Genomic DNA, 57671 nt, shown 5'->3' with positions numbered 1-57671 from the left:
AATTACGAAAACCTGGCCAAAGCCGGACGTATCCCTAAGGCAGCCGGCGTCATTGCCAACAAGCTCAATATTCGCATTTTGGGCACGGCGAGTGAAGCCGGTAAAATCGAACTCGTCGGACACACGCGTGGCGAAAAGAAGATGCTCAACAAGATTATCGACACCATGGAAGCCGAAGGTTTTACGGGCGGCGAGGTCGTTATCGACCATGTCGAGAATAAGGCAGGCGCCCAAGCACTTGCCAGCCGAATTGTGGAGCGCTGGCCAGGCTCCAAGACTATCATCATGCCCTGTAACGGGCTAGATTCATACTATGCCGAAATGCATGGGCTCATTATCGGCTACGGCATGGGCGTGGCTTCGGGCCAATAACGTCCAACCAAGCAAAAATACGGGCGGGACAAAGTGACAGATGACCCTTTGCTCCGCCCGTTTTATACGTCGGCTAGCTATTAAACCCATTAAACTTTAGATAGCTCATCAGGTACGCCTTCGAAACGAAGGATGAAACCGCACTGCGCACAAGCAGCGACTCACGCGTTACCTGATGCGCCGTATCGGGAACCGGCGTCTGCTCGACGGAAAACGCCGAACGAATCGATGCCTCGAGCTGATCGACCACATAATCGAAGGCCGTCGGGGCATCGTAGCTCAAACGCTGAATGTTAAAGAGTGCCTGCACCGCAGCAATAGGTAACACCTGCTTAAAGAGGCAGATAGCGATCAGGCGGGCAATCTGCTCGCGGCCATATTGCTTTTTGACCGGAGCAGGCACCAGGCCGACCTTCACGTAGTTATTGATCATCGATGGCGTAATGACAGGGTGCTCAACGCAAATGGACAGCGGCTCCATCCACAGCGCAACATACTCAATGACCTGGTCGCGGTAGAGCGTCACATTGGGCAACTGGTTATAGCGCGGCAGACTCAACGTATTGAGTTTACGCACGATATCGGACTGAATGAATGCATCGGGTAGCACCGTGGGCTGAATATCCTCGGGCTTAATGCTGACCGACGAATCGGACATCGGAATAACGTATTTAGCGTGGTTCATAAGAGGCCTCCGTTCGTTTTCTATATTGTATTCTAGGTTATCTAGTTTTGCATACCACATAGCCGCCAAGAAAATTGGCGGGACAGTGCACTGATGCTTCGTCCCGCCATTTAGTAAATTGATAACAACCTTACATAAGATATATTATCGTACTTATCCACGGAGAAACGCGTATGCGCTCGTTGCCGCTATGGCTCCATCAGAAACGGCGGTCACAACCTGGCGTAAGCGCTTGGAACGGATGTCGCCAGCGGCAAATAGACCAGGTGTACGGGTGGCCATCGAATCGTCGGTGACAATGCCGTCGTCGGGAGCCAGGTCGACTAGATGCTCAACAAGCTCGGTATGTGGCTGCGTCCCCGTAAAGACAAAGATGCCAAACGAGCCGGGCTCAAATGACTCGGCATGAGTTTCCCCAGATGCATTGTCCTTAAAGGTAATCGTCGTTGGCATGGCTTCGCCCGATAGCTCCACAATACTAGTTTGGTACCTAACTGTAATATTGTCCTTTGCGAGTACTTTCTGAACAACACCATCGGGCGCACGGAACTGGTCGCGGCGCAGCACGATGGTCACACTGCTGGCAATGTCGGACAGGAACAGCGCCTCTTCGCATGCCGAATTGCCACCACCGATTACAAAAACCTGCTTGCCGCGGAAAAACATGCCGTCACATGTTGCGCAATATGAAACGCCACGACCGCGATACGTATCCTCGCCTGCGAAACCTGCCGGACGCGGCGTGGCACCCATGCAAGCGATAACGCTCGAGGCCAGCGTATCGCCCATATCGTGATGCACCGTAAACAACGCTGCATCGGCATCGTAATCGATACCCGTAACCATGCTCCATGTAACCTGTGCTCCCAGGCCCTCTGCATGCTGCTGAAAACGCTCGCCGAGTTCGGCGCCACTCAGGAGCGGGAAACCCGGATAGTTCTCGACCTCATTGGTTGTGGCGATCTGCCCTCCCGACATGCCCTGCTCAATCACGGTCGTCGTCAGGTTGGCACGCGCAGCATAAATGGCGGCAGCATAGCCCGCGGGGCCGCCACCGAGAATCGCAACATCGATCGGCTTATCGGTAGTCATGAAGCGTCCTTTCGTCGAAACGTTGTCGTTCTTTGCGCTCGTACCCAAATTTACGTGAACGTGACACTCATGCACTACAATGATAAATCCGTATTACAAAGCTGAAGGGGAGTTATCGATGGACCAGGCGCAGACGAGTGACGACGCTCCCCTGCTCACGCACAGCACTCCCCAATCGGAGCAAACCACGCTCCTGGCTCAGCAAAAACCTCTCGTGACCATCGTGCACGCCTCCGTTGGCTCGGGCCACAAGGCCGCCGCAAATGCGATAGCGCAGGCATTCGACCTCATCCGCGGCACCAATGGCATCCCCGAGGATATTGAGATTGAAGTGCTCGATATCCTTGATTTTGGACGTATTAAATTCGACGGCAATAAGACCGCGGCTTCTTTTACGGGAGCCACGCGCCCCATTTACGACCTGACCTGGCGATATACGCTTACGGGACATCTTCTCTGGGGTGGCGGAACGGCATGGTCGCGAATTATGTTCCCCGCCTTCAACGAATATATTCGTAGCCGCAGGCCCATAGCCGTGGTTGCAACGCACATCACAGCAGCCAATGTTGCCGTGGGCGCCCGCGTAATTACGGGTATCGATTATCCGGTCATCTGCGTACCGACCGACTACGAAGTCGAGGGATGGTGGCCCCACAAGGACACCGATTTATTCTGTGTTGCCAACGAATTTATGGCCGAAACGCTGCGTCCGCGCAAGGTGCTCGAGACAAAGATTCGCATTACCGGCATTCCTATTCGCGCCGGATTCGACACGGATTACGATCGCGAGGAAGAGCTAGCTAAGTTCAATCTCCCCACCGAGAAGACCGTCGTGCTGGTAATGGCCGGTGCCAGCTTGCCTCAACCGTACGTTCGCTTTCGCGCGGAGATGGACCGCACCCTCCCCTTCCTACGCAGCTTCGAAGACATGCACTTTGTCTTTTTGCCGGGCAAAGACACCGAATATGCCACCCGCCTCAAAACGCTCTTCGACGCCATGAAGCTCGAAAACTTCACGGTTCTGGACTATGTCGATGATATGGCAGCGCTTATGCACGGCTGCGACCTGGCAATTCTCAAATCGGGCGGACTCACCGTCACCGAATGCCTGTGCGCACACCTGCCGATGATCCTGCTGGGCAAGTCCTATGGCCAGGAAAAGGCCAACACCACTATGCTCACCGGTATGGGCGCCAGCATGCACGTCACCACGGCACGAGAGCTCATCGTGACGTTGCGCCATCTCCACGATCATCCTGAGTCGCTCAAGGCACTGCTCATCAACGGCGAAGTACTACGCCGCCCCCACGCAGCCGAAGACATAGCCATCGCCGCCATGGAGCTCGTAGGCAAACCCCAAAAGCGCAAAAGAGCCTTCTGCCGCTTCTACTGGGGCGGAAAACCCGCGCATATCCGCTAGCGTCTTTATGTCCGCTTACCTGCGGGAGGCCCCTATATATCGTCCCGTGCTCAAACATTCTCGCGGGGCGCTCGCATCCCTCTCGCCCACCTCTCACACATATCATTCCATGCTCAAACATTCTCGCTTCGCTTCGCTCGCTGCGAAACTGCGCGTGGAACGATATGTGTGAGAGGTGGGCGGGCGGCTACTCGCTTGAAACAAAATTATCTTACTGGTTAGCCGGTGCGACAAAGGAACAATCGCTTTGTCGCACCGGCTAACTATTATTAGATATTTTGTTTCTACCTTCGCAGGCTCTAACTGGGGCGAACCCGGCGTAGCCGCTAGCAAGTAAACGTAGCTCACCTGTGGGAGAGCCCTATATATCGTCCCGCGCGCAGTTTCGCAGCAACGCGAGAATGTTTGAGCACGGGATGATATATAGGGCTCTCCCACAGGCGAGCGAACGTAAGAGGCTATGCGACTAAGCTACGCCGCTGGAGCCGAAGCCTCCGTTGCCTCGGTCGGTTTCGTCTAGTTCTTCTACTTCTATGAGATTGACCGTGGGGACTTCTTGGATGACGAGTTGGGCTATGCGGTCGCCTTTGTTGATTTGGATGTCGTTGGTGGGATCCAGGTTGATGAGGATAACCTTGAGTTCTCCTCGGTAGTGAGCGTCGATGAGGCCCGGCGTGTTGACTATAGACAAGCCCTGCTTGATGGCCAAGCCGCTGCGGGGCTGGACGAAGCCGGCGTAGCCATCGGGCAGGGCGATGGCCAGCCCCGTAGAGACCAGACGGCGTTCGAAGGGCTTCAGGACGCAGTCTTCGTTGGAGCGTAGATCCAAGCCGGCATCGGTGGGATGGGCGTATTTGGGAAGCTCGACGGTGGGGTCGAGACGCTTTATGTTGACGGTAATGTTGGACATGGAATCACCTTAGCTTGTCGAGCTCTTGCAGAAATTCATCGACGTCTTTGAAATCGCGGTAGACCGAGGCAAAACGGATGTACGCAACCTTGTCGATCTTGGCCAAGCGCTTGAGCACCATGTCACCCAACTCATGGGACGTGACGGCCGTCAGCGTGCGAGAGCGAAGCTCGACCTCGATGTCATCGATAATCTCATTGAGCTTCTTAGTGTCGATATCGCGCTTGATGGTGGCGCGCATCAAGCCGACAAGAAGCTTATTGCGATCGAACCGCTGCTTAGTTCCATCTGACTTAATGACCTCGATAGGGTCCTCGCATCGCTCAAACGTTGTAAAGCGGTAGTTACACGAGCAACATTCGCGACGGCGCTTAATGGTGTTATTTGACTCCTGCATACGGGAATCAACGACGCGGGTATGTGCCTTGCCGCATTTGGGACAGCGCATGGTACCTCCTCTTAAACGATAACAAGGGTACCATGCGCAGCGCGATAATGATTACGAACGAGCAGGAACCTTAAGATGCGCACCGGCGGCGAGCGAACCATGCTCCAGATGATTGACGCTACGGATCATGTCGGAAGTCTCTTGCGTGGAAAGGCCTTCGATTGGATATTCTTCGGCAAGCGACCAAAGAGAATCGCCAGGCTGAACGCGAATGGTCTCGTAGGTAATGTTGGAAACGGACTCGGCATACGCGGCGTGACGAGCGCTAAAGACCGACGTAGCGAGGACAAAGAAGAGCGTAAGCGCAACGGCGACGGCGACAATCGTCGGAACCTTCAGGGCAACGTGGGCCGGCGCGACTACAGCCTGCTGATTGCGAGCAGGCTTTACGGTCAAAGGCTGAAAGCCGGAGCGGCCACCCTGAACAACCGTAAAAGTGGGTTCTGCAGGCGTCTCAAGCTTAAGGGCGAGGTTTCCCTGGACCATATTCGTTGCGTTCATCATGTTCTCCTCTCGCGTGTTTTGCTGAGAACAGTTTTATCAAGCCGCGCGGACAAAAATGTCTAGCGCGAGAACGAATGTTCGGTTATTATTATCTTCGAACAGTTGTTCCTGTCAAGCATAATTCGAACATTTGTTTGACATGGGTAGAGAGGATGCCCTGATGGCTCGCAAAATTACCAAGCGTCAGCAGCAAATTTACGACTTCATCAAGGAATATCAGCAGGAGAAGGGTTATCCACCCAGCGTGCGCGAGATGGCTTCTGCCGTGGGTCTTTCCTCCCCCAGCACCGTGCACGCCCATCTCTCTGCCCTGGAGGCGCGCGGGCTACTCAAGCGCGATGCCACCAAACCGCGCGCCCTGGAACTCTTTAACGAGGACGGGTCCTCTGTCTCAATTTCTAAATCTGACGAGCCCACCGCACCTCGCGGAACGGTCTCGCTACCGCTCGTTGGTCGCGTTGCGGCTGGGATTCCCATTCTGGCTGAGCAGAATATCGAAGACACGTTTACTATCCCGACCGAAATCGCCACTGATCAGGGTTCCTTTATCCTTGAGGTGCATGGGAGCTCAATGATCAATGTCGGCATCTTCAATGGCGATTACATCATCGTCCGTGAACAAAAGAGTGCCATGAACGGCGAAATTGTCGTGGCCATGATTGATGGTTCGGCGACCGTCAAGACGTTCTACAAGGAGCAGGGGCGTGTGCGCTTGCAGCCCGAGAACGACACTATGGAGCCTATCTATGCAACGAATCCCGTTATCCTGGGCAAAGTCGTCGGCTTGATGCGCCGGTTCTCGTAATGCAAAAACGCATAACCATCTTTGATACCGTCCGCGGGTTTACGATGATTTCTATGGCAGGTTTTCACGCTTGCTATGATCTCGCCTACCTGTACGGCTGGGATATGCCTTGGTTTACCCAGACTGTCTTTCAAGACGTCTGGCGCGCCAGCATCAGCTGGGTATTTTTGTTTATCGCGGGTTGGATGTGCACTCTTTCGCGCAACAATATCAAACGTGCCGCCAAATACGCCTTAGCAGCACTCGTTGTCTGGTTGGCAACAACACTTGTCTCATTCGACGATTCGGTTAATTTTGGCATCATCTACTGCATGGCCGCATGCACCGGCATCGTGGCGTTGACCGATCCCGTCCTTAAGAAGATAACGGCGAGATGGGGCATGCCCCTATGCCTTGTGTTGTTCGCCCTCACCTGGAGCATCCCCAAAACGATCTACCCTGTCCCCTACCTGGCGTGGCTGGGATTTCCGAGCCCTGGGTTTGTCTCAGGTGATTACTACCCCATCATCCCGTTTATCTTTATGTATCTTGCAGGATACTTCGCCGCACGCATAGCGAAGAGTATCGATAAGACCGTCCCTAGCTGGGCCTACGCCAACCCCCTGCCGGCGCTCGCCAGCCTTGGACGTCACGCTCTCCCCTTTTATCTGCTGCATCAGCCCATCATTCTGGGCATTTTGGAGATCGTCTACTCGGTGCGATAACGCTCGAGCCGCGGTGCAATACGAGCCGGCAGTTTCGCCACAACGCGAACGCCGTCCTCGAGATATTCCTCATGCAGAAGGGTTCCCTGCTCATGCACCAGCGTGATGAGAGCGCCCTCACGATACGGGATATCAGCGGAGAGCAACACATCGGTGGCAGCTGCCTCGCGAGCAATCCGGTCGACGAGATCGTCGAGCCCCTCGCCCGTTTGGGCCGAGAACAGAACGGCCTCCGGATAGCGACCACGGAAACTCAATCGATCGACGCTATCGAGAAGATCGATTTTATTGAATACGGTAAGCGTTAAACGCTCTCCGGCGCCGATCTCATCAAGCACGCGGTCGACAGCCTCCAGCTGCCGCTCATAGTCCTCGTCAGACGCATCTACGACTTTGAGAATTAGATCGGCACCCAAAACCTCGGACAGCGTCGATTTAAAGGCATCGACCAGACCATGGGGCAGCTTTTGAATAAAGCCGACGGTATCGGTAATCGTCATGCCGCGACCGCCGGGCAGACGATACGAACGCGTCGTCGGGTCGAGCGTAGCAAACAGCTTGTCCTGCGAAAGTACCGTAGAGCCGGTCAGACGATTGAGTAACGTCGATTTACCGGCATTGGTATAACCGGCTAACGCGACGCGAAACGCCGGGGACTCAATGCGACTCTTGGATTGAACATCGCGACGCTGTTCAACCTGCTTGAGCTCACGACGAAGCGCAGCGATCTTATTACGAATGAGGCGACGGTCGACCTCGAGCTGACTTTCGCCCTGACCAAAACGTGAGCCGATGCCGCCGCGCGTCTGCTCCTTAGCGAGATGGCTCCACATGCCACGCAGGCGAGGCAACAAATATTGAAGCTGTGCCAGCTGTACCTGCAGGCGTCCCTCACGCGTCTGAGCATGCAGGCCAAAGATATCCAGGATCAGTGCAGTACGATCGATAATCTTTACCGGCTCGCCCACGGCTTTCTCCAAATAGGATTGCTGCGAGGGGGTCAGGTCGTCGTCAAAAATAACGACATCGGCATCCATGCGATGCACCAGGCCGCACAGCTCCTCTACCTTACCGGAACCGATAAACGATTTAGGATACGGCTTTACCAAACGCTGCGACAAGCGTGCCACGCACTGGGCACCAGCTGTGTGGGCAAGACGCTCCAGCTCATCAAGCGAGCGATCGAGCGGCCATGCATTGTCGCGCCACTCAACACCAACTAAAATGGCACGCTCGGGCTCGGGTGCCGTGGGAACAAGGGGGAAACGGGCCATTAGGCAGCCTCAATACGATGCAGGATATCCTCAACGACCTCATCGATCGTACATTCATCCATATCAAACCACACGATACGGTCATCGCGCTTAAACCACGAAAGCTGACGCTTGGCATAACGACGCGAACGCATCTTAATGAGTTCGCGAGCCTCATCCATGCTCATCACGCCATTGAAAGCATCAATGATCTCTTTATAGCCAATTGCCTGCATCGACGTCAGGGCATCTCCCAGCCCCTGGCCCATAAGACCGCGGACCTCATCGACAAGACCCTGCTCAAACATCAGATCGACGCGCTGGTTAATGCGCTCGTAGAGCACCTCGCGATTACGCGTCAGACCAAACCATAGGGCATGATAATGCTCGTGCGGAACACTAAACTGCGACTTTTGCTGCGCATAGGAGACGCCATCATCATGCATCTCGAGTGCACGAATCACACGGCGCACGTTATGGGGATGAATAACAGCAGCCGATTCTGGATCGCGCTCGGCAAGCAAGGCATGCAGTTCTTCCTCGCCAATACGCTCGGCAAGCTCCTGATAGCCCGCACGACGATCGTCCTCAAGTTCACCCGAGGGAAAGTCCATCTCATCGAGGGCGGCCTTGAGATACAGCCCCGTACCTCCGCAAAAAACCGGCAGGCAACCCGAACCAAGGAGACGTTCAACATGCGCGCGAGCGTCGGCCTGATAAAGCGCAGCAGAATATGCCACACCCGGCTCTACAATGTCGACGAGACGCAGCGGCGCCGTGCACTCATCGGGCGCCATCTTTGCGGTACCGATGTCCATGCCGCGATAGATTTGCATCGCATCGCACGACAGCACTTCGGACGAAAGACGAGCTGCCAAACGGTCGGCAACATCACTCTTACCAACCGCCGTCGGACCGACGATCGCAACGGCGGAAAGACCTGCCCCGGGAGAAACCATTAGCGCGGCTCGCCCACAACGGAGCCGGACAAATACCAGGTCTTGGCAACGTCAACGTCAACATCAACGATCTTGCCAACAAGCTGATCGATGCTGTAACCCTCGGGGATAGGCGCATGCACAGTCTGATTCTTGGGACTCTTGCCCAGCAGGACCGCGTCGTTCTTTTTACTCGTTCCCTCAATGAGCGCCGGAACCACAGTATGAAGCTCACCCTGGTTATACTCGTGTGCCGTGGTCTCGATAACCTTAACCAGACGGTTGAAACGCTCGAGAATAACCTCATGCGGCGTAGGATCGTCAATCTCGGCGGCCGGGGTACCGGCGCGCTTGGAATAGATGAAGGTATAGGCCTGAGCATAGCGGACCGTCTCGGCAAGTGAGAGCGTCTGCTCAAAGTCTTCTTCAGTCTCACCCGGGAAGCCAACGATAATGTCGGTCGAGAGCGCGATATCGGGCATGCGGTTGCGAATGCGATCGACAAGGCCCAGATAGTCCTCGCGTGTATAACGGCGATTCATCTCTTTGAGGATCCGCGTCGAACCTGACTGGACGGCCAAGTGCAGCTGCGGCATAACGGCAAGCGTCTCGGCCATGGCGTCAATGGTCTCGGGCAACAGGTCCTTGGGATGCGAAGACGTAAAGAAGATGCGCTCCACGCCCGTATCGCCCACGGCACGCAGCAAATCGGCAAAACGCGGCTTGCCAAACAGATCGCGACCATATGAGTTAACGTTTTGGCCCAGCAGCGTAATCTCACGCACGCCCTGGCGCACCAAACCGGTCACCTCGTCGACAATCTCCTCGAAGGGGCGGCTCTTTTCGCGACCGCGCACGTACGGCACGATGCAATAGGTGCAGAAATTATTGCAGCCCGTCATGATGGGCACCCAGGCGTGATACTGAGTCTCGCGATGCCACGGCATGCTCATGGCATCCGTATCCTCATGCTCATTGGTGCGGATATGACGCTTACCATCAAGGAACGCCTCGGCAATGAGCTCGGCCACATGTGCAATGGAATGCGTGCCAAAGATGACATTGACGTTATCGACGTTGGTGAGCAGGCCCTCGCCATCGCGCTGCGCGATGCAACCGCCAACGGCAACCACGCGCTTGCCCGAAGGCGAAGGCGGCAGGCTTTTGCAGGAATTGCACTGCCCGTACAGGCGAGTATCGGCGGCCTCGCGCACGCAGCACGTCATGAAGACAACGATATCGGCATGCGCGGGATCGAGCGCCATGAGGCAGCCATACGAATCAAGCAGACCGCTCACACGCTCGGAGTCGTGCTGATTCATCTGGCAGCCAAAGGTGCGGATAAAGTAGGTTTTACCGGCAAGAATATCGCGTACGGAACGCTGGTCCATGTGCATAAGTCCTAACGATGGGGAGCGAAACAAGGCAAGCAGAAGCTATGCCACAGGCTTAACATCATCCATGACGACGTTATCCATAGCAGCTCGATTGATCTGGTGAACGTAGATAGAAAGGCGGATGGCCGTGCGCGACTCCCCGTTAATGAGGATGTCGGAGAACACGGGCGCGCAGGAAATATCAAAACCGGTTGGAATCAAAAAACCGCGCGCGATAGCAACGGCCTTAATGGCCTGGTTGACGGCACCGGCGCCGACACACTGGATGTTGACGGGCACACCATCCTTGACCATGCCGGCGATGGCGCCGGCAACGGACGCGGGCGATGATTTGCTTGATACCTTCAGGCAATCCATGAAGAAACTCCTGCATTTAAAAGTACGTTTTAACTGCAATAACTGTATCGTACCGAGTGGACTCGGTAAAGGCACTATTCCTCTTTGGCAAGATCAAAGGTCACGGTGATTCGATCACGCGAAACACGGATCTTTGGGTCGCCGCAAAGGTTGAGATAGTACCGGGCGGCAAGGTCATTAAAGTCGCGTTCCACAGCGCGCGAAAACTGTGCCATATCATCCTTGGCAATACGTAGCCCGCGACGATCCTTCGCGAGATCGACAGGAGCCGGCGCATGCGAGGACGAATCACGCTCGCGCAGCAGACGCGCGGTCACACCGCGAACGGGCTTAATCTGCCCTGCCAAAATGCGATGGGCCGTGCGCTCGGACATCTCAAGACCCAAACCCGAACAAATACGGATAAAGTCCTCGGCATCAGAAGCAAGGCCTAAACGATCGACAACCGGAAGCTCACTCTCGTCATCAATGAACAGGAGACGAGACGTATCGAGCCGACTTGACGCTTGAGCATAAAGGGTCGCGGCAATCTCAGACGGAGAACCAAGATAGACATCGCAACCACGCAACTCCTCGAGCGCAAACTCACAAGCAGCGCGAATAATATTATGTGGGCCGCGAGCGCAGACATAACGTCCGTCCTCATCCTTGACGGCCTGGGGCCAGCTGGACTGATCGGCACGCTCACTGAGGCGGTCGGCCGCAACGCTCACCTTGAAGGCTGAACCAAGATCGACGCCGGACGTGACCACACGGGCCTCGTCGGTGTTCTGCTTGATCGAAAACAATGCCATGCCACGACCGTGAACGCCCCAACGGTCCATCTTCATGCTCTCGAGCTTGGAGGTAACGCGGGCATCAAAGATTCGCTCTTGCATATCCTGCGGAACGCCAGAACCGTTATCCAGAAAGACAAGCGTGCGGACGCCATCTTCCTTGGTCGTGGCGAGATAGACCTTGTCGGCGCCGGCATCGCGAGCATTACGGAGCATTTCGATGACGATGTCCTCGACATGCTGAATGTCGTGCTTTGCCTGGCGCCGCTCGGCCTCCGAAACGCGGAGGCGGACATACCCCTCGCCAAGGTTCTCCTCGACGCGAAGGTTGCCCTCCCCCGACATCGACGCGATAAATGAGATGAGCTCGTTCGCGTCGCTCATGTTATTTAGCGATATCGACAGCGCGGCTCTCGCGAATCACGACGACGCGCACCTGACCGGGATACTCCATCTCTTCCTCGATCTGATGGGCGATATCGTGAGCCAGAACCGTGGACTGGGCATCGGAGATCTTGTCAGGCTGAACCATGACGTGGACCTCGCGACCAGCCTGCATGGCATAGGTACGCTCGACGCCGTCATGGGAGTTGGCGATCTCCTCGAGCTTCTCAAGACGCTTGATGTAGTTCTCGGCAGACTCGCGACGGGCACCGGGGCGAGAGGCAGAGACTGCATCCGCGGCCTGTACCAGGACATCGAGCACCGTGTTGGGGTCGACATCGGCATGGTGAGCCTCGATAGCGTGGACGATAACGGGTTTCTCGCCATAACGGCGGGCCAGCTCAGCGCCGATGACGGCATGCGGGCCCTCGACGTCATGGTCGATTGCCTTGCCCAGGTCGTGCAGCAGGCCGGCACGCTTGGCAGTCACAACGTCCAGGCCAAGCTCGGAAGCCATCACGCCGCACAGATCAGAGACCTCGAGGGAGTGCTGAAGCACGTTCTGACCAAACGAGGTACGGTAGCGCAGGGCACCAAGGGTCTTGACGATCTCGGGGTGCAGGTCGTGGATGCCGGTATCGAAGGCAGCCTGCTCGCCAGCCTCACGCACGCGCTGCTGAACCAGGTCGGCGGCCTTGTGATACATCTCCTCGATACGGGCAGGGTGAATGCGGCCGTCGGCGATGAGGTTCTCGAGGGCGACACGGGCGGTCTCACGACGGACCGGGTCGAAGCTCGAAAGAACGACGGTCTCGGGCGTGTCGTCGATCACGAGGTTGACGCCGGAAACCTGCTCGAAGGTCCGGATGTTGCGACCCTCGCGACCGATGATACGGCCCTTGAGGTCATCAGAGGGAATGTGCACGGAGGTAACGGTGACCTCGGCAGTGTGGTCGGCAGCGCAGCGCTGAATCGCCAGAGACAGAATCTCCTGGGCGGTCTTGTGGCACTCGGCGCGAACCTGCTGCTCGGACTCGCGAATGATCGTGGCGGCCTCGTGGGTGACCTCGCTGCGAACCTTATCGAGGAGCTCCTTGTGGGCGTCCTCGCGGGTAAGGTCGGCGATACGCTCGAGCTCGGAGGTCTGCTTTGCGCAGAGCTCCTCGAGCTCACGGGAGCGCTTCTCGACCTGACCGGCCTGGCTGGACAGCTGATGCTCGCGCTTGTCGAGAGCGTCGTTGCGGCGATCGAGGGATTCCTCGCGCTGCATCACGCGGTTCTCGAGCGTACGAATCTCGTTCTTACGCTGCTTGTCCTCGGCCTCGGCGGCCTGCTTGTTCTTGATGATCTCCTCTTTAGCCTCGAGCAGAGCCTCTTTTTTGAGGGTCTCGGCCTGACGCTTGGCATCACCGATCAGGGACTCAGCCTGTGCGTGTGCCGACTGGATTTTTTCGTCGGCCTCGTGAAGACTACCCTGCTTGGCGGTGCGCATGTAGGCAATGGCGGCGATGGCACCCAAAACGATGCCAACGAGCGCTGCGATGATAGGCATGCTCACTCCTTTTTATGGATTCGTTACACAACAAAGCGAACCGTCCTTACGAACGGCTCGCGACATTTGAGTAATATGGGCGCAGCTTATGCGGGTCGGATACAGATAAACATATAAACAAACTCATCACAGATGAGCACATATCACAAAGCAAATGACAGTGTTTATCGTACGTTGAACCACAACAACTGTCAAATAAATGGCCCCAGCACGGCGGCTAAAACGCGGTGAACGGCAGGGCCACAAAACGCATACGCCTAAACCGCACATTCCTCGCGTTCGGCATTAAGACGTGCCTTAACGGCATCGGCAGCGATGTGATACGAGAAGCCCTTGCCCATCAAAAACCGAACCAGTTTTTCGAATCCGCGCGTCTCTGGAACACGCCGCTTGGCGAGCAGGGCTGACGCACGCGCCAAATCGTCTTCGACGGCAAAATAATCCTCGGGATAACCGGGAATGTCATCGAGTACGACATGACGGCGCTTAAGCTCGGTCTCAATCTTGCGCTGTCCCCAGCCGCGTCGTTTGCGTTCCTCGATAAAGTACGAGCAAAAGCGGTTCTCATCTAAAAAGCGATACTCTGTGGCGCGCTGGACGGCGAAATCAATTGCGGGCTGGCGAAAGCCGTAGCGTGCCAACTTGTCACAGACCTCACCCGTCGCATGGTCGCGTCGCGATAGCATCTCAGTCACCATGGTAAGTGCACATTTACGCTCGATGAGCTGCACCGCTTCACGAAAGTTATCCCAATCACAGGGAAGATCGGGGCGATTTTTGACATACAGGCGCGCGACCCGCACGGGAATCCAAATGGACCGCTCAAAACCGCCCTCAAGCTCACAATCGATATGTGCGCAAGGCTTTTTGGACGCATACCCGCTCGAGAACGAGGAGGCCGCCTTCTTATCGGGAAAGACGACCGTGGCCTCGGTCACCGTATACGACATGAGCGTAACCGCTACTCGTCGTCATCATCGAGCATGGCGGAACCATCGATGGCGTAAAGCTCGTCAAACTCCTCAGGCGCAGGCTGATCGGTCAGCTCGACCTCGGACGGAGCATCGTCATCAAACTCAAGCCCGCAGGCAAGGCGGACCTTATGCTCAATCTCGTCGGCGCAATCGGGGTGTTCGCGCAGGAACGCCTTGGCGGCCTCGCGACCGTTGCCGAGCTTGTCCTCGCCATAGGCAAACCAGGAGCCCATCTTCTTGCAAATGCCGCACTCGACAGCCATGTCCAGAATCGAGCCCTCCTTAGAGATGCCCGTACCGTACATGATGTCGAACTCAGCAGAACGGAACGGAGCTGCCACCTTGTTCTTAACGACCTTGGCACGCACGCGGTTACCGATAACCTCATCCTTAAGCTTAATGCTGTCGATGCGGCGAATGTCGATACGCACCGAAGAGAAGAACTTAAGGGCGCGGCCGCCCGTCGTGGTCTCGGGGTTGCCGAACATGACGCCGATCTTCTCTCGCAGCTGGTTAATGAAGATGCATGTCGTGTTGGACTTGGACAGCGAGCCGGCGAGCTTGCGGAGCGCCTGACTCATCAGACGAGCTTGCAAACCGACCGTGGTATCGCCGATCTCTCCCTCGATCTCGGCACGCGGGGTCAGCGCGGCGACGGAGTCGACGACGATGGCATCGATGGCGCCGGAACGCACGAGCATGTCAACAATCTCGAGCGCCTGCTCACCCGTATCAGGCTGGGAAATCAGTACCTCGTCGATATCCACGCCAATGCGCGCGGCATACGTGGGATCGAGCGCGTGCTCGGCATCGATAAATGCCACCACACCACCCATTGCCTGGGCTTCGGCCAGGATCTCGAGCGAAAGCGTCGTCTTACCGGAGGACTCAGGACCGTAAATCTCGACGATACGGCCGCGCGGCACACCGCCGATACCCAGAGCGGCATCGAGTGCCAGAGCGCCCGTGGGGATGGCCTCAACCTCAAGCTCGGGGCCGCCGTCACCATACCTCATGATGGAGCCTTGACCGAACTTCTTCTCGATCTCGGCCTTGGTGGTGGCGATCATCTCATCGCGCTCTTTACCCGTCGTGCGAGCATGAACGGTACGTACGGGACCTGAATTCTTGGCCATGAATAGCCCTCCTCTTAACAACCTGCATCGATAATAAACGAACGGCTGTTCGTGGTCAACCGTTCAGGCCAATCATATGCAGGCAGTCTTTCCAAAACCCAACCAAACGCCGACCAAACACTGACCAAATGCTTGACCACAAAGGGGCAAATAAGAACAAGAAAGGCGAGAATAAACCTATGACCAGCAAAAACGCTGAATGTGTCAGAGGTCCCTATCTCCACAATTAAGGGGCCCTAAGGCCCCTTAAAACACGTCTATTCCATAGAGTTGAGCACAAGGGCAATGCGTCCCAATGCCTCCGCGACCGCATGGGCACGAACACACGAACGGTCGCCCTCATAGTGGCAGCGCACAGAGTCCACGACCGGCACTTCCCAATCAGCCGCGCGATACGCCCAGCCAATATAGAAAGTGCCAGCCGGATCGTCCTCAGTGCCGCCGCCGGGGCCGGCATAACCCGTTGCGCTCACAGCAATATCGCTCTGATACAGCTCCAGCGAACCCGCCGCCATCTCGCGCGCGGTCTGATGCGACACCGCGGTATAGCGGTCGAGCGTCTCCTGCTCAACACCCAAAACGCGATGCTTTATCTCATCGCAGTAGGTCACCGCACCGCCACGCAGCACCGCCGAGGCGCCCGGGATATCGGCAATCGTCGAGGAGATCATACCTGCTGTCAGCGACTCAGCCGTCGAAACCGTCACGCCCCGAGCGCTCGCGCGCTCGACAATATCGCGCGCCAGCTCCTCGTTATGTGCGGAAATCTGCTCAAAAGAGTCCGTCATACCCACCAGGACCTAGACCGAAAAGACGATCTTGCGGCAGTTCCAGAAGTACTGGACGCCCGAGATAACGGTCAGGACAACGGCAACGGCGTACAGGAAGCGCGACACCGAGTAGATGCCGAGCGTCAGCGCCAGCGGGCCAAGGTTCAAGCCGGCCATCGCAAAGACGCACAGGTAACCGCAGATGGAGACCATCGTGGTCGCCGTCTTGTACTTGCCGAGCTTATCGGCCGCAACGACAACGCCGGCGGCACTCGCGACCATGCGCAGGGCGCTTACCAGCAGCTCGCGGAACAAGATGATGAACACGGACCAAACCGACACGGCGCCAAAGTCCAAGAACAGCAGCAAGGCCGAGAACACGAGTAGCTTGTCGGCGATGGGGTCCAAGAATTTACCGAAGTCGGTAATCTCGTTGCGCGAGCGCGCCAGGTAGCCGTCAACCTTATCGGTGCACGACAGGATGACGTACAGAATGAAGGCAGCGGCGGCGAGCGGGCCGTCGAAGGTGCTCCAATCTGTACCGGCAACACTCGTGTGAGAAAGCGCCGACACGATCATGAACACCGGGATAAAGACGATGCGAACGCACGTCACGATGTTGGCGGGCGTCCAAACACTCGTCAGTTCCTTATTGCTCTCGTTTGCCACGACGCTCTCCTACTCCACAACATGGCCGATAAGCTCATAGCAGAAGCTATCGGTAAACTCGACCGTCAGAATATCGCCCACAGATGCCTCGCTGGCATCCAGATGCACCGCGCCATCGGAATCAGGCGCCTGGAACCAGGCATGTCCGATCAGCTCGGCGCCGTCCTCGGTCTCTTCGATACCGTCGACGATCACCTGGGCGCGCTCGCCCACATGTGCGGCGGTGGCGGCAAAACCGAGCGACTCGGCCAGGTCCATGGCCTCCTGGGCGCGCTCGAGCTTGACCTCTTCGTCGACCTGGCCCTCCATCTTGGCGGCCAGGCTGCCCTCCTCCTGCGAGTAGGCAAAGACGCTCGTGTAGTCAAAGCCGACGGTGTCCATAAAGTCGATAAGGTCGCGGAACTCGTCGTCGGTCTCGGTCGGGAAGCCAACCATGGCCGTGGAACGGATCACGATGTCGGGGATGCGCTCACGTAGATCGCGGAACAGGTCCTCGAGCTCCTGGCGCGAACCGGAGCGACGCATGGCCTTAAGGATGCGTGCGTCGCAGTGCTGCACGGGGATATCGATATAGGGTAGCACCTCGGGGGTATCGCGAATCGTCTCGATAAGCTCGTCGGTCATGCCCTCGGGCTGCAGGTAGAGAACACGGACCCAGACGTTCTGCGGACGCACGGCCTCGGCTACGGCGCGCAGCAGCTGCGCCAGATTGCGCGGCGAGCCCTCGGCGACGTCACCATCCGCAAAGTCGGTGCCCCAGATGCCCGTGTCCTGGCCGATCAGCACGATCTCTCGCACACCGCCGGCAACCAAGTCGCGCACCTCGGAGATAATGCTCCCGGCATTGCGCGAGTGATAACGACCGCGGATATACGGGATCATGCAGAAGCTACAAAAGCGGTTGCAGCCATCGGAAATCTTGACGTAAGCAACGGCGCCCTCGACAGTGCGCTTGACTTGCGGAATATAGGCAGCGATCTCACGCTCGACACCCAGCACGCCATCGATGACCGCCACGATGCCGTCCTCCTCGTCGGCCTTCACAAAGGCAGCGACCTCGGGCAGCTCGTCAGGCAGGTCGTCGCCATAGCGCGACGGCACACAGCCGCACATGACGATGGGACAAGAACGAACGCCGTCCTGAACCTCGTTGGCGAGCTCGAGCGTGGTCTCGATGCTCTCGGACGTTGCGGAGGCGAGGAACGAGCATGTATTGACGATGGCGATATCGGCATCCTGTGGGTCGAATGCCTCCTCGTAGCCCGCGGCGGTCAAAAGAGAACGCATGCGGTCGGTGTCAACCTCGTTCTTAGCGCACCCGAGGGTGATGTAGAGCACGGAGCCCAACGGTGTATCCATGTTGGAGAGCAGTCCTTTCGAATGATATTAGCGGTAGTTGGTGAACTGCAGCGGCTGGCCGTAGTCCTGGTCGCGCAGGAACTGGATAACGGTCTGCAACGCGTCCTTCGAAGCAGAGGAAACACGCAGCTTCTCGGCCTCGATGGTCACCTTGACCTTGAGCTTTTGGTCCTTGATGTCCTTATTGATCTTCTTGGCGGTCGCCTGGTCGATACCCTCGACGATATGGCCGAGCACGCGCACGGTGCCGCCCGATGCCGCCTGCGGAGCATCCCACGAGACAGCCTTGAGGTCGATGCCGCGCTTGATGAGCTTGGAGCTCAGGACATCGATGATCTGCTTGGAGACAAAGTCGGCCGGGGCGTTGATCGTAAAGAGCTTGTCGCCCTTCGAAAGCTCGATCGTGGCGCCGGAATCCTTCAGGTCATAGCGCTGGGAAATCTCGCGCGTGGTCTGCTGGAAGGCGTTGTCGACCTCTTGCATGTTGACCTCTGACACGACGTCGAAGCTGGAATCTTTAGCCATGATGTTTCCTTTCGCGTACGAGCGGCTTAGTAGCTATCGTACGAATAGTCGGTAGAATCGGTGGGCGCCTGGCCGTCAGTTGCGGTATCGGCGCCATCCGTGGACTGGGCATCGGTGCCGTCGGTGGTGTCGGTACCATCGGTGGTGTCGGCACCATCAGAACTTTCACCATTCTCGGAATCAGTCGTCTCCTTCTTGGGAACGGTGATCGTCACGCGCGCCACGCCCGAGGTCTTGGTATCGTAACGGACCTTTTCGCCGTTCTTGGTAACGGTGACATCGGAAGGCTTAGACGTGGTGATCTCGATCGAGGACTCGGGCGTGTACTCCTGCTCAAAGGGGCCAGTCGCCTGAGCGCCATAGACCGACTTTCCGTCGACCTTGACCTCAATCCACGCGGTCTTTCCCTTGGCAACGGAGACCTTAACTTTTGTGACCTCGTTCTCTTCCTTCTTGGCCGTCGTCTTTGCGGCGTCCGAATCAGTCGACTCGTCAGTCGGCTCATCGGTGTCTTCGTCCTCGTCGACCGTTTCGGTCTTCTTAGAAGACTTCTTGGTCGTCGTCTTGGTAACAGCGGGCGTCTCGGGCGTGGTCTCGGGCGTCGAAGATGCGCAGCCGCGCAGAAGTACCACGATGAGCACGATCAGCAGCAACGCCACGGCACCGATACCGGCGTAGACGATACGCGGATCGAGCCCGTTGTTTTGAGGAGCACGGGAACCGCCGCGTCCACGACTGGAACTGCTGCGGCCGCCTCCCTGAGGCATACGGCCACGATTGCTATCGGAACGGCCGCAATAGCCACCCTGGCCCTGAAGGCTGCGCTGACCCGAGCGGGGCGCAAGTTCACCGCGGCCTTGATAGCCACGCTGGCCCGCACGCGGAGCCGAAGAGCGCTGGCCATACGGCTGTGGTTGAGAGCGAAGACGCGGCGTCACCTGCGTGGTATCGGCGTCCGCATAGCCACTGCGAGAGCGTCCGGTGGAGATACCACGGTGACCGCGATCGGAATAGCCGCCGTCGCCGTAGCCGGCACGAGGGTCACGCGCCACGCCGCGGGCAGCGGGAAGTGCACGGTCCTCGGGCATCGGCGTACTGCGGAACCGGTCACGCTGCGAGCGAATCTCCTCGCCCGAACCCGTCTCGGTAATATAACCGGCCTGCTGAGGACGCTGTCCATAGCGAGTCGAACGACCGCCCTGAACCATCAGGAAGCGCCCGTTATCGACAGAGGAACGCGAATTGACGTAGCCGGCGGCGTCCTGGAAACGACCGCCCTGCTGCGACGTCTCGCGTTCGTATGCCATCAGTTCGTCAAAGTAGGCATTGACGACCTCGCGCGGATTGAGGCCCAAAAAACGAGCATAGCTCGAAATCATGCCCTGCGCATAGCCGCGCGGCGGCATCGAAGCAAAGTTACCGGTCTCGAAAAACTCGATGATCTGCGGCCTGATTTTGATGGTGTTGGCGACCTGCTGAATGGAAAGGCCCATTCGGCGACGCTGCTCGAGCAGCATGTCACCAAAGCGTGCAGCCATCAGAATCCTCCAAACTCACGATCTTCACGTGCCATCTCGGCGTCGACAGATTCCAGCGCGGCAAGCCCCTCCTCGTCCAACAGGACCTCGCGCGGCTTGGAACCGTCGGGCGGGCCGACGACACCCTTTTCTTCCAGCATGTCCATAATACGCCCGGCACGCGCATAGCCAACCTTCAGGCGGCGTTGCAGGCCAGATGTGGAGCCCAGCTGCGATTCCACCACAATATGGGCGGCTTCCCAAATGAGCGGATCATCGTCTTGCGGCTCGGCGACTCCGGTGCGGACAATGCCGCCGCCACCAGCCATGGACATGGAAGCGGGCGCCACGGCGGACAGAATCTCCTCGTGGTAGTCGGGCTCGCTCTGCGACTTGACGAACTCGACAATCTCGTTGATTTCGTCGTCCGAGACAAAGCAGCCCTGGATACGGCGGGGCTTGCCCCAGTCGACCTTGGAGAACAGCATGTCGCCCAAACCGGTGAGCTTCTCGGCACCCATCTGGTCGATGATGACACGCGAGTCGATGCCCGTGGCGACGTTAAAGGCGATGCGGTTGGTGATGTTGGCCTTGATGAGGCCCGTCACCACGTTGGAGCTGGGGCGCTGCGTGGCAACGATAAGATGAATACCGGCGGCACGGCCCAGCTGGGCGATACGCACGATCGAGGCCTCGACATCCTTACCGGCGACCATCATCAGGTCAGAGAGCTCGTCAATGATAATGACAAGGTAGGGCATCTTTTGCGGCGGATTGTCGTAATGCTCAAACTCGCCAGCAGCCTGCTTTTCGTTGTAGGTCGAGATCTTACGCACGTTGAGACGCTCGAAGACCTTCAGGCGACGCTCCATCTCGGACACAGCCCATTGCAGAGCGCTCGCGGCCTGCTTGGGCTCGGTCACCACGGGCACATAGAGATGCGGCAGACCGTTATAGCCCGCAAGCTCGACACGCTTGGGGTCGACCATGATCAGGCGAACGTCCTCGGGAAGGGCGCGCATGAGCAAAGTCGTGATGATGGAATTGATCATCACCGACTTACCAGAACCGGTCGTACCGGCAATCAACAGGTGAGGCATCTTGGCGAGGTCGGCGACAACCGGCGTGCCCTCGGCGTCGCGGCCGATGGCGAGCTCGAGCGGACCGCCCTTCACATAGGGCAGCACGTCGCCCAGATTGACGTTCTGGCGCTTGCGGTTGGGAATCTCGATGCCCACGAGCGAGGTGCCGGGGATCGGGGCAAAGATACGCACCGACTGGGCAGCGAGCGAAAGCGCGATATCGTCCTCGAGGCTCGAGATTTTGCTCACACGCTCGCCCTCACCGGGCTGCAGCTTAAAGGTCGTCACCGTGGGGCCGGCGATCCAGCCGACCACGCGGGCACTGCGGCCAAACTCAAGCAAGGTGGATTGCAGTGACTCAGCGGTCTGCTCCAGCTCCTTGTCCGAAGACGCAGCGGAAGCCGACTGCGGGTTGGCATGCAGGATTTCGAGCGGCGGAAGCTTGAGGCCGTCCTCTTCTTCGCCCTCGTTATCTGCGGCGCCGTCGTCCACTCCCCCATCACGAGCCGCAGCCGATTCGATAGCACTCGTGGCAGGCGCATCGGCAACCTTGGGATGCTTCAGGAAGTCGGGAATCTGAGGTGCGGCCGAGACGGGATTCACGGCAAACGGCGGCTCGGACTCGTCAATCTTATCGGGGTCGTCTTCCATCGAAAGCTGGCCGGTTACCTGGCCGCGCTTTGCATGGCGACGCGGCAGCAAAGTTGTCTTTGCGGTCTCAATCGGAGCCTCGTCGTCCTCGTCATCGCCCTCGGTAAGCTCAATCTCGCTATCGGACCAAGATGGGTCGGGCTCACTCGTATTGAGCTTAGGCGCAGCCTTGCCCTTCTTGACATGGCGACGCGGCAGCAGCGTGGTCTTGGCCCGCTCGGCTTCAACCGACTCGGATACGTCGACAAACGGGTCATCGTCCTCGTCGTCATCCAAAACCGGGTCGACATCGCCACCCATGACCGTGGTCACCGCGGCGTCAGTCCCCTTCTGGCGCAGAATGCTCAGGTGCGGACGAGCGACGCCGGGAACAGACAGGGCCTCTTCATCGCCCCACGGGCTCGCATTGACATCGGCACGTCGACGCTCGGCAAAATCGGCAGCGCGATCGCGTGCGGAGCGCAAAACGCCACCCACCGAAAAGCCGATAATGACCAAACCAACGACGACAAGCCCCAGCAAGACAACCATAGCGATAGGTTTACCCAGGGCGTTTTGCAAGGCACTTGCGATAAAGGCGCCAATGTAGCCGCCCGACACGGAAAGGTTCTGCGGCGTAAACATAAGGTCGCACGAATCGCTCGTGCCCGGCACCATCAACGAAAGAATGGAGACGACGGCGATAAAGACCAAGGCGCCGCCCGCAACAGAGCGCACGTTGAGCGGCGAGTCCTCACCCAAAAAGAGCGTGGCGGCAAACAGCAAGATGACGATCGGCAGCACGTAGGCGCCCAGACCAAAGCCCAGGTGGTAGAAACCGGCAACCGCAGCCGTCACGGGCGCTGTTGCCGGAGAGATCACGGCAATAAAGGACGCGATCGCCAAAACGGCGATGACCACACCGGCGATATCGCGATTGGCCGAAGGCTCGACCAAGGGCTCAAACTCATCAAACTCGGACTCGTGGCCCTTATTGGCACGCAGATGGGAACCGGCACCCTTAGCAGATGCCGGTTGGTTATTGGCCTTATTGCCTTTGACGTTTTGTGCAGATCCGCGCGCCAAACTAAACCTCCATGACGACCGGGATGATCATCGGACGGGTGCGCGTACGGCTCCAGATAAAGTTAGAGAGCGAATCGCGCACGGCCTTGCGAATGGCATCGGAACCGCTGCTGGTAAAGCTAAACTTACCCTTCTCGATCGTCTTCATGATGGACGCGGAGGCATCCTCGGAGAACTGGTCGTCGATGGCAAACGAGACGCCGCGGCCCGAGAACTCGATGGCCTCGATCTTCTTGTGTTTGAGGGAGACGATGGCAACGGCCGTGACCATACCGTCGTTGGCGAGCTTCTGGCGATCGCGCAGGACGATGGGGTCGGTATCGCCGATACGCAGGCCGTCGACGTAGACGACGCCGGACTCGACGGGCGTACCGCGCTTGACGATACCGCCGCGCATCTCGAGCGTGTCGCCGTTATCGAGGATAAAGATATGATCGTCCTTGAGACCCATCTTGCGGGCCAGCTGGGCATGGGCGCGCAGATGCACGGCCTCGCCGTGGACCGGCATAAAGTACGTAGGCTTGGCCATGGCCATCAGAAGCTTGAGCTCCTCCTGGCTACCGTGACCCGAGACGTGGACGAGAGCGCGGTTCTTATCCCACACGTCGCAGCCGAGCTTGGCCAGGCTGTTGACGACCTGCTGGACGGCCTTCTCGTTGCCAGGAACGGGAGTTGCCGAGAGGATAACGGTATCGCCCTCGTGGATGGAGAGCGTCTTGTGCTCGCCATTGGCCATGCGGGACAGGGCCGACAGCGGCTCGCCCTGCGAACCAGTGCACATGACGACGATCTTGTCATCGGGCAGGTTATCAATATCGAAGGCATCGATGATATCGACGTCATCGATGTTGAGGTAACCGAGCTCGCGCGCCACGCGGGTGTTCGTGAGCATGGAGCGACCGGTCACAACGACCTTACGGCCGCACTTGCGGGCGGCATCGCAGATCTGCTGCAAACGATGGATGTGGCTCGAGAACGATGCGACGAACACGCGACCCGGGGCGTTCTTGATGGCGTGCAGCAGGTTGGGACCAACCTCGGCCTCGGACTTGGTAAAGCCGGGAACCGTGGCATTGGTGGAGTCGGAAAGTAGCAGGTCGATGCCCTGCTTGGCAAAGCGGCTGATAGCGGCGTAGTCGGGCGTGACGCCGTCGATGGGCGTCTGGTCGAGCTTAAAGTCGCCGGTGTGCATAACGGTGCCCTGATTGGTGCGGATGAACACGCCCAGAGCGCCGGGGATGGAGTGCGTCATCGAGAAGAAGTCGAGCGAGATGCCGCCGAGGTTGACATGGCTGCCGCCCTTGACCTCGCGGAACTTGGGTGCGCGGATGCGGAACTCGGAGAGCTTACCCTCGATAAAACCGAGCGTCAGCTTGCTCGAGAAGATGGGCACCTTGTTGTTGAGGTCCTGCAGCAGATACGGAAGCGATCCGGTGTGGTCCTCGTGGCCGTGGGTAACGATGATACCGCGGAGCTTCTCCTCGTTCTCCAGAACATAGGTGTAGTCGGGAAGCACCAGGTCGATACCGGGCTGGGAGTCATCCGGGAACATAAGACCGGCGTCGACGAGCACCATGTCGTCGCCGCACTCGAAGACCGTCATGTTCTTGCCGATGCCGTCAAGACCGCCGAGCGGGATGATCTTCAAGGGAGATGATTTTTTAGCTGCCATAGGTTAGTGTGGTTTCCTTTCTTCGAAACGGGTCTGGAACAACCGACGGGGCGCTTCTGGCAAACCGACCGCCGGGAACGTACAAATATGCATCGCAGAGTCGATGCAATAGCCACAGTATGATACCCATTTGCACAACAACAGACCACCCATGCATCAAAGCCCCATCTGAACCGGTCTATCCCGCCGGTTTCCCGTGGGGCGGGCGCTGATGAAGTTTCCTGCTCTACAGTCCTGCTCACGACGGAGGCCACATTAAGTGGCCTCCTGTTCGTGCGGAACTCGCGATAAACTTCATCAGCGCCCGCCCCACGGGAAACCTGCCAAAAAGGGACAGGTTTGTTTTGGTCGGTTTTATCTGGGAAGATGCTGCTGCGGCTATCTACAGATCTGAAATCTGACTACTGAATAGACTGTCTAACTAAATAGCGAGCGGCACTAACCAGCCCTTTTGCTTGCGACCGGGAGGGGCGCATATGAAGTTTATCGCGAGTTCCGCACGCAAAGGAAAGCACTTAATGTGCTTTCCGTCTTGCGCAGGACTGTAGAGCAGGAAACTTCATATGCGGCCCTCCCGGGCGCAAACAAAAGGGCGACCCCTGTCCGGAGTCGCCCTTGCGGTGCTGGTTATGTACGGCTGTTACTCGGCGTCGTGGTGGCGGCGGGGCTTGCGGCCTCCGTTGTCGCCGGGACGGCGCGGGCGGTCGCTGCGCTCGGAGCGCTCACGACGCGGGCGTTCACGACGCTGGAAGTGCTCGCCGTCGCCCTCGGAGGCACCCTCGGCGCGAGCCGGGGCCTCGGGCTTATCGAGACGATCGAGCGAGATCTTACCGCGATCGTCGACCTCGATGACGACGACCTTGACCTCGTCGCCCACGTTGAGGACGTCCTCGACCTTCTCCACACGACCCTTGGCGACGCGGGAGATGTGCAGCAGGCCGTCCTTACCGGGCAGCAGATTCACGAAGGCGCCGAAGGGCTGAATGGAGACCACGCGACCGGTGTACTCCTCGCCCGGCTCGGGAACCTTGATGATGAGCTTGATGCGCTCGACGGCCTGATCGACGGACTCGCCGGTGCCGCCGACAAAGACGGTGCCGTCCTCCTGGATGTCGACCGAAGCACCGGTCTCGTCCTGGATGCCGCGGATGACCTTACCGCCGGAACCGATGACGTCGCGGATCTTGTCGGTCGGAACCTGGATGGAAACGATGCGCGGGGCGGTGCTGCGCGTGGTGTGGCGCGGCTCGGGGATCACATCGAGCATCTTTTGAAGGATGAAGGCGCGACCCTCCTTGGCCTGCTGCAGGGCGCGGGCCAAGATGTCAAAGGTAAGGCCGGTGGCCTTGTTGTCCATCTGCAGAGCGGTAATGCCCTCGGTGGTGCCGGTGACCTTAAAGTCCATGTCGCCCAGGAAGTCCTCGAGACCCTGGATGTCGGACAGGACCACGGTCTTGCCCTCCTCCTGGATCAGGCCCATGGCGATACCGGAGACCGGGCGCTTAATGGGCACGCCGCCGTCCATAAGGGCGAGCGTGGAGCCGCAGGTCGAAGCCATCGAAGAGGAGCCGTTGGACTCCATGACCTCGGAGACCACGCGGATGGCGTAGGGGAACTCGTTCTCGTCGGGGAGCACCGGAAGCAAAGCGCGCTCGGCCAGGTTGCCGTGGCCGATCTCGCGGCGCTTGGGGCTGCCCATGCGGCCGGTCTCGCCAGTGCAGAACGGCGGGAAGTTGTAGTGGTGCATGTAGCGCTTGCCCTCGGTGGGCTCGATGGTATCCAGACGCTGGCCCTCGTTGAGCATACCGAGCGACAGGACGGAAAGCACCTGGGTCTGGCCACGCTGGAACAGACCGGAGCCGTGAACGAGCGGCAGGTAGTTATCCTTCACCATGATGGGACGGATCTCATCGGCGGCACGGCCGTCGACGCGCTCGCCGGTCTCGACGACCATGGTGCGCATAGCCTTCTTCTCGAGCTTCTTGAGCGCCACGGGGATCTCGCGCTCCCAAGCGGCCTGCTCCTCCTCGGTGAACTCGGCACGGATGGACTCCTTCAGAGCCTCGACCTTGCCAATACGGGAGAGCTTGTCGGCATCGCGAAGGGCGGCGGCCATCTCGTCGTAGTGGGCAAAGATGCGCTCCTGGACCTCCTCGACGGGCTGGTCGAGCGGGTACTCCTTCTTAACGATGGCGCCATTGACCTGCTCCCACTCGGCAACGAATTCGTCCTGGGCCTGGCAGAAGGCGGCAAGGGCTTCCTGGCCAAACTTCATGGCGGCGAGCATGTCGTCCTCGGAGATCTCCTCGGCGCCGGCCTCGACCATCGAGATGAAGTCGGCAGAGCCGCCCAGCTCCAGGTCCAGGTCGGAGTTCTCGCGCTCCTCGTAGGTGGGGTTGACGATAAACTCGCCGGTCTCCACGTTACGGCCGATGCGCACGCAGGCAAGCGGGCCCTCAAAGGGCACGCCGCCGAGCGTCATGGCCAGGGAGGCACCCATGACGTTGATGACGTCAAAGGGGTTGACCTGGTCGGCGACGAGCGAGGTAGCGACGATGTGTACCTCGTTGCGGAAGCCGTCCGGGAAGCTCGGGCGAATCGGACGGTCGATCATGCGCGCGGTGAGCGTGGCCTTCTCGCTGGGACGGCCCTCACGCTTGAGGTAGCCACCCGGGATGCGGCCGGCGGCGTACATCTTCTCGTTGAAGTCGACGGTCAGCGGGAAGAAGTCGTAGTTCTTGCGCTCCTTGGAGACGACCACGGTGTCGAGCATCGTGGTGTCGCCCTGCTTGACCAGGCAGGCGCCGGTGGCCTGCTTGGCAAGCTCGCCCGACTCAAAGGTGTAGGTCTTGCCGTACAGCTCAAAGGTCTTGGATACGAGTGTCATTGTTCTCCTTTACCCCGCAGGCCCCTTGCCTGCAGGCTCCTCATGCGACGCGGGCCCCCTGCCCCCGCCACGCTTCAGAGCGTGATTGTTCACGCCCTTACACAAAAAGAGCGCCCCGCTGCGCAGGACGCTCCTTGCATGTACAAATCCTACTGGATGTTGTCGCGGATGCCCAGAGCCTTGATGAGCTCACGGTACTCGACGATGTCGTTCTTCTTGATGTAGGAGAGAAGACGACGACGACGGCCGACGAGCATGAGCAGGCCACGACGGGTGTGGAAGTCCTTCTGGTGGGACTTCATGTGCTCGGTCAGCTCCTTGATGCGCTCGCTCAGGATGGCGACCTGAACCTTGGGGTTGCCGGTGTCGACCGGGGTGTTACCGAACTGTGCAGTCAGCTCCGCCTTGCGCTCTTTGGAAACAGTCATTGTTTCACCTTTCGTTTTACGTCGCCCGCGGGCGACTCGATTCGCCTCGGACTGGGAAGCCGCCGGTGGAGCGAGCAACCAAGGTCGAGGTACCAACAGGTCGGTATGTTACCACAAGCAGCCTGCGCCTGCGCATCATCACCGACCCAACATGAATTCCATCGCACGGAGACGTTGATCGGTGTGCGTCGCAGCCCACACGTGCGAAAGCCCGAGCAAAAACGCCGCAGTATGCGGGTCGATCTTTTGAGCCATAAGCTCGTCGAAGGTCATGCCCATAAGGGCGCGCAGCCAGGCGACCTCACCGGTCGACACCAGCTCGGCACCGGGCACGCTCGACGCGCACGACCCGCACATGAGGCCGCCCGCCTGGGGCGAAAAATACGACAGCATCGGGTCTCCGCACAGCACGCAGGCCGAAAAATCGGGTCGGTAGCCAACGTGCGACAGCAATTTAAAAACAAAGGCCGCCACGAGCAGGTCCATATGTGCCGCGTCGAGCCCGCTGCCGACAAGTGTGAGCGCCCGCTGCGTGATGGCAAAGGTAAACGGGTCCTCGGCGTCCTCGAACGAGCACACGCGCGCGACCTCGGCGATCGCGCTTGCGGCGCATGTCATCTCGTAATCGGGAGCAGCGCCGAGCGGCGCCTCCATAAGCTCGGCCTGGGAAACCACGTCGAGCGACCGTCCATGCGCAAGCAGCAGATCAACGGTACAGAACATCTCGCAGCGCGCAGCCAGGCGTCCGCCGGGTTTGCGGGCGCCCTTTGCCACGGCACGAACCTGCCGACCCCGCTCGTCAAGCATCGTCAGGATCAGGTCCGTCTCTTTGAGCTTCGTCTTATCGAGGACGAGCACCATCGTGCGATATGTCCGGGAGCCTGCCATTCGCGCCGCGTGTCCCTAATCCTCGGCGTTATAGCCAAAGCGGCGAATCTGGGCCTCGTCGTCACGCCAGCCGGCCTTGACCTTCACGTCCAGCTCCAAAAAGACCTGGGTGCCAAAGATGCGCTCAAGGTCGCGACGGGCGTCGATGCCGATATGTTTGATCATCTCGCCGCCCTTGCCGATGATGATGCCCTTTTGGCCCTCGCGCTCGACGTAAATGGTGGCGTGCACGCGCAGCACCTTCTTGGTCTGCTCAAGCGCATCGCAAATCACGCCCACGGAGTGCGGGATCTCATCACGGGTGCGGCGCAAGACCTTCTCGCGCACAAACTCGGCAACGAGCGTCTCATCGGAAGCGTCGGTACCCATGTCCTCGGGGAACCAACGCGGACCCTCGGGCAAAAAGTGCGCAACGGTCTCGATGAAGGCATCGACGTTAAAGTTCTTGACCGACGACGTCACGATCTCGTCGTCATATTCCATAAGCTCGTGGGCGGCCTTAAGCTGCTCCATGACCTGTGCGGGGTCGGCTTCATCGGCCTTGGTGAGCACCAGGACCTTCTTGGAACGGGCGTTCTTGACACGCTCGGCAACCCAGGCGTCTCCCCTGCCGATCGGTTTAGTGGCATCAATCAAAAACGCGACAACATCGACATCGTTCAGCTCGAACAGCGCGCTCTTGTTGAGCTCGGACCCTAGACCGTCCTTGGGCTTGTGGATACCCGGGGTATCGACAAAGACCAGCTGGTAGCCGGGGCGGTTGACGACGGCGCGCATGCGGCGGCGGGTCGTCTGGGCCACAGGCGAGGTGATGGCGACCTTTTTGCCATAGCAGGCGTTGAGCAGCGTTGACTTACCGGCGTTGGGGCGGCCGACCAAGGCCACGAAGCCACTGCGGAAACCGGGCTCAACGTCGCCAAAGCCCGCGAGGCTGTCGTCCTCATCGCACAGGGCGTCGAGTTCCTCGTCGCTCATGCCCTCAAACGGGTCGAACTCCTCGACTTCCTCATAGGCCTCGGTCGCCTTAGCATCCGGGGACTCGTCGTCCAAAATTTCATCGATAGGCTGCATATTGTCGGACATGGGAATCCCTTTCTAAATAAAGCCGAGCGCGTGGGCAAATACCAGCAAGCCCACAATCGCGGCGGTGATTGAAAGTACGTATACCGAGGCGGCGGCGATGTCCTTGGCGCGTTTTGCCAGCGGATGGAGCTCCTGGGTCGCCAGATCGACAATGGCCTCCATGGCGGTATTGCACAGCTCGCCGTGAATCACCAGGCCGCAGCAGATGATAATCGTGGCCCACTCGGCAATGTCGAGCCCCACGATGCAGCCGGCAATGATGGTGCACACGCCCGCTACGAGCATAACCTTAATGTTGCGCTCGGTCTTGACGGCGGTGACGAAGCCCTCCATGGCGTAGGAGAACGACTTTAAAAAGGACGGATGGTCCTTGTTCGATCCGGGAATCATAAGCGGCTCCTAGTCGTGGGCATGATTGGTGATGGGGCCAACGTGAACGAGTTTGGGGTCCTCGCCGCGCTCGAGCGCCAGATCGCGCAGGATAGCGTCCTCGCGGGCCTCCATGACCTCGGCCTCGTCGTCCTCGATATGGTCATACCCCAGCAGGTGCAGCATGCCGTGTACGAGCATCAGGCGGCACTCGTCGGCAGGGCTATTGCCAAAGCCGGGGGCCTGACGGGCAATGACCTGCGGGGCCAAGATGATATCGCCGAGCTCGAGCGTCTCGTCGGCGGGAATATCCTCGTCAAAGGCCGAGTCGCATTCAAACGAGAGCACATCGGTGGTGCGGTCGATGCCACGCCACTCGTGGTTGAGCTCGTGCATCTCGTCCTCGTCGACATACGAAAGGGAAATCTCGACTTCACGTTCAACGCCCTCGGCGGCAAGCACAACCTCGCAGATGTGCTCCACCTCCTGCGCGTCGAGCAGCGTATCGAGCTCGGCATCGTTGCTGATCAATACACTCAACGGGACTCCTTTCGGTCGCGCGAGCGCTGCTCGCGCACGTCATCATAAGCATCATATGCCTCAACGATACGACCCACTAGGGCATGGCGCACCACGTCGGCGCGCTCCAGGTGTGCAAACGCCACATCGTCGACACGGCCCAAAATCTTCTCAACATCCGCCAAGCCACCACGACGACCCACCAGGTCGCGCTGGCTGAGGTCGCCGGTAATCACGAACTTGGAGTTGAATCCAAGGCGTGTCAGGAACATCTTCATCTGCTCGGGCGTAGTATTTTGCGCCTCGTCGAGCACCACGAAAGCATCGCTCAGCGTACGACCGCGCATATAGGCAAGCGGGGCGATCTCGATCACGCCGCGCTCCATAAGCTCATCGGTGCGCTCGCGATCCATCATGTCAAAAAGGGCGTCGTAGAGCGGACGCATGTACGGATCGATCTTTTCCTCGAGGGTGCCAGGCAAAAAGCCCAGGTTCTCCCCCGCCTCGACAACAGGACGCGTCAAGATCAAACGGCCCACCTCATGGCGCTTGAGCGCGGCAACGGCGAGCGCCATGGCCAGATAGGTCTTACCGGTACCGGCAGGACCCAAGCCAAAGGTGATGGTATGCGAGCGAATGGCATCCACATAGCGCTTTTGCCCGAGCGTCTTGGGGCGAATGACGCGACCGCGATACGAAAGCAGCACGTCATCGCGAAGCGACGTAGCCTCGTGCTCACCATCGCGCAAGACGGCCAGGCAGCGAGAGACATCGTCGGCAGACAGGGTACGACCGGCCGCCGCCTCGCGAAAAGCATGTTCGAAAAAGCGAGCCACGAGTTCGACCTCGTCCGGGTCACCGCTCACGGCGATGCTATCGCCACGGGCGACCACATGGGCGCGAACCAAGCTCTCGAGTGCACGAAGGACGCCGTCGCCGGCGCCCAAAACGCACGAGGGATCAATTCCCTCGGGAACAGTAAGTCTAATCTTCGAGGCTTCCATGGACCTCCCTGCGCGCATGGACCAAGCCGGAATCATCGACTCCGATGATAGCAACATCGAGCAGGCACGGGGCTGTAAGTCCACAGGTATCGTCAAGACGGGCATGATGGAACGAACCGAGCGTCAGGCTGTCACCATACTCGAGCACGGCACGCTCGACAGTGCCCACGCGACGACGAGCATCGGCAATAGCGAGCTCCAGCGCCGTGTCTCGCATACGACGGCTGCGCTCGGCCATAACCTCGGGCGGCACCTGGTCGGGCATGTCGGCAGCAAGGGTACCGGGACGCTTGCTATAGCGGAACACGTGCATACGCGAGAAACCCACACGGCGGCACAGCGCCAGCGACTCCTCGAACTCCTCGTCCGTCTCACCAGGAAAACCGACGATGACATCGCACGAAAGAGACGCCTGGGGCAAGTTGGCGCGAATCATACGCACCGTGTCCTCAAAGGCCTCCGCACTATAGGGACGACCCATGCGATGCAGGGTCGCCGTACAGCCGGACTGCACGGGCAGGTGCAAAAACGGGGCAATACGCTGCGGATAGCGCGCCATAACCTTAAGCAGGCGCTCAGAGATATCCATGGGCTCGACCGAGGAAATGCGCACATGCGCAATAGTCGTGCGCTCCATGATGGCCTCGAGCAGCTCATCGATTTCGACATGCTCGTCGGTCGCGCTCTTGCCATCGTAGGCACCCAGGTTCACACCGGTCAGCACCACCTCGGGCACGCCGGCCTCCTGGGCCTCGCGAACTTGCTCAAGCACGGACTCGACGGGCACGGAACGCTCGGGGCCGCGGGCCTTCCACACGATGCAATAGGTGCAACGGTGGTTGCAGCCATCCTGGATCTTCACGCCCAGCCGCGAACGACCGAGCGCATCGACCACGTCACCATCGCTGCAGGCGGGAACGCTATCGGACTCAACGCCCAGCACATCGCAGACACGTTCAGCGACATCGATCTTAGACGGCTCGGCAATCACGCGATCCGAAAGCTCCAACAGCTCCTCGGGATGCAAATTGACCACGCATCCGGTCACGACCACATAGGGCTCATTTGGATGGGCCAGCGCATGACGGACGGCCTTACGGGTCTTGGCCTCGGCCTCGCCCGTAACGGCACAGGTGTTAATGACGATCAAATCGGCATCCTGGGGCTCCACAATAGCAAAGCCCAGGCGCATAAGATCGGCAGTGATACGGTCAGACTCAACCCGGTTGACACGGCAGCCGAGGTTGACGACGGAAATATGGGGTGCGAGCACGCGGGCTCCTTAATCGAGGATATCGTCGAGGGCACTCTTGATACGGTCGGTCACCGACTTCTTACCGGAAGCGACGTCATCGCCCATCTCATCGGCAAAAGCACGGAGCAGCTCGCGTTGCTTATTGGAAAGATTGGTGGGAACAACCACGCGCAGTTGCACGATCAGGCGGCCACGCGAACCGCCACCGCCAACGCGAGGCATGCCGTAATTATTGACGCTCACGGTGTCGCCGTACTGGGCGCCGGCGGGAACCGTCACCTTAACGACCTCGTCGGGCATAATGCCCTCGACCTCGATCTCGCAGCCGAGCGCAGCCTGCGCAATCGAGATATCGCTCACCAGGTACAGGTCGTCACCGTTGCGCTTAAAGCGCTCATGGTCGGCAACGCGCACGTTGACAATCAGGTCGCCCGAAGGCTCGCCGCGAAGGCCGGCCTCGCCAAAGCCGCTCACACGCAGCTGGCGACCGGTCGAAACGCCGGCGGGAATATCGATGTCGATCTTTTCGTGCGAAGGCGTGCGGCCCTGACCGTCGCAGGTCTCGCAGGGATGGTCGATAACCGTGCCCTCGCCATGGCAGTCGGGGCAAGGCGAGGAAGACTGAACCTGGCCCAAAAACGATCGCTGAACCGTCGTGACGTAGCCCGTACCGTGGCAGCGACTGCACTGCTTTTCCTGTGCACCCTCGGCCCTACCGGTACCGTTGCAGTCCTCGCAAGGAGCAAGGCGATCATAGCTGATCGTCTTTTTGCAGCCGAGTGCCGCCTCCTCGAGCGTCACCGAAAGCGAGATGGCCATGTCACGTCCGCGACGACGCTCACGACGGCTGCGGGCGCCACCACCGGCGCCACCGCCAAAGAACGACGAGAACAGGTCGTCCATGCCCATGCCACCAAAGATATCGTTGATGTCGACATAACCAGAGCCACCGGGGCCGTCCGCGGTGCCGTAACGGTCGTAGTTAGCACGCTTCTGCTCATCGGAAAGAACGGAATAGGCCTCGTTGAGCTCCTTGAACTTGGCCTCGGCCTCGGGGTCGTCCGAAACATCCGGATGTACGGTACGGGCCTTCTTTAGAAACGCACGCTTAATCGTCCGCGCGTCGGCATCCCTGTCGACGCCAAGTACCTCGTAGTAATCCCTATTTTCCGACACGACCGAATCCTTCCGACTTTCATTATTGTCACAGTGCGTCCTATACCCAAGCTGGGCCGACCGCAAACAGAGGGTTTGATGTTATTGCATTTGGTACGGCGAAAGCATGGCCCGTTGCGAGCAGCTCGCGAACCAAACCGACACGAGCGCGAACATGAAGCCGTTGGCAAAACCGTTGGCAAACTGCATCACACCGCGCTTCCACCACAGCAGGCTGCGATGAAGCACACCGTCCGAAAGCACCATGAACAGGCCCATGGTAAACGGAATAAAGCACATCACGGCAAAGGCCGAGAACACGCCCGAGATGGCCGAGAGTACCAAAAACGGCGCCACGATGCCCATCAGGTAAAAACCGGTACGAGCTTTGCCTTCCAAGCGCTCGGCCTCAACATGAGCGCGGCCGACCAAGTCGCCGCCCGCGGCACCGTTGGTGCCAGCATGACCCATGCCGCTAATGCGGACCTCGTCGCCATCGTGCGTGCCGGCAGGAAACTCAATCGTCTGCTCGGAGGTTACGCGAGTACGACCGCTGCCACCGCAATCAGGGCAGGGGTCGGCCACGACCTTACCGGAACCGCCGCACTCGGGGCAGACCGACTGGAACGTGCCCGCACCAAACAGGAAGGACAGGTCAACGTCGATGTGGCCGCGGCCACCGCAGCTCGGGCAGGTATGGGCATGCTCAGACGAAACGGAGCCCGAGCCGCCGCAGTTGCTACAGGTATCGAAGCGCGTGTAGCGGACGGTCTTGCGGGCACCGCCCTTGGCCTCCTTGGCGTCGAGTTTGATATCGACGACCACGTTGGCGCCGTTCTCGGGATTGTAGGCAGCCTGGCCGCGACGCTGCTGGCCCCAGGCGCCACCAAAGGGAAAGCCGCCCTCAAAGGGATTGCCATAGCCCGTGCTGCCGGCGTAGCCGCCACCATAGGGCGAAGCCGTAGGAGCACCGGCAAAGGGATTGCCAGAACGCATGGCGTCGTAGCGCGCACGTTTTTGCTCATCCGAAAGCACGGCGTAGGCCTCGGAAACCTCTTTAAACTTTTCCTCGGCATCCGGCTCTTTATTGACGTCCGGATGGAGCTTACGGGCCTTTTGCTGGAAGGCCTTTTGAATATCACGCGAGGTGGCGTCCTTGGAGACACCCAGAATCTCGTAGTAATCTTTTTCGTTCATCGTCGCCATGCGCGGCAACCTCCTGCTCACAGCAGCGTATATATTCCGGTAATTCTACCCGAGCGGCCTAAGCTAGATCCCAAAACAGCTCGAACAGAACATTTCCATCGAGCCAGCCCAGATGGGTCGGCGCCAGACGAGCTCGAACATGGCCCGCGACGACATCTGCCGAAGTGAAGGGTCCCTCATGACCCCAGAGTGTCTCGGGCACCCAAGTGGCAAGACCCAATTCGAGCGAGCGATCGCAGGCAGCTGCCAGCTCGCCCGTTGGGATGACGCACGCTGCACGAACCAACAGGTCGGACGCGACACCGCGCGTCATGCGACAAGCGAGCATCAAGTCTTCGGCGACAGCCTCGCGCTGCGACAGATATTCGGCCTCGAACGCCGTCGCGTCATCGTCACGTTGCACCAGACGCACGCGGTACGCATCGCCTCGAGAAGACACGCCGGGGAACAACTTAGCCAGGCGATCGAAATCCTCAGCATCGAGCATGCCCGCGGCAGAGCGTCCTAGACCCAAATAGCCCTGTCCAGTCCAGTAGGCAATGTTATGGGCGCACTCATGGCCGTCGAGCGCGTAGCTTGCAACCTCATACGGATGATAGCCGGCCGTACCCAGGCGCTCACGCGCCGCGTCCATGCACGAAGCCTGAAAATCCTCGTCGGGCTCGAGCGACTCGTCGCGGCACGCCATGCGATAAAGGGGCGTCCCCTCCTCAAGCGTGAGCGGGTAGATCGACACATGATGAGGCGCCGCCGCCAGCACGCCATCGAGCGTGCTCCGCCAGCTTGCGGCCGTCTGCCCGGGAAGGCCGCACATCAGGTCGCACGACACATCGAGGCCGGCGTCCTTCACCGTCGCGATAGCCGCAAGTGCCCGATTAGCATCGTGAATGCGGCCAATAGCAGCCAGCTCGGTATTGTCGAGGGTTTGCACGCCCAGAGAGATGCGCGTGACACCCGCCTCGGCAAGCGCGGTGGCGAGCTCAGCGGTCAGCGACTCAGGATTGGCTTCGCAAGTAAATTCAACGGGCTTGCACCACATGGAGATACGACGGGCAAGTTTCACCAGGAGCTCCCCAGCCAGTGACGGCGTGCCGCCGCCAACATAGACGGTGCGAATCTGTGCAAGCGCCCCGGCGTCGCCAAAGGAATCGAGGCGCGCATACAGCTGCTCAAAATACGAATCGAGCGCGGCATCCAAATCACACGCAGCAAAGCTGCGCGAGTCAAAGTCGCAATAGCGGCATTTTTGAGCGCAAAACGGCACGTGCACGTACAGCGCGGTAACGGCCACCCTTAAGCCTCCAGCGGTTGAGCGGGCACCGACTCACCGGCGGCAAGCGCGGCCTCGCAGGCCACCACATCGCGCTCGATATCATCGACCAGCGCCATAAACTCCTCGTACGTAGAGCAACGCACCACCTGAGCGCGCCAGGCGGCGGCATGGGGCATGCCCTTTAAGTACCAGCTTGCGTACGTGCGGGCGCGCGACATGAGCGGCAAGAGCTCATGCGTCAGCGTTAGGTGCTCACGCAGAGCGTCCAAGCGCTCGACCGAGGAGCGAGAAGGAACCGGCGTGCCATCGAGTGCAAGGGCTCGGGCATCGCCGAACACCCACGGATTGCCGTAGATGCCGCGCGCGATAAACACCGCGCTGGCACCCGAGCCGTGCAGATGCTCAGCAGCGTCCTCGGCCGAGAACACATCGCCCGAACCAATCACGGGAATCTCGACAGCGTCGGCAACCTCATCGACGACCGACCAATCGGCCTGACCCGTGTAGAGCTGCGTGGCGCAACGACCATGCACGGCGACTGCGGCAGCCCCTGCACTCTCAAGCATCTGGGCAAATGTCGCGGCATTACGGTCCTCGGCATAAAAGCCCTTGCGAATCTTGACGGTCACGGGCACGTGCGCCGCGCCCACCGTGGCCTCGACGATCTTCTCCGCCAGGTCGGGCGTGCGCATGAGCGCCGAACCCTCGCCCTTGGTGACAACCTTGCGGGCGGGGCATGCCATATTGATATCGATGAGCGACAGGCGAGCGCCAACGCGCTCCTCGACGGCGGCGACGGCGCTCGCAAACTGCTCGGGCTTGGAGCCAAAGAGCTGCACGCAAATCTGCTGCTCCTCGTCGGCCGGTAGCACCAGGCGCCAGGTCTTGTTGCTGGCATAGGCAAGACCCGCCACGCTCACCATCTCGCTGTAGGCAAGGTTGGCACCGCGGCGGCGACACATGATGCGATAGGCGGGGTCGGTCACGCCCGCCATGGGAGCCATAAGGAACGGCTGCTCGGCATAGGCACCCAGCAGCCGCTTGCTGTATTCAGAAAGCGCCATGGACCTACTCGTCCACCTTGAGGATCGCCATAAAGGCCTCCTGCGGGACCTCGACCGATCCGATGGCCTTCATACGCTTCTTGCCCTCTTTCTGCTTCTCGAGCAGCTTGCGCTTACGCGAGATATCGCCGCCGTAGCACTTAGCAAGAACGTCCTTGCGACGCGCCTTGACGGTGGAACGGGCGATGATCTTGTTGCCGATAGCACCCTGGATGGGCACCTCGAACAGCTGACGCGGGATGATCTCCTTGAGCTTGTCGCACAAGCCACGGGCCAGGCCATATGCCTTGTCCTTATGGACGATAAACGACAGCGCGTCCACCTCGTCGCCCGAAAGCAGGATGTCGAGCTTGACGAGCTCGGAGGGGCGATATTCGTTGAACTCGTAGTCGAGCGAGGCGTAACCCTTGGTGCGGCTCTTAAGCTGATCGAAGAAGTCCAAGATGAGCTCGGCGAGCGGCATATCGAAGCGCATCTCGACCGATTTGCTCGTCAGGTGGATCATGTCGGTTGTGACGCCACGGTGCTCGATGGCGAGCTGCATGACGGCACCCGTGTACTCAGGCGGGCAGATGATCTTTGCCTTGAGGTAGGGTTCCTCGATACGATCGATGCGTGTGGCCTCGGGAAGGTCCTGCGGACTGCGGACATCGATCATTTCGCCGTCGGTCTTGTAGACGTGATAGTCAACCGAGGGACTCGTGGCAATGAGGTCCAGGTTGAACTCGCGCTCCAGGCGTTCCTTGACGACTTCCATGTGCAGCAGGCCCAGGAAGCCCACGCGGAAGCCAAAGCCGAGCGCCACCGAGGTCTCGGGCTCCCACACCAACGACGGGTCGTTGACGTGCAGTTTATCGAGCGCGTCACGCAGGTTCTCGTAGTCCTTGTTGTCGATCGGGAACAGGCCCGTATAGACCATGGGCTTGGCCTCGCGATAACCGGGAAGCGGCTCGGGGCAGGGGTTCGACGCCCACGTAAGGGTATCGCCCACGCGAACGGCCTCGGGATCCTTCAAGCCCGTGACCACATATCCGACCTCGCCGACCGTCAGCGCGTCGACCGGGGTCTCGGCAGGACGCTTGACGCCCACGCCGTCGACCAAAAAGTCGCCCTTGGCTTGCATCATAAGCAGGGTATCGCCCTTTTTGATGGAACCATCGAAGACGCGCACCGTAGCCACCACACCGCGATACTCGTCAAAGTACGAATCCAAAATGAGCGCTTTGAGCGGAGCGTTTGCATCGCCCTTAGGCGGCGAAATCAAAAAGACAATGGACTCCAGCAGATCGTGAATGCCCTCGCCGGTCTTGCCCGAGACGCACACAGCATCATCGGCAGGGATCGCCAGGTCATCCTCGATCTCGGTCTTAACCTCATCGGGATGGGCCGAGGGCAGGTCGATCTTGTTGATGGCCGGCACAATGTCCAGATTGGCGTTCATGGCGAGCGTCGCGTTGGAAACGGTCTGCGCCTCGACGCCCTGCGTGGCGTCGACAACGAGTACCGCGCCCTCACAGGCTGCCAGCGAGCGCGAGACCTCATAGGTAAAGTCCACGTGGCCCGGCGTATCGATCAGATTGAACTGATACGTCTCACCATCGTCGGCGTCATAGGAAACGCGGACGGCATTGGACTTGATCGTAATGCCGCGCTCGCGCTCGATATCCATGGTGTCGAGCAGCTGCGACTCCATGTCGCGTTCGTCGACGGTATGGGTGAGCTCGAGGATGCGGTCGCTGATCGTGGACTTGCCATGGTCGATATGCGCAACGATCGAGAAGTTGCGGATGTGGGAAATGTCAATTGAAGTATTCATGCGGACTATCTTACCCGAGCGGTACAAAAAATGGAGCCTGTTCCATAAAACAGGCTCCATTTATGCGCGTAATCTGTGTGGTGTGAAATTTACAACTTAGGCGTTGATGCTGTTCACGAGCTTGGCAAGACCGGACTTGCGGTTGGAAGCCTGGTTCTTGTGGATAACATGCTTGGCGGCAGCCATGTCGAGACGCTTGGTGACGGTCTTGAGGGCAGCCTGGGCCTTCTCGGCGTCGCCCTCGGCGACGGCGGACTGGACGTGCTTAGTCAGCGTCTTGAGCTCGGACTTGACAGCCTTGTTACGCATGCGAGCTGCCTCATTGGTGCGGATACGCTTCTTCTGAGACTTGATGTTTGCCACTTCTGGAGTTCCTTTCGAGTTCCTTGCAAAAAATGTATGACACCTCTGAGACACGGTGAGGTCATGCAAGCGCCTACTATAGCACGCTCCCTCTCAAAGGGATAGAACGAATTTGTCAAATAGGCAGGTATCATCACGATTTTCTCAAGATGTTCGTAATCCAGAGCAAAAGCGCCGTCTGAGAATCGGCCGAACCCTTGAGCGCGAGCCCCACATCAACGGCACCCTCGAGCGCTGCGACGAGCTCGGTCATCGAAAAACGACGCGCCCAGGTCAGGTGATTCTTGACCTGCCAGGACTGGAGCTTGAGCGTTGCGGCCAGCTCGCGACCCTGCCCACGCGCGTCGAGCGCCTTGGCGACGATAAGCTCGCGAATGCGACCGCACAGCAATGTGTAAGTCCACACGTAGCTCTTGGAGGGCAGGAGCTTAAAGAGCTCGAGCGAACGCCGCATATCGCGAGCCGAGACGGCGTTGAGGAAGTCCCAGGGTTGGATCTCGGCCGTACGTACAATCCAGCGCTCAACATCGGCAAGTTCAATCTGGGGCGACTCGACCATCTGGGCAAGCTTAGCCAAGTCGTTATCGAGCATGCGCGTGTTTTCGCCCGAACGCGAGACGAGCTCCTCGGCGGCCGCCGTCGAAATCGACTTACCGCGCTGCGTCGCCATCTGCTGAACACGGCGCGGCAGTTCCCAGCGCTTGGTACCCGAGCAATCGACGATAGCCTTCTTGTCGATCTTGGCGATTGCCTTATACAGGCGCGTATTCTTGGCAAGTGAGTCAGCGATGATGAGGCAGACCGTTGTTGGGCTGGGACTCGCCAGATACCCAACGAGCGGCTCCGAGACCGCCTTGGCGAGCTTTGAGCAGCCATCGAGGATTACCAGACGAAACTCGCTGCCCATCGGAAAGGTGTTAAGCGATCCGATAATGGACTCGATATCGGGGTCCTTGGTCATGTCTCGCTCGTCGAGGTTGAACTCGACCATACCCGACTTTTCCAGACGCGCTTTCATACGCGAGACGGCGTGGTCGCGCTTAACTCCGTCGGTACCGACGATCAGATATGCCGGCAGCAAACCGGTTTCGGACATTGCGCCCCCCTCCCGCAGGCCTTCGTATTCGTTCCGTGCCATTCTAGCCCAGGGGCCCACCACACGCCAACGACGTCGTCACGGTCGCTGGCATCGCATCGCAAAGCCATTCGCAGTCGGTGTGACGGTAATGTCGCCGTGTTCGATGGTACACGCGAACACACCACCCGCTTCCTTAACGGCATCGATGCAGGCATCGGACGGATGGCCGTATCGATTCCCCTCACCGGCGCTTGCGAGGGAAAGCTCGGGCTTCAGGACGTCCAGCAACTCGCCATCGACTGAAACCTTGGAGCCGTGATGCCCAAGTTTAAGGACATCGATATCCCCCACCTCCTGCACGAATTCCCGCTCTTGGTCGAGCTCGGCATCACCGGTGAGGAGCATACGCAGGCCCTTGCCTTCCTGAACATAAGAGAGCAGAAGGACAAGCGAGTCCTCATTTCCCTCGCCATCCACGGACTCGAATGGCCACATCACGCGGGCGCAAAATGAGCCGATGTCGACCGTATCCCCACGGCGCACCTGCCGATACTCCACGCCAGGTCGGTTCAATACCTCGGCAGGAGCATCCTCCAGCGCATCCGCCGCCACGGCAATCGTTCCGACCGAAAACTGTTCGAGCACGGCAGGCAAACCACCCCAGTGGTCCTCATCCCAATGCGTCACAAAAACGGCATCGATATGGTGCACGTTATTGCGAACCAACGCCGCAACCACACGCTCGTCGAGCCCGCAGTCGACAAGTGCAACTGCGCCGCCCTGGCGGATAAGAATCGCATCGGCCTGGCCCACATCGAGCACCGTCACCGAAGGCGGAGCGAATCGATCCCAATAGACGTACGGAATCGCAGCCAAGAGCATCAGGCATGCAAGCCCCACCGCCATAGGACGTGCGCGGGGACGCGGCCACCAGACCAGCAGAACCGCCAGAAAACACGGCACTAGGTAAATCCACATGCTATCGGGCGGCACGCTCACGTATGCACCCGGCACGGCGGCAAACAGTTGCTCGAAGAACAGCGCGCAACGGGCGGCAATCATGGGCACAACGAGCGCCCAAGTCCGCAACGGTGCCACGAACGAAAAGGGAACCAGCACGATCGACACAGCGAGCAGTACGCTCACCACCGGACCGAGGACCGCATTTGCCAACGGAGCAATGAGCGAGAATGTACCGAAGGCAGGAATGGTAATGGGAAGTGTCGCCAGTTGCGAGCACAGCGTGACGGAAAGCACGCTGGCAACGCCCGATGGCACACCTAGCTCACCCAACGCGTAGGTCGCATGGGGACAAAAGCACAGAATGGCTAAGACGCTGGCGCATGAAAGCTGAAAGCCCATCTCGAACAGCACCGTCGGCCGCAGTAGCACAAAGATGGACATGGTTACGAAGAGTGCCGAAAGGCCGTGCCGACGACGCCCCGCGCCGTTTACGACAAGCGTCACGAACACCATGCAGCACGCGCGCACGGCCGAGGGAGACGCGCCCGTAAAGGCAGCGTAGCCCACAAGCGTTATCGCCAATATCGCCCGCTGAAGACCACGTGAGCACCGAGTCTTTTGCAATACACCCTCGATTACAAAGCCCACGATAGCCAAATGGCTGCCCGAGACTGCGATAAGATGCGCCGTTCCCGTCACCGAAAACCAGTCGCCCGCCGGCTGGGCGCGCAGCTCGGCCGAACGACCGCAGACGACACCGGCTATGAGCGCACGCGCCGGGTCGGTCGCAGGCGCGATGGACGCAAGCAGCCCATTTCGCAGCCGAAGCAGCGGCCTCGGAGAACCCTCATCGACCGACACAATCCGAACGGCTTTAACCTTGCGCACCTCGCCTCGAAGCACGCGCGATCGTCCATACGCATCGTTCTCAAAACGTGACACGCGACCGATAACACGCACATGCGCCCCGACCTTGAACTCACGGTCACACGATAGGCGAACCGTTGCCAAGTTCTTACCGTCCGAGCGCGCCTCGCAGGTATAGGAATACACGTCGTCATTTATGGATGGGTCACCCTGCACGACAAACTCGAGACTGCTTGCCGCTCGACCGTCGAGCGTCTTCGAGGCGTTGAGCGCACCCACGGCCCACCACGCCGAAACGACCGCACCCGCTATGAGACCGACGGACGCGGCATACAGCCACCGCTTCAAAGGGGCAAGCCTCGCACAAGAGTGAGCCAGCACAACGAAAACCGCTGCCGCAACGGGAATGGCCCATAGCGGCCCGACCGCCGTCGCCCGCTCCCTCAGCAGCGCATCAGCGGCTATGCTGAGCACCAAGGCGCAGCTCACGCACATGCCGGCACACAGGGCCATCGTCCACGGAATCAGGGGCCGCGGAGGCATCACGTGCTCTCGCTCGGTCGCACTCATACGCAGATGCAATCTTTGATTTTGGCAAGTTTTTTCTCACCGATCCCCGATACGCGCATGAGGTCATCGACCGAGGTAAAAGCCCCGTTTTGCGTCCGCTCGTCGATAATCGATTGAGCCATAGAAGGCCCGATGCCCGAAAGCGTCTGCAGCTCCGCCGCACTTGCCGTATTGATGTTCACGAGTCCCGACGAAGACCCCACACCAGAAGTCGCGGCGGCACCGCTTTCGCCCCCGCCGACCGCCGCAGCCGCTTGTTGCTCCCCCACCGCCGGAACATAGATCTTTTGTCCATCCGTGATCTTGGACGCGCGATTAAGCCCTGTCACATCCGCCTCGGCCGTAAGCCCTCCGGCGGCGTCGATCGCTTGGGATACCCGTGCTCCATCTTTGAGCCGGTAAACGCCAGGCCTCACAACGGCGCCATCAACATCGACGTACACCTCGGCAGCAGAAGAGCTCTTGTCAGACGACTCATCGGCATCGTCAGGTGACGCATCCCCGGCCCCGCGCACATCCGAGGCGCCCGCCTCATCGCTACGTTCAAACGACACGTCGCTGGAGTGGCCACCAAAACCTGCTATCGCCAAGCCGCTCGCGGCGGCAATGACAACCAGAATCGCCAGGACCATCGCCTTGTGGCCGAGCAGCTTTTCTGCCCAGCGGTCCATCCGTTTAACCCGTTCGTGTTGCTCGCGCTGCGCCATAGCAAACACCTCCCAACACCATCGTGTCAGGAAACGAACGCCGCAGCCTCCGCACGCCCACACCGGTTTTCGCGGTCAAACCAAAAGTTAACCAAAACCTTGCGCAAATGTGCCCGTTTATTCAGGCACACGTCAGCAAATGAACACTTAGCCGCAAAATGCCCAGATAGCAAAAGACCGACGATGCAGGCGCATCGTCGGTCTATGCACAAATTTACTCGTGATCTTGGTAAATCTCACGCGGAGCAAGCTCAGAATGTTTGCGTTTTAAGGTCTTAGGGGCCTTGTACGTGTTGCTCTCGAAGTCGATGTACTCGGTCTGCTTGAGCAGACGCTCAATCATCTCCTCGTGATCAAACAGTTCCCAGGCCTCATGCACGGCATCGAGTTTAGCGTGCGTCTCGGGACGGCGCGGCATAAACAACGTGCAGCAGTCGGGAGCGGCCTCAGTCGAGATATCGAACGTACCGATCTCCTCGGCGCGTGCGATGATCTCCTGTTTGTCCGAACCGATGAGAGGACGGAACACGGGAATCTTCACGGCCTCGTTGACGGCCATGATGTTCTCGAGCGTCTGGGAGGCAACCTGCCCAAGCGATTCGCCCGTAACGATGGCCCTGGCACCCTCGATGTGTGCAATGCGCTCGGCAACCGAATACATAATGCGGCGATACATGATAACGCGCAGGTTACTGGGACAGGTGACCGAAATCTCACGCTGGCAGTCGCCAAACGGCACCACGTACAGGCGGCCGATCTGGACACCCGGCTCAAGCGCACGGATGATATCCTGCACCAAATACTCGCTCGTATCGGGCGTCTGCGGACGACCGGAGAAATGCACCGGCACGCAGACCGCGCCGCGACGCGCGAGCATCCAAGTCGCCACCGGAGAATCGATACCCGACGACAGCAGCGTCACGACCTTGCCGGCAGAACCCACCGGAAGGCCGCCAACGCCGCGCTCGGAGCGCGCATACACGTAGACACTACCCTGAACCACCAGAACGTGCACCATCGCGTCGGGGTCGTGCATCTGGACCTTTTTATCGGGAAACGCCTCACACAGCACCTCGCCAACCTGTCGATTGATATCGATCGAGGTGAGCTCATAGTCAGTATTGGAGCGCTTGGCGTGCACCTTAAACGAATCGAAGGAACCAAACTCGCGCAGCGCCTTCACAGCGGCGGCGCAGTACTCCTGCGGGTCGCGGTTGGTGTGATACGCCAAAGACACACGGGCAACGCCGGGGACGGTGCGGATGACACGCGCCGCCTCGTCGGCCTGATGCTCGTTAAAGGTCACGAGGATATAACCGGAAATTCGAGACACGGCGTTCACGGAAAAGGCGGCCAAGGCCGCCTTGATATTATCCATGAGGATATGCTCAAAATGTGCGCGGTTCTTGCCCTTCAGCCCAACCTCGTGATAGTGGACTAGGCAGACGCGAGCCGCCATTTAGGCTTCAGCAACCTTGTGGCCGAGCGCCTTCTCGTAACGGGGCTCGTCGTAAGAGATGTCGCCGTCGACAATCTCGTCCATAGCCATCGAGATGGTATCGGCACCGGAAAGCCCGATGGTGATGTCATCGACATCCTGGACGGCAAGCACGCGGTTGTGCTGGCCACGCAGCATGCTATTGATGTCGCAGGCGCGCTTGGAGGCAAGCGAAGCGAGCAGGAAGCGGTTGTGATCGGTCTTCTCCAGAAGATCGTCAATGCAAGGCTTTACAACGGACACGGACCTCAGATCCTTTCATGCATATCGAGAACGCGAACGAGCTCATCGGTCGCGCGGTCGAGATCGTCATTCACCACGACGTCGTCGTAGCGGTCGGCAAGGGCAAGCTCATCGGCGGCGTTTGCCATACGCAGCTCAATCGTCTCGGGCGTCTCGGTACCGCGACCGACTAGACGCTCGCGGAGCACCTCAAGCGAAGGCGGCTTGATAAAGATCAGCACGGCCTCGGGGAAACGCTCCTTCACCTGCAGGGCGCCCTGGACATCGATCTCCAAAATCAGAGACGAGCCCGAGGCGAGCTTGGATGTGACCTCGCTCACCAACGTGCCGTAGCAGTTACCGTGGACCTCGGCCCACTCAACAAACTCACCGTTTGCCACGCGGCGGTCGAACTCCTCGCGCGTCAGAAAAAAGTAGTTGACGCCGTCGACCTCACCTTTGCGTGGTGCTCGCGTGGTAGCCGAAACCGTCAGACCCAGGTTCGAGCGGCGCTCGCGCACACGAGTGACGAGCGTACCCTTGCCTGCGCCTGACGGTCCAGAAATCACAAAGAGCTTGGAATCCTGAGCGCTCACTTATTTGGTCAGCTGCTCGAGGAGCTGCTCGCGCTGACGGACACCGAGGCCCTGGACGCGACGAGTAGCGGAGATACCGAGCTCCTCCATGATCTTGGCGGCCTTGGCCTTGCCATAACCGGGGAGAGACTCGATGAGGGTGGAAACCTTCATGCGGGAAGCGATGGGGTCATCGGAGTTGAGCACGGACTCGAGGGACTTCTCGCCCTTCTTGATCTGCTCGCGAAGCTCAGCGCGGGCGTGACGTGCGGCAGCAGCCTTCTCAAGAGCCTGCTTGCGCTGCTCGTCGGTAAGCTGAGGGAGTGCCATTCGTACCTCCAAATAGTTGGGTTATATCTGATTCAATAATTGGCATTTTAGCACGTAGAACGCACAAAAAGCCTAACCGCGGCTCCATAGGTTAGACGATACCCGCAAAAAGTGCAATATACTGCGCCCAAAGTTAAGCCCCTGACCTGCGATTCCACACAAAGGATGGGAAAGTTTACGCAGGCACAGGGGCTATTTTGTGCTAATGAGACCCAAAAGTGGTGACTTAGGGGAATCTTTTACGCGACGTTTTCGGCCAGCTCGGCGACGATGGCGTCAAAGGCGGCAACCGGATCGTCGGCACCGGTGATGGGACGGCCCACCACAATGTGGCTTGCGCCACGCTCGATAGCCTGGGAAGGCGTCGCCACGCGGGACTGGTCACCAAGGGCGGCACCCACCGGACGCACACCCGGAGTCACGATCAGGGCATCAGGACCCAGCAGCTCACGCATGTCGTGAGCCTCCATCGGTGAGCACACGATGCCATCGATGCCGTTGGCCTGAGCAAGCTTTGCCAAGCGGGCGGCCTCCTCGGCCACGGGAGACTCGACGCCGATCTCGCTCAAGGCATCCTGATTCATGCTCGTGAGCACGGTGATGGCGACGAGCTTTGCGCGGTCCTCACGCGCCTCCTCGGCACCCTCGCGGCAGGCAGCGAGCATGGCACCCGAGCCCAGGCCGTGGACCGAAAGCAGGTCGGCACCGGCAAGCGAGGCCGAGCGGGCAGCGCCGCGCACCTGATGCGGAATGTCATGGAACTTAAGGTCGAGGAAGACCTTAAAGCCAAGGTCCTTAAAGGTCTTGACGATCTGGGGACCCTCAGCGTAATAGAGCGTCATGCCGACCTTGAGCCAGGTGGCATGGCCCGAAAGCTCGTGGGCGAGCTCGAGCGCGCGCTCACGGTCGCAGTCGAGGGCGACGATAACACGGTCGCGGGCATCATTCTCTAGCATTCGAAAGCACCCACCAGCTCGTTGATGTCCTTTACGCCCTGGGACTCGGCCCAGGCCTCGAGCTCATGCGCGATCTTAAGCGAAGCACACGGATCGACGAAGTTGGCCATGCCGACCGACACGCAGGTGGCGCCGGCCAGGATAAACTCAGCCGCATCCTCGCCAGTCATGACACCGCCGACACCGTTGATGGGGATATCGACGGCCTGGGCAACCTCCCAGACCATGCGCACGGCGATGTGGTGGCACAGCGGGCCCGAAAGGCCGCCCTTGGGCTTGGCCACGCGGGACTTGCGGGTATGGACGTCGATGGCCATGCCCTGGATGGAGTTGATGACCGAAAGGCCGTCGGCGCCGGCAGCCTCGAGGGCCTTGGCGATCTCAGCGACGTTGACCGGCGCCATCTTCACGAACAGCGGCTTATCAGTCACCTTGCGGCAGGCGGCCATGACGGAAGAGGCGCCCTCGGGCGTGGAGCCCATGGCGGCACCGCCGGCGGCGATGTTGGGGCAGCTCACGTTGATCTCGTAGCCGGCAGCCCAGGGGCATAGCTCGACATACATCTCGAGTGCGCGGACAAACTCGTCAACGGAGTGACCGGCAACCTGACAGATGACCTGGCAGCCGTCCTTGGACAGCTGTTCGAGCCACGGACCGGACTCGCGGGCAAAGGCGGCCACGCCGGGGTTCTGAAGACCCACGGAGTTGATCATACCGCCGGGAATTTCGGCCATGCGGGGCGCGGGATTGCCGGGCCAGGGCTCGGCAGCGCAACCCTTGGTGGTGATGGCGCCCAGCTGGGAAACATCAAAGAAGTTCTGGAACTGCCAACCGTAGCCAAAGGTACCGGCTGCGGTGTTAATGGGGTTCTGCATCTTGACGCCGCCGAAATCGACGGCCATGTTCACGGTACCCACTAGAAGACCACCACCTTGGAAGCATCGAACACGGGGCCGCACATACAAGCACCCTTCATACCGTCAACCGTCTCGACATTGCAGGTGTTGCAGGCGCCAAAGCCACAGCTCATCATGCGCTCGAGCGACACCTCGCAGTACACACCGGCCTCGGCGGCAGCGGCGGCGACCTTCTTCATCATGACGGCGGGGCCGCAGCTGGCGACGTAGTCGTAGCCGCCCTCTCCAAGCAGCTCGGCTGCCGGATCGGTGCAAAAACCGTGCGTGCCGAGCGAACCGTCGTCGGTGCACACGTTAACCGTGGCGCCCAGCGCACGGAACTCATCGACACCCACGACTTTGGAAGCGGTGCCAAAGCCCAGGCACACGTCCACATCAACACCCTGCTCGGCAAGCATGCCGGCAAGACACAGCACAGGCGGAACGCCGATGCCACCGGCGACGAGCAGTGCCTTCCTGGTGCCCTCGGGTACCATCCAGCCACGGCCACCGGGGCCCAACAGGTTAGAGGTGGAGCCAGGGCCCATCTGAGACAAACGGCGGGTATCGTCGCCCACGACGGCGTACCACAGCTCGACGGTGCCGGCCTCGGCGTCGGCGCGATAGAAGCTCAGGGGCACGCGAAGCAGCGAGGAGGCATCGCCGGGCACGGCAATGTTCACAAACTGACCGGGCTTGAGCGCACTTGCAAGCTTGGGGGCCGAGATTACGAGCGAGAAGATGCCGTCGGCGATCTCCCGGTTCGAGACGACCTCGAAGTCGTGCATGCGTGCAGTGGAAGGTGTGGGCATAGACGCTCCAATCCCCCATGCGGCTGCATGGTCTAAACGAACAGAAAGCGCGGCACCGCAAGGGCGCCGCGCACAAAAGCGATAAGGCTATGCTAGCAGATGCAGCCGTCGGCGAGCGTCTGCTTGCCACCGACAAATACATCGGTGGCACGACCGGTGAGCGTGCGGCCGGCAAAACCGGAGTTCTCGGCGCGCGACTCGTAACCGTCCTCGCCAACCGTCCAGGTTGCGGAGGGGTCGAACACGGTCAGGTCGGCGACAGAGCCCGCCTTGACCTGAACCTGATCGAGGCCCAGAATCTCACGCGGCTTGATGGCCATGAGCTCGACCATGCGGCTCACGCTCATCTTGCCCGTGTTGACCAGCTCAGTGAGCACGAGCGACAGCGAAGTCTCGAGGCCAATCATTCCAAAGGGCGCGAGCTCGAACTCGCGGGCCTTCTCCCACGGGGTGTGGGGAGCGTGGTCGGTAACGATAGCGTCGACGGTACCGTCGATGACACCCTGACGGATGGCCTCGGCATCCTCGTCGGTGCGCAGCGGCGGATTGACCTTGAGCGAGGTGTTGTAGGTCTCGTCCAGGTCGTTCTCGGTCAGGAACATGTGGTGCGGGGTGGCCTCGCAGGTCACCTGGACACCGGCAGACTTACCGGCACGCACGAGCTCCAGGCCATGAGCGGTGGAGATGTGCTGGATGTGCAGCTTGGCACCGGTCAGCTTGGCAATCTCGATGTCGCGGGCAATCTGAAGCTCCTCGCCGGCGGCCGGCCAACCCTCGAGGGCCAGACGGGTCGAGACCTTGCCCTCGTTGATCTGGCCGTGGCCGACCAGATCTTCGTCCTGGCAGTGGCTCATAAAGACCTTGCCGAACATCTTGCCGTAGTCCATGCAGCGACGGAGCATGCCCGCGCCCTGCACGCCACGACCATCGTCGGTGAAGGCGACGGCGCCGTGGGCGACCATATCGCCCATCTCGGACATGGCCTCGCCCTTAAGACCGCGGGTCATGGCGCCCGACGGATAGACGCGGCAGTGGCCGACCTCGGCAGCGCGGGACTTGACGAACTCCACGACGGTGCCGTTATCGGTGACGGGATCGGTGTTGGGCATGGCGCACACGCCGGTGAAGCCGCCCTTGGCAGCAGCGCGGGTGCCGCTCTCGATGTCCTCTTTGACCTCGTAGCCAGGCTCGCGCAGATGCACGTGCATATCCACCAGGCCGGGGACGAGATACTTGCCGGAAAGGTCGCGGACCTCGGCTCCCTCGGCGGCGAGGTTCTCGCCGACCTCGGCGATCTTGTCACCGTCGATCAGGACGTCGACGACACCGTCAAGCTCGACGGACGGATCGACGACGTGGGCATTCTTAAGAAGCAAGGCCATTATCGGCACCTCCAAGCAGCAGATACAGGATAGCCATACGCACGCAGATACCGGCGTAGACCTGCTCCAGGATGACGGAGCGTTGCGGGTGGTCGGCCATATAGGAGTCGAACTCAACGCCGCGGTTGATGGGGCCCGGGTGGCAGATAATCGCATCGGGCTTCATGAGCTTCTCGCGGTCCTTGGTCAGACCGAAGAGCTTGTGGTACTCGCGAATCGTGGGGAACGGTGCGCCCTCGAGGCGCTCCTGCTGCACGCGCAACATGTAGACGACGTCCAGCTCGGGCAGGACGGAATCGAGGTCGCTCGTCACGTGGTCGCAGCCCAGGACCTCGGGCGCCGGCGGCAGCAGCGTGCCGGGGGCGACGGCGTAGGTCTCGCAGCCCATGATCTTAAGTGCGGGGATCAGCGAGCCGCACACGCGGGAGTGCGCGATATCGCCGACGACGGCGACCTTCAGACCGTGGAAGTCACCCTTGTGCTCCCAGATGGTGTACAGGTCGAGCAGGGCCTGCGTGGGGTGGTTGTGCTTGCCGTCGCCGGCGCAGATGACGCTCGCGGGCGAGTTCTGCGTGACGATGTAGGGAGCACCGGCGTGCTTATCGCGAACGACGATGCAATCAATCTTGTAGGCGTTGAGGGTCTCGACGGTGTCGACGAGGCTCTCGCCCTTGACCGTGGAGGTCGAGGAGCCGCCAAAGTTGAGGCTGTCGGCCGAAAGGCGCTTCTCGGCGAGCTCGAAGGAGCTGCGGGTGCGCGTCGAGGGCTCGTTGAACATGTTGACGATGGTCTTGCCCTTGAGCGTGGGGACCTTCTTGATCGCACGCTCGTTGACCTCAGAGAACGCCTTGGCGGTCTCGAGGATGAGCTTGATGTCCTCTTCGGAGTACTCGGTAATGTCGATCAGGTGCTTATGGTTGAACGCCACGGTACTACTCACCTCCCAGCGGCGCGGAGCCCACGTGGGAACCCGGCGCGACGTCGTTAATCTCGACGGCGGTGTGGCCGTCGACTTCCTTCATATATAGGTGCACGTTCTCCTCATGCGACGAGGGAACGTTCTTGCCGACAAAGTCCGGCGAGATGGGGAGCTCACGGTGACCGCGGTCAACGAGAACTGCCAGCTCGATGCGGCTCGGACGGCCCAGGTCCATGACGGCATCCAGAGCGGCGCGGATAGTACGGCCCGTATACAGGATGTCGTCCACCAGCACGACGCGCTTGCCGTCGACGCTGAAGGGAATGTTGGTAGCGTGGATCGCGGGAGCGAAATTGGTCGCATAGTCATCGCGGTAGAAGCTGATGTCCAGGCTGCCGAGCGGAACGTCGACGCCCTCGATCTCCTTGATCTCCTCGGCGAGCTTCTTTGCCAGAAGGTCGCCGCGCGTGACGATGCCGACCAGAGCGAGGTCTTCACAGCCCTCGTTGCGCTCGAGAATCTCGTGCGCGATGCGGGTCATCGCTCGATTGACGGCGGTCTCGTCCATGATGACCGCCTTGGGGGAAGTCGTGCCCATCGATCTCCTTCCTCACATGTCTTGACTGCTGACACAGTCAAAAAAATAGATGCCCGACCGCTTAAAGCGGACCAGACACCCACAGGAAGGGCTGCTCTTTGGCAGCTATGTAATTCCATGTGGGTATCTCGTACCCCTTTAATGGTCAAGGGATAGTGTAGCCAACCTCGAGCTTAATTGCGAGCATAAATACAGAACAATCCGTAAACGGAGCCCAATGCTCCATAAACCTATATATATTTGTGGGACGAGCTTGAAAACGCACGCACGAGCTGGCATAATCCCCTCTGCTGCACGCAAATCGGATCTACGTCCAGGGCCGTGGCGTGAGCACTATCGCCAAAAGAGGAATATCTCTGTGTAGATTACGCACAGGGAGCTGCTTCTGTGCTATAGTTCAGGCTTGTTTGTTAACGCGACATGTTCGTTTGTCGCCCAAGGAGGGTCAGTTATGTCCAAAGTTTGCGAAGTTTGCGGTAAGCACCCCGTTGCCGGTCGCTCCATCAGCCACTCTCACCGCGTCACCAACCGTAAGTTCCGCCCCAACATCCAGCGCGTTTACGTCGTCGTCGATGGTCACCGTCGCAAGATGAACGTTTGCTCCACCTGCCTCAAGTCCGGCAAGGTTGCGCGCTCCTAAATAAGGTCTTACCAACAAGTACCTCGGACTCTCCGGGTCAAAGACCTCGCGTTCATATAGAACTTACCAAAGGCGTCCTCCCCCCACGGAGGGCGCCTTTTTGCACTCATTGGGGACAGACTTACATGAGTGTTTGCAGATGTCAAAGGAATCATAGCCCAGCTGATATGCCTTGTAGCTTGACCAGCGGTACGCCTCAAGGGAGTCGCGCACACCTTTCACGGGATTGAGATGAATATAGTCGAGCAGCTGCACCGCCTGCGTGTCCGACTCAACCGCGACCCGCGAATAGCGATTGTCAAACAGGTGCCCCGTTCTCCCCGTTTTCCCATTGAAATACTCATGTAAGTCTGTCCCCAATGAGCGGGGCGATGCAGCAGGCAGATAATAAGTTGAAACGCTTCAGTTTATTGAAGCGTTTTAGTATGCCTTTTACGGGAATCTTACCGTTCGCCGAATAATTTCTTGCTATCATGCAACACGTAGGGTAAATCTCCGATCGCAAGGAGACACAAATGGTGAAAAAGTCACCGGAAAACACTACTCCCGCAATTGTGGACAACGTAGAGGCGCTTGAGGCTAAGCTCGCTCAGATGCGAGAGGCCCAGGCGCTTTTTGCTACGTACACGCAGGAGCAGGTCGACAAGATCTTCTATGAGGCCGCCATGGCCGCCAACAAGGCTCGTATCCCGTTGGCGAAGATGGCCATCGAGGAGACCGGCCGCGGCGTTCTTGAGGACAAGGTCATCAAGAACCACTACGCCGCAGAGTACATCTACAACGCTTACAAGAACACCAAGACCTGTGGTGTCCTGGAGCGCGACGAGGCCTACGGCATCACCAAGATCGCCGAGCCCATCGGTATCGTGGGCGCCGTCATCCCGACGACCAACCCCACCTCCACTGCGATCTTCAAGACGCTGATCAGCCTGAAGACCCGCAACGCCATCATCATCTCCCCGCACCCGGCTGCCGCCAAGTGCACCATCGCCGCCGCCAAGCTCGTGCTTGACGCCGCCGTCAAGGCCGGCGCCCCCGAGGGCATCATCGGCTGGGTCGATGTCCCCTCCATCGAGCTGACCAACATGGTCATGCGCGACGTCGACATCATCCTCGCCACCGGTGGCCCGGGCATGGTCAAGGCCGCCTACTCCTCGGGCAAGCCCGCCCTGGGCGTTGGCGCCGGTAACACCCCGGTCGTCATCGACGACACCGCCGACGTGCTGCTCGCCGTCAACTCCATCATCCACTCCAAGACCTTCGACAACGGCATGATCTGCGCTTCCGAGCAGTCCGTGACCGTCATCGACACCATCTATGACCAGGTTAAGGCCGAGTTCCAGAAGCGCGGCTGCTACTTCGTCAAGCAGGGTGCCGAGATGGAGGCCCTGCGTGCCGCCATGTTCAAGAACGGCGCCCTCGATCACCGCATTCCCGGCATGGCTGCCGCCAAGATCGCCGAGCTCGCCGGCATCGAGGTTCCCGCCAAGACCAAGATCCTGATCGCCGAGGTCACCTCCACCGACCCCGCCAAGGAGGAGTTCTCCCACGAGAAGCTCTCCCCGGTCCTGGCCATGTATCACGCCAAGGACTTCCAGGAGGCCGTCGACAAGGCCGAGCACCTGGTGCTCGCCGGTGGCCCGGGCCACACCGCCTCTCTGTACGTGCACCCCGCCCAGGCCGAGAAGATCAGTCTGTTCGAGCACGTCATGAAGGCCTGCCGCATCGTCATCAACACCCCGTCCTCGCACGGCGGCATCGGTGACCTGTACAACTTTGGCATGAAGCCGTCTCTGACCCTGGGCTGCGGCTCCTGGGGCGGCAACTCCGTCTCCGAGAACGTTGGGGTGAAGCACTTGATCAACGTTAAGACTGTGGCCGAGCGCCGTGAGAACATGCTGTGGTTCCGCGCTCCCGAGAAGGTCTACTTCAAGAAGGGTTCCACGCCCGTCGCCCTCGACGAGCTCGGTACCGTCATGGGCAAGAAGCGCGCCTTCATCGTCACCGACCAGTTCCTCTTCAAGAATGGCAACACCCGCGCCATCGAGGCCAAGCTCGACGAGATGGGCATCGCCCACGACTGCTTCTACGACGTCGAGCCCGATCCGTCGCTGCAGTGCGCACGTCGCGGCGCCAAGCAGATGGCTCTCTTTGAGCCTGACGTGATCATCGCCGTCGGCGGTGGCTCCGCTATGGACGCCGGCAAGATCATGTGGATGATGTACGAGCACCCCGAGTGCAAGTTTGAGGACATGGCCATGGACTTCATGGACATCCGCAAGCGTATCTTCACTTTCCCCGAGATGGGCAAGAAGGCCTACTTCGTCGCCGTCCCGACCTCTTCGGGTACCGGCTCCGAGTGCACGCCGTTCGCCATCATCACCGACAAGGAGACCGGCATCAAGTGGCCGCTCGCCGACTACGCGCTGCTCCCCAACATGGCTATCGTCGACGCCGACAACTGCATGACCGCCCCGCGCGGCCTGACCGCTGCCTCCGGCATCGACGTCATGACCCACGCCATCGAGTCCTACGTCTCCATCATGGCTTCCGACTACACCAAGGGCCTCTCCGAGCGCGCTGCTAAGCTCGTCTTCGAGAACCTGCCCTCCAGCTTCACGAACGGCGCCAAGGACCCGCATGCCCGCGAGGAGATGCACAACGCCTCTTGCATGGCCGGTATGGCCTTCGCCAACGCCTTCCTGGGCCTCAACCACTCCATGGCTCACAAGCTCGGCGCCTTCCATCACCTGCCCCACGGCCTCGCCAACGCCGTCATCCTGACCCGCGTTATGCGCTACAACGCCGCCGAGGCTCCCGTCAAGATGGGCACCTTCTCCCAGTATCCTTACCCCAACGCGCTGCACAACTACGCCGAGATGGCCAAGTACTGCGGCATCGAGGGCAAGGACGACAAGGAGGTCTTCGAGAACTTCATCACGAAGCTCGAGGAGCTCAAGGACTTCATCGGCGTCAAGAAGACCATCGCCGACTACGGTGTTGACGAGCAGTACTTCCTCGACACCCTCGACGAGATGACCGAGCAGGCATTCAACGACCAGTGCACCGGCGCCAACCCTCGCTACCCGCTCATGAGCGAGATCAAGGAGCTCTACCTGGACGCCTACTACGGCCGCGAGCCTCAGGATTACGCCGTCTGCTAGTTTTAGCACGGTTTTTAACGGCGGGGGTGCACGGGTGTTTCACACACCCCCGCCGTCGCTTCTATCGCATCGTTGAAAGGATGCAACCATGCTGCTACCCGATTCCAAGACCGAGCTCGTCCGCCGTGGCAACAAGGTCGTTTACGACCTGGGCGACAAGATCGTCAAGGTCTTTAACGAGACCAAGCCTGTCTCCGACGTGTTCAACGAGGCTTTGAATCTTGCCCGCATCAATGAGTGCGGCATCCGCAGCCCCAAGGCTCTCGAGGTTTCCCAGCTCGAGAACGCCAACGGCTGGGCGCTCGTGACCGAGAAGGTTCCGGGCACCACCCTTGCCGAGAAGATGACTGCCGAGCCCCAGCGCTTTGGTGAGTATCTCGAGATGTTCGTCGACCTCCAGATCGAGATCCACGGCTACACCTCCCCGCTGCTCAACCGTCAGCGCGACAAGTTCGCCCGCATGATCGACAGCCTTGATCAGCTCAATGCCACCACGCGCTACAACCTTCAGGAGCGTCTGGACGGCATGACCAAGGAGTTCAAGGTCTGCCACGGCGACTTCAACCCCTCCAACGTCATCGTCGGCGACGACGGCCAGCTCTATGTGTGCGACTGGGCACACGCCACCCAGGGCTCCCCTGCTGCCGACGTTGCCACCACCTACCTGCTCTTCGCCCTCAACAGCAAGGATCAGGCTGAGGCCTACCTGGAGCTCTACTGCGACCGCGCCGACATGCCCATGCAGGTCGTGCGTCAGTGGACGAGCATCGTCGCCGCTTCCGAGCTCGCTCGTAAGCGCAACGTGAACGATGAGTTCCTGAAGAACTGGATCGACGTCGTCGATTATCAGTAATATCTGAGCGATTTATTTCGCATCGGAGGCACAAGAAAACCCCGCAGCTCATATGAACTGCGCCCCAATTCTTGGACGGGCTAATAAGCGGCCTACGCCGCACATAGGGACTGATTCCGGAATTCCTCCGGGGTCAGTCCCTTCAGTTTAACCTGCCTCCTTCTCGTGTTCCAATGGATGATGTATTCGTCCAGGTCTCTCTTGAAGTCTTCGAAGCAAGGCCATTTTCTTCCGCGAAAGAACTCGTCCTTCATATGGCCGAACACCTGCTCCGTCGCGCCGTTGTCGATGCAGTTGCCCTTCCGGGACATGCT

55 protein-coding genes (1 of these 55 running past the window's edge) are annotated in these 57671 nt (G+C 59.6%); 7 read left to right on the top strand and 48 right to left on the bottom strand.

Features of this window, described 5'->3' with window-relative positions; genetic code table 11:
• Nucleotides 1-372, top strand: the end of a protein-coding gene (locus tag GT571_RS00275; RefSeq protein WP_161154684.1) for a DegV family protein. Its footprint begins 495 nt before the window's first position; only the last 372 of its 867 coding nucleotides appear in the window; its start codon lies beyond the left edge, outside the window; its stop codon occupies nt 370-372.
• Nucleotides 373-445: 73 nt separating this feature from the next.
• Here the strand turns inward: GT571_RS00275 and GT571_RS00270 are convergent, their stop codons facing one another.
• Together GT571_RS00270 and GT571_RS00265 are read right to left on the bottom strand one after the other, a co-directional pair.
• Entirely contained in the window at nt 446-1057 is a 612-nt protein-coding gene (locus GT571_RS00270) for a DUF1836 domain-containing protein (protein ID WP_192934578.1), read from the bottom strand.
• Between the two features lie 153 nt (nt 1058-1210).
• A complete protein-coding gene (locus GT571_RS00265; RefSeq protein WP_161154682.1) occupies nt 1211-2149 on the bottom strand; it encodes an NAD(P)/FAD-dependent oxidoreductase in 939 nt (312 codons plus the stop codon).
• 118 nt (nt 2150-2267) lie between these two features.
• On the opposite strand from GT571_RS00265, the gene GT571_RS00260 reads away from it, so the two are divergent.
• A complete protein-coding gene (locus GT571_RS00260; protein WP_161154681.1) occupies nt 2268-3569 on the top strand; it encodes an MGDG synthase family glycosyltransferase in 1302 nt (433 codons plus the stop codon).
• A gap of 466 nt (nt 3570-4035) precedes the next feature.
• Here GT571_RS00260 and dut read toward each other — a convergent pair whose 3' ends face one another.
• The 3 genes from dut to GT571_RS00245 are packed head-to-tail and all read right to left on the bottom strand — an operon-like array spanning nt 4036 to nt 5428.
• Nucleotides 4036-4479 carry a dUTP diphosphatase gene (gene dut / locus GT571_RS00255; protein WP_161154679.1) on the bottom strand — a complete coding sequence of 148 codons (444 nt, stop codon included), beginning with the start codon at nt 4477-4479 and terminating at the stop codon, nt 4036-4038.
• A gap of 4 nt (nt 4480-4483) precedes the next feature.
• Nucleotides 4484-4927 (bottom strand): transcriptional regulator NrdR, encoded by a 444-nt coding sequence (nrdR, locus tag GT571_RS00250; RefSeq protein ID WP_022093781.1) that lies wholly within the window; start codon nt 4925-4927, stop codon nt 4484-4486.
• A 51-nt stretch (nt 4928-4978) separates the two neighbouring features.
• Nucleotides 4979-5428 carry a LysM peptidoglycan-binding domain-containing protein gene (locus GT571_RS00245; RefSeq protein WP_204987173.1) on the bottom strand — a complete coding sequence of 150 codons (450 nt, stop codon included), beginning with the start codon at nt 5426-5428 and terminating at the stop codon, nt 4979-4981.
• Nucleotides 5429-5591: 163 nt separating this feature from the next.
• On the opposite strand from GT571_RS00245, the gene lexA reads away from it, so the two are divergent.
• On the top strand, nt 5592-6236 hold the full coding sequence (gene lexA, locus GT571_RS00240; RefSeq protein ID WP_040359862.1) for a transcriptional repressor LexA: 645 nt from the start codon (nt 5592-5594) through the stop codon (nt 6234-6236).
• On the top strand, nt 6236-6940 hold the full coding sequence (locus GT571_RS00235) for a heparan-alpha-glucosaminide N-acetyltransferase (RefSeq protein ID WP_161154675.1): 705 nt from the start codon (nt 6236-6238) through the stop codon (nt 6938-6940). Before lexA ends, GT571_RS00235 begins: the two co-directional genes overlap by 1 nt.
• Here GT571_RS00235 and hflX read toward each other — a convergent pair.
• The 42 genes from hflX to pyrR form a co-directional block, all read right to left on the bottom strand.
• Nucleotides 6925-8214 (bottom strand): GTPase HflX, encoded by a 1290-nt coding sequence (gene hflX / locus GT571_RS00230; protein WP_161154673.1) that lies wholly within the window; start codon nt 8212-8214, stop codon nt 6925-6927. The genes GT571_RS00235 and hflX overlap by 16 nt on opposite strands.
• Nucleotides 8214-9152 carry a tRNA (adenosine(37)-N6)-dimethylallyltransferase MiaA gene (gene miaA, locus GT571_RS00225; protein WP_117639866.1) on the bottom strand — a complete coding sequence of 313 codons (939 nt, stop codon included), beginning with the start codon at nt 9150-9152 and terminating at the stop codon, nt 8214-8216. Before miaA ends, hflX begins: the two co-directional genes overlap by 1 nt.
• Nucleotides 9152-10522 carry a tRNA (N6-isopentenyl adenosine(37)-C2)-methylthiotransferase MiaB gene (gene miaB / locus GT571_RS00220; protein WP_161154671.1) on the bottom strand — a complete coding sequence of 457 codons (1371 nt, stop codon included), beginning with the start codon at nt 10520-10522 and terminating at the stop codon, nt 9152-9154. The genes miaA and miaB overlap by 1 nt, the downstream gene beginning before the upstream one ends.
• A gap of 45 nt (nt 10523-10567) precedes the next feature.
• Nucleotides 10568-10885 carry a stage V sporulation protein S gene (locus GT571_RS00215; RefSeq protein ID WP_006235982.1) on the bottom strand — a complete coding sequence of 106 codons (318 nt, stop codon included), beginning with the start codon at nt 10883-10885 and terminating at the stop codon, nt 10568-10570.
• 74 nt (nt 10886-10959) lie between these two features.
• Entirely contained in the window at nt 10960-12045 is a 1086-nt protein-coding gene (locus GT571_RS00210) for an ATP-binding protein (RefSeq protein WP_006235981.1), read from the bottom strand.
• 1 nt (nt 12046) lies between these two features.
• Nucleotides 12047-13597: a ribonuclease Y gene (gene rny, locus GT571_RS00205; RefSeq protein ID WP_161154669.1), complete on the bottom strand. Its 1551-nt coding sequence runs from the start codon at nt 13595-13597 to the stop codon at nt 12047-12049.
• A 257-nt stretch (nt 13598-13854) separates the two neighbouring features.
• The gene (locus tag GT571_RS00200) at nt 13855-14547 is read right to left on the bottom strand and encodes a regulatory protein RecX (protein ID WP_161154667.1); all 693 of its coding nucleotides are present in this window, start codon (nt 14545-14547) and stop codon (nt 13855-13857) included.
• 11 nt (nt 14548-14558) lie between these two features.
• Nucleotides 14559-15707, bottom strand: a complete 1149-nt coding sequence (recA, locus tag GT571_RS00195) for a recombinase RecA (protein WP_022094695.1) — start codon at nt 15705-15707, stop codon at nt 14559-14561.
• 257 nt (nt 15708-15964) lie between these two features.
• The gene (locus GT571_RS00190) at nt 15965-16495 is read right to left on the bottom strand and encodes a CinA family protein (protein WP_161154665.1); all 531 of its coding nucleotides are present in this window, start codon (nt 16493-16495) and stop codon (nt 15965-15967) included.
• Between the two features lie 12 nt (nt 16496-16507).
• Entirely contained in the window at nt 16508-17056 is a 549-nt protein-coding gene (pgsA, locus tag GT571_RS00185) for a CDP-diacylglycerol--glycerol-3-phosphate 3-phosphatidyltransferase (protein ID WP_233545216.1), read from the bottom strand.
• Nucleotides 17057-17155: 99 nt separating this feature from the next.
• Nucleotides 17156-18505, bottom strand: a complete 1350-nt coding sequence (rimO, locus tag GT571_RS00180; protein WP_161154663.1) for a 30S ribosomal protein S12 methylthiotransferase RimO — start codon at nt 18503-18505, stop codon at nt 17156-17158.
• Nucleotides 18506-18532: 27 nt separating this feature from the next.
• Nucleotides 18533-19030: a YajQ family cyclic di-GMP-binding protein gene (locus GT571_RS00175; protein ID WP_117654798.1), complete on the bottom strand. Its 498-nt coding sequence runs from the start codon at nt 19028-19030 to the stop codon at nt 18533-18535.
• A 26-nt stretch (nt 19031-19056) separates the two neighbouring features.
• Complete coding sequence (locus tag GT571_RS00170; RefSeq protein WP_161154661.1) at nt 19057-20568, bottom strand: helix-turn-helix domain-containing protein; 1512 nt, start codon at nt 20566-20568, stop codon at nt 19057-19059.
• Nucleotides 20568-23345, bottom strand: a complete 2778-nt coding sequence (locus GT571_RS00165; RefSeq protein WP_240136288.1) for an FtsK/SpoIIIE family DNA translocase — start codon at nt 23343-23345, stop codon at nt 20568-20570. The genes GT571_RS00170 and GT571_RS00165 overlap by 1 nt, the downstream gene beginning before the upstream one ends.
• Nucleotide 23346: 1 nt before the next feature.
• Entirely contained in the window at nt 23347-25017 is a 1671-nt protein-coding gene (locus GT571_RS00160) for a ribonuclease J (protein ID WP_161154659.1), read from the bottom strand.
• A 640-nt stretch (nt 25018-25657) separates the two neighbouring features.
• Nucleotides 25658-27904 carry a polyribonucleotide nucleotidyltransferase gene (locus GT571_RS00155; RefSeq protein WP_117639884.1) on the bottom strand — a complete coding sequence of 749 codons (2247 nt, stop codon included), beginning with the start codon at nt 27902-27904 and terminating at the stop codon, nt 25658-25660.
• A gap of 149 nt (nt 27905-28053) precedes the next feature.
• Nucleotides 28054-28332 carry a 30S ribosomal protein S15 gene (rpsO, locus tag GT571_RS00150; protein ID WP_035138510.1) on the bottom strand — a complete coding sequence of 93 codons (279 nt, stop codon included), beginning with the start codon at nt 28330-28332 and terminating at the stop codon, nt 28054-28056.
• A 138-nt stretch (nt 28333-28470) separates the two neighbouring features.
• Nucleotides 28471-29220 carry a DNA repair protein RecO gene (recO, locus tag GT571_RS00145; protein ID WP_161154657.1) on the bottom strand — a complete coding sequence of 250 codons (750 nt, stop codon included), beginning with the start codon at nt 29218-29220 and terminating at the stop codon, nt 28471-28473.
• A 15-nt stretch (nt 29221-29235) separates the two neighbouring features.
• Nucleotides 29236-30303, bottom strand: a complete 1068-nt coding sequence (gene era / locus GT571_RS00140) for a GTPase Era (protein WP_187361808.1) — start codon at nt 30301-30303, stop codon at nt 29236-29238.
• A gap of 12 nt (nt 30304-30315) precedes the next feature.
• A complete protein-coding gene (locus tag GT571_RS00135; RefSeq protein WP_117635248.1) occupies nt 30316-30693 on the bottom strand; it encodes a diacylglycerol kinase family protein in 378 nt (125 codons plus the stop codon).
• Between the two features lie 9 nt (nt 30694-30702).
• Nucleotides 30703-31212, bottom strand: a complete 510-nt coding sequence (gene ybeY / locus GT571_RS00130) for an rRNA maturation RNase YbeY (RefSeq protein WP_117564282.1) — start codon at nt 31210-31212, stop codon at nt 30703-30705.
• Nucleotides 31209-32195: a PhoH family protein gene (locus GT571_RS00125; RefSeq protein ID WP_118256500.1), complete on the bottom strand. Its 987-nt coding sequence runs from the start codon at nt 32193-32195 to the stop codon at nt 31209-31211. The genes ybeY and GT571_RS00125 overlap by 4 nt, the downstream gene beginning before the upstream one ends.
• Complete coding sequence (locus GT571_RS00120; protein WP_161154655.1) at nt 32176-33468, bottom strand: MiaB/RimO family radical SAM methylthiotransferase; 1293 nt, start codon at nt 33466-33468, stop codon at nt 32176-32178. The genes GT571_RS00125 and GT571_RS00120 overlap by 20 nt, the downstream gene beginning before the upstream one ends.
• Nucleotides 33469-33477: 9 nt before the next feature.
• On the bottom strand, nt 33478-34626 hold the full coding sequence (gene dnaJ / locus GT571_RS00115) for a molecular chaperone DnaJ (protein ID WP_161154653.1): 1149 nt from the start codon (nt 34624-34626) through the stop codon (nt 33478-33480).
• Nucleotides 34627-34707: 81 nt separating this feature from the next.
• Nucleotides 34708-35811 carry a DnaJ domain-containing protein gene (locus tag GT571_RS00110; RefSeq protein WP_192934576.1) on the bottom strand — a complete coding sequence of 368 codons (1104 nt, stop codon included), beginning with the start codon at nt 35809-35811 and terminating at the stop codon, nt 34708-34710.
• Between the two features lie 58 nt (nt 35812-35869).
• Entirely contained in the window at nt 35870-37102 is a 1233-nt protein-coding gene (gene hemW, locus GT571_RS00105) for a radical SAM family heme chaperone HemW (protein ID WP_161154651.1), read from the bottom strand.
• A 2-nt stretch (nt 37103-37104) separates the two neighbouring features.
• Nucleotides 37105-38148, bottom strand: a complete 1044-nt coding sequence (gene dusB, locus GT571_RS00100) for a tRNA dihydrouridine synthase DusB (protein WP_161154649.1) — start codon at nt 38146-38148, stop codon at nt 37105-37107.
• A 4-nt stretch (nt 38149-38152) separates the two neighbouring features.
• Nucleotides 38153-39964, bottom strand: a complete 1812-nt coding sequence (lepA, locus tag GT571_RS00095; RefSeq protein WP_117776228.1) for a translation elongation factor 4 — start codon at nt 39962-39964, stop codon at nt 38153-38155.
• Nucleotides 39965-40060: 96 nt separating this feature from the next.
• Entirely contained in the window at nt 40061-40327 is a 267-nt protein-coding gene (gene rpsT / locus GT571_RS10025) for a 30S ribosomal protein S20 (RefSeq protein WP_022094714.1), read from the bottom strand.
• 133 nt (nt 40328-40460) lie between these two features.
• Nucleotides 40461-41423, bottom strand: coding sequence for a DNA polymerase III subunit delta (gene holA / locus GT571_RS00085; RefSeq protein WP_161154647.1), 963 nt, complete (start codon nt 41421-41423; stop codon nt 40461-40463).
• Nucleotides 41424-41501: 78 nt separating this feature from the next.
• The gene (locus GT571_RS00080) at nt 41502-43805 is read right to left on the bottom strand and encodes a DNA internalization-related competence protein ComEC/Rec2 (protein ID WP_204987172.1); all 2304 of its coding nucleotides are present in this window, start codon (nt 43803-43805) and stop codon (nt 41502-41504) included.
• Nucleotides 43802-44512, bottom strand: a complete 711-nt coding sequence (locus GT571_RS00075) for a ComEA family DNA-binding protein (protein ID WP_117806317.1) — start codon at nt 44510-44512, stop codon at nt 43802-43804. Before GT571_RS00075 ends, GT571_RS00080 begins: the two co-directional genes overlap by 4 nt.
• A 214-nt stretch (nt 44513-44726) precedes the next feature.
• A complete protein-coding gene (thiI, locus tag GT571_RS00070; protein WP_117635259.1) occupies nt 44727-45971 on the bottom strand; it encodes a tRNA uracil 4-sulfurtransferase ThiI in 1245 nt (414 codons plus the stop codon).
• On the bottom strand, nt 45972-46253 hold the full coding sequence (locus tag GT571_RS00065; RefSeq protein ID WP_161154643.1) for a DNA-directed RNA polymerase subunit omega: 282 nt from the start codon (nt 46251-46253) through the stop codon (nt 45972-45974).
• Nucleotides 46254-46258: 5 nt separating this feature from the next.
• Nucleotides 46259-46828 (bottom strand): guanylate kinase, encoded by a 570-nt coding sequence (gene gmk, locus GT571_RS00060; protein ID WP_099431806.1) that lies wholly within the window; start codon nt 46826-46828, stop codon nt 46259-46261.
• Entirely contained in the window at nt 46829-47137 is a 309-nt protein-coding gene (gene mihF, locus GT571_RS00055; protein ID WP_006236130.1) for an integration host factor, actinobacterial type, read from the bottom strand.
• 239 nt (nt 47138-47376) lie between these two features.
• Nucleotides 47377-48093: an orotidine-5'-phosphate decarboxylase gene (gene pyrF, locus GT571_RS00050; RefSeq protein ID WP_161154641.1), complete on the bottom strand. Its 717-nt coding sequence runs from the start codon at nt 48091-48093 to the stop codon at nt 47377-47379.
• Nucleotides 48087-48995: a dihydroorotate dehydrogenase gene (locus GT571_RS00045; RefSeq protein ID WP_006236128.1), complete on the bottom strand. Its 909-nt coding sequence runs from the start codon at nt 48993-48995 to the stop codon at nt 48087-48089. The genes pyrF and GT571_RS00045 overlap by 7 nt, the downstream gene beginning before the upstream one ends.
• A gap of 14 nt (nt 48996-49009) precedes the next feature.
• The gene (locus GT571_RS00040) at nt 49010-49777 is read right to left on the bottom strand and encodes a dihydroorotate dehydrogenase electron transfer subunit (RefSeq protein ID WP_117564270.1); all 768 of its coding nucleotides are present in this window, start codon (nt 49775-49777) and stop codon (nt 49010-49012) included.
• Between the two features lie 116 nt (nt 49778-49893).
• Nucleotides 49894-51183: a dihydroorotase gene (locus tag GT571_RS00035; protein ID WP_161154639.1), complete on the bottom strand. Its 1290-nt coding sequence runs from the start codon at nt 51181-51183 to the stop codon at nt 49894-49896.
• The gene (locus GT571_RS00030) at nt 51167-52111 is read right to left on the bottom strand and encodes an aspartate carbamoyltransferase catalytic subunit (RefSeq protein ID WP_035138537.1); all 945 of its coding nucleotides are present in this window, start codon (nt 52109-52111) and stop codon (nt 51167-51169) included. The genes GT571_RS00035 and GT571_RS00030 overlap by 17 nt, the downstream gene beginning before the upstream one ends.
• Before the next feature lie 4 nt (nt 52112-52115).
• Nucleotides 52116-52700, bottom strand: coding sequence for a bifunctional pyr operon transcriptional regulator/uracil phosphoribosyltransferase PyrR (gene pyrR, locus GT571_RS00025; protein ID WP_006236123.1), 585 nt, complete (start codon nt 52698-52700; stop codon nt 52116-52118).
• 451 nt (nt 52701-53151) lie between these two features.
• On the opposite strand from pyrR, the gene rpmB reads away from it, so the two are divergent.
• The 3 genes from rpmB to GT571_RS00010 all read left to right on the top strand — a co-directional run bounded on the left by rpmB (nt 53152) and on the right by GT571_RS00010 (nt 57357).
• The gene (gene rpmB, locus GT571_RS00020; protein ID WP_022094725.1) at nt 53152-53340 is read left to right on the top strand and encodes a 50S ribosomal protein L28; all 189 of its coding nucleotides are present in this window, start codon (nt 53152-53154) and stop codon (nt 53338-53340) included.
• Between the two features lie 515 nt (nt 53341-53855).
• Nucleotides 53856-56504, top strand: coding sequence for a bifunctional acetaldehyde-CoA/alcohol dehydrogenase (gene adhE / locus GT571_RS00015; protein ID WP_055250041.1), 2649 nt, complete (start codon nt 53856-53858; stop codon nt 56502-56504).
• Nucleotides 56505-56592: 88 nt separating this feature from the next.
• Nucleotides 56593-57357: an aminoglycoside phosphotransferase family protein gene (locus tag GT571_RS00010; RefSeq protein WP_006236119.1), complete on the top strand. Its 765-nt coding sequence runs from the start codon at nt 56593-56595 to the stop codon at nt 57355-57357.
• A gap of 92 nt (nt 57358-57449) precedes the next feature.
• Here GT571_RS00010 and GT571_RS00005 read toward each other — a convergent pair.
• Nucleotides 57450-57671 (bottom strand): IS3 family transposase (locus tag GT571_RS00005; protein WP_161154637.1); only part of this gene is annotated, 222 nt, incomplete at its 5' end.

Origin of the sequence: Collinsella aerofaciens, assembly GCF_009876115.1 — a bacterium.
Classification (GTDB): domain Bacteria; phylum Actinomycetota; class Coriobacteriia; order Coriobacteriales; family Coriobacteriaceae; genus Collinsella; species Collinsella aerofaciens_N.
Note: the sequence above shows the minus strand (reverse complement) of the source record. Positions and strands in the feature narration are given on the sequence as shown.

Bases quoted from the DNA above. Each gene is read 5' to 3' on its own strand.
- GT571_RS00270 (WP_192934578.1), bottom strand. From the start codon at position 1,057: ATGAACCACGCTAAATACGTTATTCCGATGTCCGATTCGTCGGTCAGC.
- GT571_RS00265 (WP_161154682.1), bottom strand. From the start codon at position 2,149: ATGACTACCGATAAGCCGATCGATGTTGCGATTCTCGGTGGCGGCCCC.
- GT571_RS00260 (WP_161154681.1), top strand. From the start codon at position 2,268: ATGGACCAGGCGCAGACGAGTGACGACGCTCCCCTGCTCACGCACAGC.
- dut (WP_161154679.1), bottom strand. From the start codon at position 4,479: ATGTCCAACATTACCGTCAACATAAAGCGTCTCGACCCCACCGTCGAG.
- nrdR (WP_022093781.1), bottom strand. From the start codon at position 4,927: ATGCGCTGTCCCAAATGCGGCAAGGCACATACCCGCGTCGTTGATTCC.
- GT571_RS00245 (WP_204987173.1), bottom strand. From the start codon at position 5,428: ATGAACGCAACGAATATGGTCCAGGGAAACCTCGCCCTTAAGCTTGAG.
- lexA (WP_040359862.1), top strand. From the start codon at position 5,592: ATGGCTCGCAAAATTACCAAGCGTCAGCAGCAAATTTACGACTTCATC.
- GT571_RS00235 (WP_161154675.1), top strand. From the start codon at position 6,236: ATGCAAAAACGCATAACCATCTTTGATACCGTCCGCGGGTTTACGATG.
- hflX (WP_161154673.1), bottom strand. From the start codon at position 8,214: ATGGCCCGTTTCCCCCTTGTTCCCACGGCACCCGAGCCCGAGCGTGCC.
- miaA (WP_117639866.1), bottom strand. From the start codon at position 9,152: ATGGTTTCTCCCGGGGCAGGTCTTTCCGCCGTTGCGATCGTCGGTCCG.
- miaB (WP_161154671.1), bottom strand. From the start codon at position 10,522: ATGGACCAGCGTTCCGTACGCGATATTCTTGCCGGTAAAACCTACTTT.
- GT571_RS00215 (WP_006235982.1), bottom strand. From the start codon at position 10,885: ATGGATTGCCTGAAGGTATCAAGCAAATCATCGCCCGCGTCCGTTGCC.
- GT571_RS00210 (WP_006235981.1), bottom strand. From the start codon at position 12,045: ATGAGCGACGCGAACGAGCTCATCTCATTTATCGCGTCGATGTCGGGG.
- rny (WP_161154669.1), bottom strand. From the start codon at position 13,597: ATGCCTATCATCGCAGCGCTCGTTGGCATCGTTTTGGGTGCCATCGCC.
- GT571_RS00200 (WP_161154667.1), bottom strand. From the start codon at position 14,547: ATGTCGTATACGGTGACCGAGGCCACGGTCGTCTTTCCCGATAAGAAG.
- recA (WP_022094695.1), bottom strand. From the start codon at position 15,707: ATGGCCAAGAATTCAGGTCCCGTACGTACCGTTCATGCTCGCACGACG.
- GT571_RS00190 (WP_161154665.1), bottom strand. From the start codon at position 16,495: ATGACGGACTCTTTTGAGCAGATTTCCGCACATAACGAGGAGCTGGCG.
- pgsA (WP_233545216.1), bottom strand. From the start codon at position 17,056: ATGATCGTGTCGGCGCTTTCTCACACGAGTGTTGCCGGTACAGATTGG.
- rimO (WP_161154663.1), bottom strand. From the start codon at position 18,505: ATGGATACACCGTTGGGCTCCGTGCTCTACATCACCCTCGGGTGCGCT.
- GT571_RS00175 (WP_117654798.1), bottom strand. From the start codon at position 19,030: ATGGCTAAAGATTCCAGCTTCGACGTCGTGTCAGAGGTCAACATGCAA.
- GT571_RS00170 (WP_161154661.1), bottom strand. From the start codon at position 20,568: ATGGCTGCACGCTTTGGTGACATGCTGCTCGAGCAGCGTCGCCGAATG.
- GT571_RS00160 (WP_161154659.1), bottom strand. From the start codon at position 25,017: ATGGCAGCTAAAAAATCATCTCCCTTGAAGATCATCCCGCTCGGCGGT.
- GT571_RS00155 (WP_117639884.1), bottom strand. From the start codon at position 27,904: ATGACACTCGTATCCAAGACCTTTGAGCTGTACGGCAAGACCTACACC.
- rpsO (WP_035138510.1), bottom strand. From the start codon at position 28,332: ATGACTGTTTCCAAAGAGCGCAAGGCGGAGCTGACTGCACAGTTCGGT.
- recO (WP_161154657.1), bottom strand. From the start codon at position 29,220: ATGGCAGGCTCCCGGACATATCGCACGATGGTGCTCGTCCTCGATAAG.
- era (WP_187361808.1), bottom strand. From the start codon at position 30,303: ATGTCCGACAATATGCAGCCTATCGATGAAATTTTGGACGACGAGTCC.
- GT571_RS00135 (WP_117635248.1), bottom strand. From the start codon at position 30,693: ATGATTCCCGGATCGAACAAGGACCATCCGTCCTTTTTAAAGTCGTTC.
- GT571_RS00125 (WP_118256500.1), bottom strand. From the start codon at position 32,195: ATGGAAGCCTCGAAGATTAGACTTACTGTTCCCGAGGGAATTGATCCC.
- GT571_RS00110 (WP_192934576.1), bottom strand. From the start codon at position 35,811: ATGGCGACGATGAACGAAAAAGATTACTACGAGATTCTGGGTGTCTCC.
- dusB (WP_161154649.1), bottom strand. From the start codon at position 38,148: ATGGCGCTTTCTGAATACAGCAAGCGGCTGCTGGGTGCCTATGCCGAG.
- lepA (WP_117776228.1), bottom strand. From the start codon at position 39,964: ATGAATACTTCAATTGACATTTCCCACATCCGCAACTTCTCGATCGTT.
- holA (WP_161154647.1), bottom strand. From the start codon at position 41,423: ATGTCCGAAACCGGTTTGCTGCCGGCATATCTGATCGTCGGTACCGAC.
- GT571_RS00080 (WP_204987172.1), bottom strand. From the start codon at position 43,805: ATGAGTGCGACCGAGCGAGAGCACGTGATGCCTCCGCGGCCCCTGATT.
- GT571_RS00075 (WP_117806317.1), bottom strand. From the start codon at position 44,512: ATGGCGCAGCGCGAGCAACACGAACGGGTTAAACGGATGGACCGCTGG.
- thiI (WP_117635259.1), bottom strand. From the start codon at position 45,971: ATGGCGGCTCGCGTCTGCCTAGTCCACTATCACGAGGTTGGGCTGAAG.
- mihF (WP_006236130.1), bottom strand. From the start codon at position 47,137: ATGGCACTCCCTCAGCTTACCGACGAGCAGCGCAAGCAGGCTCTTGAG.
- pyrF (WP_161154641.1), bottom strand. From the start codon at position 48,093: ATGCTAGAGAATGATGCCCGCGACCGTGTTATCGTCGCCCTCGACTGC.
- GT571_RS00045 (WP_006236128.1), bottom strand. From the start codon at position 48,995: ATGGCCGTCGATTTCGGCGGCGTCAAGATGCAGAACCCCATTAACACC.
- GT571_RS00040 (WP_117564270.1), bottom strand. From the start codon at position 49,777: ATGCACGACTTCGAGGTCGTCTCGAACCGGGAGATCGCCGACGGCATC.
- GT571_RS00035 (WP_161154639.1), bottom strand. From the start codon at position 51,183: ATGGCCTTGCTTCTTAAGAATGCCCACGTCGTCGATCCGTCCGTCGAG.
- pyrR (WP_006236123.1), bottom strand. From the start codon at position 52,700: ATGGGCACGACTTCCCCCAAGGCGGTCATCATGGACGAGACCGCCGTC.
- rpmB (WP_022094725.1), top strand. From the start codon at position 53,152: ATGTCCAAAGTTTGCGAAGTTTGCGGTAAGCACCCCGTTGCCGGTCGC.
- adhE (WP_055250041.1), top strand. From the start codon at position 53,856: ATGGTGAAAAAGTCACCGGAAAACACTACTCCCGCAATTGTGGACAAC.
- GT571_RS00010 (WP_006236119.1), top strand. From the start codon at position 56,593: ATGCTGCTACCCGATTCCAAGACCGAGCTCGTCCGCCGTGGCAACAAG.